At 68.5% G+C, this 48,197-nt stretch carries 44 protein-coding genes; 12 read left to right on the forward strand and 32 right to left on the reverse strand.

The genetic code is table 11. The features are described from left to right. On the forward strand, nucleotides 1-782 hold a 782-nt coding region (locus tag ACTHNC_RS02970; protein ID WP_440293108.1), incomplete at its 5' end, for an ISAs1 family transposase. Nucleotides 783-813: 31 nt separating this feature from the next. On the opposite strand, the gene ACTHNC_RS02975 is transcribed toward ACTHNC_RS02970, so the two are convergent. The 4 genes from ACTHNC_RS02975 to ACTHNC_RS02990 form a co-directional block, all read right to left on the reverse strand. Next, entirely contained in the window at nucleotides 814-1,203 is a 390-nt protein-coding gene (locus ACTHNC_RS02975; protein WP_440293109.1) for a Fur family transcriptional regulator, read from the reverse strand. Then, a complete protein-coding gene (locus ACTHNC_RS02980; RefSeq protein ID WP_440293110.1) occupies nucleotides 1,200-2,108 on the reverse strand; it encodes a metal ABC transporter permease in 909 nt (302 codons plus the stop codon). Before ACTHNC_RS02980 ends, ACTHNC_RS02975 begins: the two co-directional genes overlap by 4 nt. Beyond that, a complete protein-coding gene (locus ACTHNC_RS02985; RefSeq protein WP_440293111.1) occupies nucleotides 2,105-2,989 on the reverse strand; it encodes a metal ABC transporter ATP-binding protein in 885 nt (294 codons plus the stop codon). The genes ACTHNC_RS02980 and ACTHNC_RS02985 overlap by 4 nt, the downstream gene beginning before the upstream one ends. A gap of 86 nt (nucleotides 2,990-3,075) precedes the next feature. Further along, nucleotides 3,076-4,035, reverse strand: coding sequence for a metal ABC transporter solute-binding protein, Zn/Mn family (locus ACTHNC_RS02990; protein WP_440293112.1), 960 nt, complete (start codon nucleotides 4,033-4,035; stop codon nucleotides 3,076-3,078). Nucleotides 4,036-4,225: 190 nt separating this feature from the next. On the opposite strand from ACTHNC_RS02990, the gene ACTHNC_RS02995 reads away from it, so the two are divergent. Continuing rightward, entirely contained in the window at nucleotides 4,226-5,170 is a 945-nt protein-coding gene (locus ACTHNC_RS02995) for a 5'-3' exonuclease (protein WP_440293113.1), read from the forward strand. 103 nt (nucleotides 5,171-5,273) lie between these two features. On the opposite strand, the gene ACTHNC_RS03000 is transcribed toward ACTHNC_RS02995, so the two are convergent. The 4 genes from ACTHNC_RS03000 to ACTHNC_RS03015 are packed head-to-tail and all read right to left on the reverse strand — an operon-like array spanning nucleotide 5,274 to nucleotide 11,014. Beyond that, nucleotides 5,274-7,457, reverse strand: a complete 2,184-nt coding sequence (locus tag ACTHNC_RS03000; protein ID WP_440293114.1) for an ABC transporter ATP-binding protein — start codon at nucleotides 7,455-7,457, stop codon at nucleotides 5,274-5,276. A 28-nt stretch (nucleotides 7,458-7,485) separates the two neighbouring features. Continuing rightward, nucleotides 7,486-8,418, reverse strand: coding sequence for an ABC transporter permease (locus ACTHNC_RS03005; protein WP_440293115.1), 933 nt, complete (start codon nucleotides 8,416-8,418; stop codon nucleotides 7,486-7,488). Next, a complete protein-coding gene (locus tag ACTHNC_RS03010; RefSeq protein WP_440293116.1) occupies nucleotides 8,415-9,359 on the reverse strand; it encodes an ABC transporter permease in 945 nt (314 codons plus the stop codon). The genes ACTHNC_RS03005 and ACTHNC_RS03010 overlap by 4 nt, the downstream gene beginning before the upstream one ends. A 50-nt stretch (nucleotides 9,360-9,409) precedes the next feature. Beyond that, complete coding sequence (locus ACTHNC_RS03015; protein WP_440293117.1) at nucleotides 9,410-11,014, reverse strand: ABC transporter substrate-binding protein; 1,605 nt, start codon at nucleotides 11,012-11,014, stop codon at nucleotides 9,410-9,412. Between ACTHNC_RS03015 and ACTHNC_RS03020 the strand changes: the two genes are divergently transcribed. Next, nucleotides 11,001-11,633, forward strand: a complete 633-nt coding sequence (locus ACTHNC_RS03020; RefSeq protein WP_440293118.1) for a hypothetical protein — start codon at nucleotides 11,001-11,003, stop codon at nucleotides 11,631-11,633. The two genes, ACTHNC_RS03015 and ACTHNC_RS03020, sit on opposite strands and share 14 nt — an antisense overlap. A gap of 339 nt (nucleotides 11,634-11,972) precedes the next feature. On the opposite strand, the gene ACTHNC_RS03025 is transcribed toward ACTHNC_RS03020, so the two are convergent. The 4 genes from ACTHNC_RS03025 to ACTHNC_RS03040 form a co-directional block, all read right to left on the reverse strand. Further along, the gene (locus ACTHNC_RS03025; protein WP_440293119.1) at nucleotides 11,973-13,349 is read right to left on the reverse strand and encodes a dihydrolipoamide acetyltransferase family protein; all 1,377 of its coding nucleotides are present in this window, start codon (nucleotides 13,347-13,349) and stop codon (nucleotides 11,973-11,975) included. Between the two features lie 57 nt (nucleotides 13,350-13,406). Further along, nucleotides 13,407-14,366, reverse strand: a complete 960-nt coding sequence (locus ACTHNC_RS03030; protein ID WP_440293148.1) for an alpha-ketoacid dehydrogenase subunit beta — start codon at nucleotides 14,364-14,366, stop codon at nucleotides 13,407-13,409. Between the two features lie 77 nt (nucleotides 14,367-14,443). Next, the gene (gene pdhA, locus ACTHNC_RS03035; protein ID WP_440293120.1) at nucleotides 14,444-15,625 is read right to left on the reverse strand and encodes a pyruvate dehydrogenase (acetyl-transferring) E1 component subunit alpha; all 1,182 of its coding nucleotides are present in this window, start codon (nucleotides 15,623-15,625) and stop codon (nucleotides 14,444-14,446) included. A gap of 5 nt (nucleotides 15,626-15,630) precedes the next feature. Then, complete coding sequence (locus tag ACTHNC_RS03040; protein ID WP_440293121.1) at nucleotides 15,631-16,737, reverse strand: histidinol-phosphate transaminase; 1,107 nt, start codon at nucleotides 16,735-16,737, stop codon at nucleotides 15,631-15,633. An 82-nt stretch (nucleotides 16,738-16,819) separates the two neighbouring features. Between ACTHNC_RS03040 and ACTHNC_RS03045 the strand changes: the two genes are divergently transcribed. Further along, nucleotides 16,820-17,212 carry a phage holin family protein gene (locus tag ACTHNC_RS03045; RefSeq protein ID WP_440293122.1) on the forward strand — a complete coding sequence of 131 codons (393 nt, stop codon included), beginning with the start codon at nucleotides 16,820-16,822 and terminating at the stop codon, nucleotides 17,210-17,212. Between the two features lie 47 nt (nucleotides 17,213-17,259). Here the strand turns inward: ACTHNC_RS03045 and ACTHNC_RS03050 are convergent, their stop codons facing one another. Further along, nucleotides 17,260-18,732 carry a hypothetical protein gene (locus ACTHNC_RS03050; RefSeq protein WP_440293123.1) on the reverse strand — a complete coding sequence of 491 codons (1,473 nt, stop codon included), beginning with the start codon at nucleotides 18,730-18,732 and terminating at the stop codon, nucleotides 17,260-17,262. A gap of 5 nt (nucleotides 18,733-18,737) precedes the next feature. Next, nucleotides 18,738-19,064: a hypothetical protein gene (locus tag ACTHNC_RS03055; protein ID WP_440293124.1), complete on the reverse strand. Its 327-nt coding sequence runs from the start codon at nucleotides 19,062-19,064 to the stop codon at nucleotides 18,738-18,740. 114 nt (nucleotides 19,065-19,178) lie between these two features. Between ACTHNC_RS03055 and ACTHNC_RS03060 the strand changes: the two genes are divergently transcribed. Beyond that, nucleotides 19,179-19,730 (forward strand): low molecular weight protein-tyrosine-phosphatase, encoded by a 552-nt coding sequence (locus ACTHNC_RS03060; RefSeq protein ID WP_440293125.1) that lies wholly within the window; start codon nucleotides 19,179-19,181, stop codon nucleotides 19,728-19,730. A gap of 44 nt (nucleotides 19,731-19,774) precedes the next feature. Then, the gene (gene purB, locus ACTHNC_RS03065; protein ID WP_440293126.1) at nucleotides 19,775-21,160 is read left to right on the forward strand and encodes an adenylosuccinate lyase; all 1,386 of its coding nucleotides are present in this window, start codon (nucleotides 19,775-19,777) and stop codon (nucleotides 21,158-21,160) included. A gap of 6 nt (nucleotides 21,161-21,166) precedes the next feature. On the opposite strand, the gene ACTHNC_RS03070 is transcribed toward purB, so the two are convergent. The 5 genes from ACTHNC_RS03070 to ACTHNC_RS03090 form a co-directional block, all read right to left on the reverse strand. Next, a complete protein-coding gene (locus ACTHNC_RS03070; protein ID WP_440293127.1) occupies nucleotides 21,167-21,496 on the reverse strand; it encodes a hypothetical protein in 330 nt (109 codons plus the stop codon). After that, nucleotides 21,493-22,119 (reverse strand): HdeD family acid-resistance protein, encoded by a 627-nt coding sequence (locus tag ACTHNC_RS03075; RefSeq protein ID WP_440293128.1) that lies wholly within the window; start codon nucleotides 22,117-22,119, stop codon nucleotides 21,493-21,495. Before ACTHNC_RS03075 ends, ACTHNC_RS03070 begins: the two co-directional genes overlap by 4 nt. Before the next feature lie 109 nt (nucleotides 22,120-22,228). After that, on the reverse strand, nucleotides 22,229-23,017 hold the full coding sequence (locus tag ACTHNC_RS03080; RefSeq protein WP_440293129.1) for a putative protein N(5)-glutamine methyltransferase: 789 nt from the start codon (nucleotides 23,015-23,017) through the stop codon (nucleotides 22,229-22,231). A 46-nt stretch (nucleotides 23,018-23,063) separates the two neighbouring features. After that, the gene (locus tag ACTHNC_RS03085; RefSeq protein ID WP_440293149.1) at nucleotides 23,064-23,858 is read right to left on the reverse strand and encodes a helix-turn-helix transcriptional regulator; all 795 of its coding nucleotides are present in this window, start codon (nucleotides 23,856-23,858) and stop codon (nucleotides 23,064-23,066) included. A gap of 126 nt (nucleotides 23,859-23,984) precedes the next feature. Beyond that, entirely contained in the window at nucleotides 23,985-27,437 is a 3,453-nt protein-coding gene (locus ACTHNC_RS03090) for an RICIN domain-containing protein (RefSeq protein WP_440293130.1), read from the reverse strand. A gap of 243 nt (nucleotides 27,438-27,680) precedes the next feature. Here ACTHNC_RS03090 and ilvD point away from each other — a divergent pair, with 243 nt between their 5' ends. Then, nucleotides 27,681-29,579, forward strand: a complete 1,899-nt coding sequence (gene ilvD, locus ACTHNC_RS03095; RefSeq protein ID WP_440293131.1) for a dihydroxy-acid dehydratase — start codon at nucleotides 27,681-27,683, stop codon at nucleotides 29,577-29,579. A 43-nt stretch (nucleotides 29,580-29,622) separates the two neighbouring features. Then, nucleotides 29,623-30,840 carry an MFS transporter gene (locus ACTHNC_RS03100; protein WP_440293132.1) on the forward strand — a complete coding sequence of 406 codons (1,218 nt, stop codon included), beginning with the start codon at nucleotides 29,623-29,625 and terminating at the stop codon, nucleotides 30,838-30,840. 100 nt (nucleotides 30,841-30,940) lie between these two features. On the opposite strand, the gene ACTHNC_RS03105 is transcribed toward ACTHNC_RS03100, so the two are convergent. Further along, nucleotides 30,941-32,185 carry an alpha/beta fold hydrolase gene (locus tag ACTHNC_RS03105; RefSeq protein WP_440293133.1) on the reverse strand — a complete coding sequence of 415 codons (1,245 nt, stop codon included), beginning with the start codon at nucleotides 32,183-32,185 and terminating at the stop codon, nucleotides 30,941-30,943. A 65-nt stretch (nucleotides 32,186-32,250) separates the two neighbouring features. Further along, nucleotides 32,251-32,901 carry a GrpB family protein gene (locus ACTHNC_RS03110; protein ID WP_440293134.1) on the reverse strand — a complete coding sequence of 217 codons (651 nt, stop codon included), beginning with the start codon at nucleotides 32,899-32,901 and terminating at the stop codon, nucleotides 32,251-32,253. A gap of 135 nt (nucleotides 32,902-33,036) precedes the next feature. Between ACTHNC_RS03110 and ACTHNC_RS03115 the strand changes: the two genes are divergently transcribed. Further along, complete coding sequence (locus tag ACTHNC_RS03115; protein WP_440293135.1) at nucleotides 33,037-33,567, forward strand: hypothetical protein; 531 nt, start codon at nucleotides 33,037-33,039, stop codon at nucleotides 33,565-33,567. A 10-nt stretch (nucleotides 33,568-33,577) separates the two neighbouring features. Here ACTHNC_RS03115 and ACTHNC_RS03120 read toward each other — a convergent pair whose 3' ends face one another. From ACTHNC_RS03120 to ACTHNC_RS03140, 5 genes are all read right to left on the reverse strand, one after another. Then, a complete protein-coding gene (locus ACTHNC_RS03120) occupies nucleotides 33,578-34,354 on the reverse strand; it encodes a thioesterase family protein (RefSeq protein ID WP_440293136.1) in 777 nt (258 codons plus the stop codon). A gap of 23 nt (nucleotides 34,355-34,377) precedes the next feature. Continuing rightward, nucleotides 34,378-36,540, reverse strand: a complete 2,163-nt coding sequence (helR, locus tag ACTHNC_RS03125; protein ID WP_440293137.1) for an RNA polymerase recycling motor ATPase HelR — start codon at nucleotides 36,538-36,540, stop codon at nucleotides 34,378-34,380. Between the two features lie 150 nt (nucleotides 36,541-36,690). Next, nucleotides 36,691-36,975: a HepT-like ribonuclease domain-containing protein gene (locus ACTHNC_RS03130; RefSeq protein WP_440293138.1), complete on the reverse strand. Its 285-nt coding sequence runs from the start codon at nucleotides 36,973-36,975 to the stop codon at nucleotides 36,691-36,693. 122 nt (nucleotides 36,976-37,097) lie between these two features. After that, nucleotides 37,098-37,574: a helix-turn-helix domain-containing protein gene (locus tag ACTHNC_RS03135; protein ID WP_440293139.1), complete on the reverse strand. Its 477-nt coding sequence runs from the start codon at nucleotides 37,572-37,574 to the stop codon at nucleotides 37,098-37,100. A 24-nt stretch (nucleotides 37,575-37,598) separates the two neighbouring features. Beyond that, nucleotides 37,599-39,131 carry an MFS transporter gene (locus ACTHNC_RS03140; RefSeq protein WP_440293140.1) on the reverse strand — a complete coding sequence of 511 codons (1,533 nt, stop codon included), beginning with the start codon at nucleotides 39,129-39,131 and terminating at the stop codon, nucleotides 37,599-37,601. Nucleotides 39,132-39,155: 24 nt separating this feature from the next. Here ACTHNC_RS03140 and ACTHNC_RS03145 point away from each other — a divergent pair, with 24 nt between their 5' ends. Then, the gene (locus tag ACTHNC_RS03145; RefSeq protein WP_440293141.1) at nucleotides 39,156-39,626 is read left to right on the forward strand and encodes a MerR family transcriptional regulator; all 471 of its coding nucleotides are present in this window, start codon (nucleotides 39,156-39,158) and stop codon (nucleotides 39,624-39,626) included. Nucleotides 39,627-39,719: 93 nt separating this feature from the next. Here the strand turns inward: ACTHNC_RS03145 and ACTHNC_RS03150 are convergent, their stop codons facing one another. The 5 genes from ACTHNC_RS03150 to ACTHNC_RS03170 form a co-directional block, all read right to left on the reverse strand. Beyond that, entirely contained in the window at nucleotides 39,720-40,529 is an 810-nt protein-coding gene (locus ACTHNC_RS03150; RefSeq protein ID WP_440293142.1) for an alpha/beta fold hydrolase, read from the reverse strand. Nucleotides 40,530-40,582: 53 nt separating this feature from the next. Then, nucleotides 40,583-42,358: a glycoside hydrolase family 35 protein gene (locus ACTHNC_RS03155; protein ID WP_440293143.1), complete on the reverse strand. Its 1,776-nt coding sequence runs from the start codon at nucleotides 42,356-42,358 to the stop codon at nucleotides 40,583-40,585. Between the two features lie 100 nt (nucleotides 42,359-42,458). Next, nucleotides 42,459-43,808 (reverse strand): ABC transporter substrate-binding protein, encoded by a 1,350-nt coding sequence (locus ACTHNC_RS03160; RefSeq protein WP_440293144.1) that lies wholly within the window; start codon nucleotides 43,806-43,808, stop codon nucleotides 42,459-42,461. Nucleotides 43,809-43,864: 56 nt separating this feature from the next. After that, nucleotides 43,865-44,830, reverse strand: coding sequence for a carbohydrate ABC transporter permease (locus ACTHNC_RS03165; RefSeq protein WP_440293145.1), 966 nt, complete (start codon nucleotides 44,828-44,830; stop codon nucleotides 43,865-43,867). Next, a complete protein-coding gene (locus tag ACTHNC_RS03170) occupies nucleotides 44,827-45,774 on the reverse strand; it encodes a carbohydrate ABC transporter permease (protein WP_440293150.1) in 948 nt (315 codons plus the stop codon). Before ACTHNC_RS03170 ends, ACTHNC_RS03165 begins: the two co-directional genes overlap by 4 nt. A 150-nt stretch (nucleotides 45,775-45,924) precedes the next feature. Between ACTHNC_RS03170 and ACTHNC_RS03175 the strand changes: the two genes are divergently transcribed. Beyond that, nucleotides 45,925-46,962, forward strand: coding sequence for a LacI family DNA-binding transcriptional regulator (locus tag ACTHNC_RS03175; protein ID WP_440293146.1), 1,038 nt, complete (start codon nucleotides 45,925-45,927; stop codon nucleotides 46,960-46,962). Between the two features lie 16 nt (nucleotides 46,963-46,978). Here the strand turns inward: ACTHNC_RS03175 and ACTHNC_RS03180 are convergent, their stop codons facing one another. Next, nucleotides 46,979-47,437: an Lrp/AsnC family transcriptional regulator gene (locus tag ACTHNC_RS03180; RefSeq protein WP_440293151.1), complete on the reverse strand. Its 459-nt coding sequence runs from the start codon at nucleotides 47,435-47,437 to the stop codon at nucleotides 46,979-46,981. A 95-nt stretch (nucleotides 47,438-47,532) separates the two neighbouring features. Here ACTHNC_RS03180 and ACTHNC_RS03185 point away from each other — a divergent pair, with 95 nt between their 5' ends. Then, complete coding sequence (locus ACTHNC_RS03185) at nucleotides 47,533-48,174, forward strand: LysE family translocator (RefSeq protein ID WP_440293147.1); 642 nt, start codon at nucleotides 47,533-47,535, stop codon at nucleotides 48,172-48,174. The last annotated feature ends 23 nt before the right edge of the window (nucleotides 48,175-48,197 follow it).

Here is a 48,197-nt window from a genome sequence, read left to right on the forward strand (position 1 = left end):
GCGAAGCGATCGCGATCGACGGAAAAGACCTGCACGGGGCGAAGAACGGCAACGGGTCCCGGGTGTTCCTGATGGCCGCGATCACCCACGACACCGGGTGCGTGATCGGGCAGGAATCGATCGGTGAGAAAACCAACGAGATCCCGCACTTCGCTCCACTGCTGGACCAACTCGGCGACCTGACCGGAAGAGTGGTCACCGCCGACGCGCTGCACACCCAGCACGAGCACGCCCAGAGCCTGCACGAACGCGGCGCGCACTACGTGTTCACCGTCAAAGGCAACCAACCCGGCCTCCGCGACCGGATCGCAGCCCAGACCTGGTCATCTCGCCCCGTGCAGCACACCGTGACAGAGAAAGGTCACGGCCGTATCGCCACCTGGTCCATCACCTGCCAGGCCGCGCAAGACTGGATCGGATTCCCGCACGCCGCCCAGACCATTCGCCTCACCCGCGACCGCGTCGAGCTCCGCACCGGCGAGACCACCCGAGAAAGCGTCTACGCGATCACCTCCCTCACACCCCACCAGGCGTCACCGGCCCGCCTGGCCGCCCTCATCCGCGGACACTGGACCATCGAGAACCGACTGCACTGGATCCGCGACGTCACCTTCGACGAAGACCGATCACAGATCCGCACCGGCAACGCACCCCGCCTCATGGCCACGATCCGAAACCTCGCGATCAGCATCCACCGCCTCACCGGCGCCACCAACATCGCCGCCGCCACCCGAGCCGCCATGCGCAACCCAGAAACCACACGACACCTCACCGGACTTTAGGAAAGCCCTGCAAATCGCGGGCGGGCACGGCTCAGGATGCCCGCGAGCACGTCGCGCACAGGCCGAAGACGTCGACGATGTGACGGGCATCCGTGAAGCCGTGGTCCGAGGCGACGCGTTGCGCCCACTGCTCGACGTCGTCTGCGGCGATCTCGACGGTGAGCCCGCAGCGCCGGCAGATCAGGTGGTGGTGGTGCCCGCTCGTCGTGCACGCACGGTAGAGCGCCTCGCCGTCCGGGGACTGTAGCGAATCCGCGTCGCCCTCCGTCGCGAGATCCGCCAGCGCACGGTACACGGTCGCCAAGCCGATCGACGAACCGTGGTCGCGCAGCTCGTTGTGCAAGCTCTGCGCGCTCACGAAGCCCTCGTTGGTGGCCAGCGCCTCACGCACCGCCTCGCGCTGCCAGGTATTTCGCTTCATGACCCAACCTCCAGAACGGGCGCGCGCACTGGCATCCGCTTGCCGCTCACGCCCCTACGCTTGCGGCGCCACGCGATCACGCGGCACACCAGGTAGATGAGGAACGAGATCGTCGTGACGTAGGGGCTGATCGGCACGGATCCGCCGAGCGCGAGCATGATGCCGCCGACCATCGACACGACGCCGAACACCACGCTGAGGAGAGGCACGACCAACGGCGAGGACGACACCTTGAGCGCGGCAGCTGCGGGGGTGACCAGGATCGACAGCACCAGCAACGCCCCGACGATCTGCACAGAGACCGCGACGGCGAGACCGAGCAGCAGCATGAAGACGATCGAGAGCGTGCGGGTCGGAACGCCGCGGGCGGCGGCCACGTCGGCATCCAGGCTGGCGAACGTCAGCGGACGCCACACCACCAGGAGCCCGGCGAGCACGACGACCGAGATCACCAGCAGCGCGCCGATCTGCGGGTTGTCGATGGCGACGATCTGCCCGGTGAGCAGGCCGAACTTGTTGGCGGAGCGTCCCGGGTAGAGGGCGAGGCACAGGATGCCCAAGCCCAGGCCGAAAGGCATCAACACGGCCGTGATGGAGTTGCGTTCGCGCGCCCGGGAGCCGAGCAGCCCGATCAGCAGGGCGGCGATCAGCGATCCGACGAGGGATCCCTGCACCACCCCGACCCCGAGCAGCAGCCCGGCGGATGCCCCGGCGAACGACAGCTCGCTGATGCCGTGCACCGCGAACGCCATATCGCGCGACATGACGAAGACGCCGATCAGTCCGCCGACGAGGCCCAGCATGGCCCCGGCCAGGATCGAGTTGTGCAGCAGCACCACGAGCTGCCCGTAGTCGGTGAAGTTGAAGATCTGACTCCACCAGCCGGTGGCGTCCGCGTGGATCATCGCCCCACCTCCTCGAAGACGTCGTGCTCGTCGTGATGCGGATCGTGGTGCTCGTCGTGATGGGCGTGAGATCCGTCGGGGTGCGCGCCGGGAGCATCCGAGGTCCCGACCACGACGATGCGGCCACGAGTACGGATGACGTCGACCGGCGAGTCGTACAGCTCGCTCAGCACCTCGCTGCGCAGCACCTGATCCGGCGTTCCGATGCGGAACTTGCCGCCGGCGAGATACAGCACGCGGTCGACGAGGTCGAGCACCGGGTTCACGTCGTGCGTGACGAAGAGCACACCGAGCTGGCGCTCCCGCCTGTGCCGGTCGATCAACTCGCTCACCGCGCGCTGATGCGCGATGTCGAGCGAGAGCAGGGGCTCGTCGCAGAGGAGCATCCGCGGATCGCCGGCAAGCGCCTGACCCACGCGCAACCTCTGCTGCTCACCACCGGAGAGCGTCGCGATCGGCACCTTCGCGTATGCGGCCGCGCCGACGGCATCCAGCAGCCCATCGATGCGCTCGCGGCGCCGCTTCGAGGGCCACGGAACGCCCAACCGGTGGCCGTCGACACCGAGACCGACGAGGTCTCGGGCGCGCAACGGAGTGCCCTCGTCGGCCATGCGCTGCTGCGGGATGTAGCCGATACGCCGGTTGCCACGTGTGACGGGCTCGCCGAGGAACTCGATCGATCCGGACACCAGCCTCTGCTGCCCGAGGATGACCTTGAGCAGGCTGGTCTTGCCCGATCCGTTCGCGCCGAGCACGGCGATGAACTCGCCGGCGTGCACGTCGAGGTCGAGCCCGGACCACAGCGTGCGCTCGCCGAATCCGAGCGTCGCGTCGCGCAGGCTGAGTACTGTCCGCGCGCTGGAGCTTGGAGCGGAGGCCATTTCTGGCCTCCGCCGCGACGCCAGCGCCGACCGCCGTCTCGGCGGTCGGTTGCCGAAACGGGTGGCGCCCCACTCGTGCGAAGCGCTCACGATGCCGCCTTTCCGAGTGCGGCGCCTATCGCATCGAGGTTGGCGTGCATCCAGGTGAGGTAGGTCTTTCCGGCCGGCAGCGTCTCGGCGACGGGCACGACCGGGATGTCGTTAGCCTTCGCCGCGTCGACCACCTTCTGGGTCTGCACTCCTGACGTCTGGTCGTTGTAGGCGAGGAGCGCGACGGAGCGCGAGGAGAAGAGGTCGAGGGTCTGCTGCAGAACGGATGCTGCGACATCCGTGTCGTTCTCGATCGCCTCGCTGAACTTCTCCGGCGTCTTGTTCACGAGCCCGATCGCGTTCAGCATGTACAGGGGCACCGGCTCCGTGATGGCGACACCCTTCCCCGCGTACTGCCGCTTCAACTGGGCCTCCGTGTCTTGCAGAGCGGAGACGGACGCCTCGAACCTCTTCGCGTTCGCCTCGAACGTCGACCGGTCGGCGGGGCGCGCCTTCGCGTAGGCGGTGGCGAGGTGCTGGGCGACCTTGTCGACGGTGCGGAAGTCGTACCAGAGGTGCTCGTTGAACTCGCCGTCGGACGGATGCTGGTCGTAGCCGGAGACGTCCGCCGCGTTCAGCACGACCGGCTTCGTCCGCAGCGCGGAGAGCATCTCGTCGACGAAGTCGTCGTAGCCCCCGCCGTTCACGACCACGATCTCGGCCTTCGACAGCGCGAGCTGATTCTGGCCGCTGGCCTGGTACTCGTGCGGGTCCTTGTCGGGGTCGTCGATGATCGACGTCACGTCGACCTTGTCGCCACCGACCTGCTTCGCCACGTCACCCCACACATCTGTGGAGGCGACGACGTCGATGCGACCGGAGGCGGAACTCGACGCGGGGTCGCCGGATGCCGCTGGCGAGCATCCGGTCAAGGTACCAGTCGTCAGCGCGGCGACGGCAAATGCCGCCACTGCGAGGGTGGTGGTTCGGGCGGAGATGAAGGCGGGGCGCTTCATGAAGGTGGGATACCTGTCTAAGTCGCTGTTCTTGTGAAGGTGCGAGCGGATGCCCACGCCGAGCGGCCGATGTCGCGACTGTCGTCCACCGCTTATTGATAATGATACTCAAAAGCAGCAAGACCCGCACGCGATGGATGAGGATCCGCACGGGCCCTGCGCGACGGCGGGTGGTGACAGGATCGACACCATGACCGGCCGCCTCATGCTGCTCGACACCGCCTCGCTGTACTTCCGTGCGTTCTACGGAGTGCCGGAGAGCGTGAAGTCGCCCGAGGGGATGCCGGTCAACGGCATCCGGGGACTGCTCGACATCATCGCCAAGCTCGTCACCGACTTCGAGCCGACCGCCCTCGTGGCCTGCTGGGACGACGACTGGCGCCCGCGCTGGCGCGTCGACCTCATCCCGTCGTACAAGGCGCACCGCGTCGCCCAGCTCGTGCCCGGCGGCGTCGACGTGGAGGACACCCCGGCAGGACTCGTACCGCAGGTGCCGGTCATCCGCGAGCTGCTCGGCGAACTGGGCATCGCCGTGGTCGGCGCTGAGCAGGCCGAGGCCGACGACGTGATCGGATGCCTGGCCCGCCGCGCGCAGCAACCCGTCGACGTCGTCACGGGCGACCGCGACCTGTTCCAGCTGGTGGACGATGCGAACGACGTGCGCATCATCTACACGGCCCGCGGCATGAGCAAGCTCGAGCTGGTGACGGATGCCGTCGTCGAGGCGAAGTACGGCATCTCGCCACAGCAGTACGCGGCGTTCGCGGCCATGCGCGGCGACCCATCGGACGGGCTGCCCGGCGTCGCAGGAATCGGCGAGAAGTCCGCGGCAGGGCTGCTGCGCGAGTTCGGCGACCTCGACGGCATCCTCGCGGCCGCCAACGACCCGGCGACTCCGCTAGGCGCCGGTGTGCGGGCCAAGCTGACGGCATCCACGGAATACCTCGAGCGGGCCGTCCCCGCCATCGCGGTGGGCGAGCGGGTGGAGCTGCCCGAGGTGGACGGCACCTTACGGGCTCTGGATGCCGGGCAGCTGGCATCCGTGCACGCCACGGGCGAGCGCTACGGCCTGGGCGGCGCGCTCGACCGTGCGCTGAAGGCACTGGACGCCGCGGCCGAGGCCAGCGGGCGCTAGCCGCGAGACGTGGTCCTCGTCGCGAGACTAGCTGAACAGGATGAGACCGGGCGCAGTGCGCCTAGTACGAGAGCAAACAGCCAGTCTCACTGAACGAGCCCGTTCACGCCCCGGACGCGCCGCCCGCCCTCGCCGAGCCCGTCGTGCGCACCTCGCCGATCACGGACGCGGGCATGGCGGCCGCCGTGCCGGGCAACAGCGGGAAGTGGCACGCCACCATGTGCGGCACGGCACCCGGCGCCGGAGTCGGCTCCTGAGAGCTGCCGCCGCCAACGCGCAGCAACGGTTCCACCTGCGCGCAGATCTCCTGCGCCATCGGGCAACGGGTGCGGAACCGGCATCCACTCGGCGGGTCGATGGCCGACGGGATCTCGCCGCGCACACCGAGCTCCGCCTTCGCCTTCTCGACGACGGGGTCGGCGATCGGGATGGTGTCGATGAGGCCGCGTGTGTAGTGGTGCTGCGGCGAGGCGTACACCTCGGCGGCCGGGCCGATCTCGACCAGCTTGCCGAGGTACATCACGGCGATGACGTCGGAGAGATAGCGCACGACGGAGAGGTCGTGGCTGATGAAGAGGTACGTGAGGCTGCGTTCGACCTGCAGCTCCTTCATGAGGTTCAGCACCTGCGCCTGGATCGACACATCGAGTGCCGACACCGGCTCGTCGGCGACGATCAGCCCCGGCTCCAGTGCGAGAGCCCGTGCGAGTCCGATGCGTTGGCGCTGGCCGCCGGAGAACTCGTGCGGGTAGCGCTCGCCGGCGCGGGCAGGCAGACCGACGTCGGCGAGCAGCTCGTCCACGCGGCGATCGCGGTCACGCGCCGTGCCGACGTGCTGGATCTCCAGCGGCTCGCGCAGGATCGAGCGCACGCGCATCCGCGGATCCAGAGACGCGTACGAGTCCTGGAACATGAACTGCACGTTGCGCCGCGCCTCCTGCCGGTCGCGACCACGCTGCCGGTCGAGACGACGACCCCGGAACAGGATCTCGCCGCTCGACGGCGTCTCCAGCCCGACGACGAGGCGACCGAGCGTCGTCTTGCCGCAGCCCGACTCGCCGACCAGCCCGACGGTGTGTCCGCGGGGGATGACGAAGCTCACGTCCGCGACGGCGCTGACCGCGCCCACCTTCCTGCGCAGCACGGCGCCGGCGGTGACCGGAAAATCCTTCACCAGACCCTTCACCTGGAGCAGCGGAACGCCGTCTTCCGGGATGAACCGGGTCGGCGCGACCCAGGTGCGGGCATCCGTGTCCGCAGGCTGCACCGCCGCCGCGTGCCTGGCCATGAGTTCGTCGGGAGAGGGGAGCGGCTCGGTGCGCGGCACGAAGCACGCGTACTGCTGGATGCCGTCGTCATGCTTGATGCGGTCGAAGCGCGGCACCTCGGTGCGACACTGGTCGACGGCGAAGCGGCAGCGCGGCGCGAACCGGCACGCGGGCGGCGGGTCGACGAGGTCGGGCGGAAGCCCCGGGATCGAGTAGAGGCGGGCATCCGCCCCGGCGGCGCGCTCGGGCAACGACTCGAACAACGCCTCGGTGTAGCGGTGCCGCGGTTCGCGGAACAGTGCGCGCGTCCCAGCGGCCTCCGCCACCTTGCCCGCGTACATCACGACGACGCGGTCGGCGCGGCCGGCGATCACGCCGAGGTCGTGCGTGACCAGGATGACCGCCATGCCGAAGTCCCGCCGCAGCCCGTCGATCAGCTCCAGGATCTGCTTCTGCACCGTGACGTCGAGCGCCGTCGTGGGCTCGTCGGCGATCAGCAGCTTCGGCCTGCAGATCAGCGCCATCGCGATCATCACGCGCTGCCGCTGCCCGCCGGAGAGCTGGTGCGGATAGCTCTTCATGCGCCGTTCCGGGTTCGGGATGCCCACCATGCGCAGCATCTCCAGCACCGGTTCGCGCGACTCGGCCCGCGACATCCCGCGGTGCAGCAGCAGCGGCTCGGCCACCTGGTCGCCCACCGTCTGTACGGGGTTGAGGCTGGTCATCGGGTCCTGGAAGATCATGCCGATGTCGCCGCCGCGGATCTCGCGCATCGTGGACTCCGGCGCCTTGACGAGGTCGAGCCCGTCGAACAGGATGCTCCCGCCCACGATGTGCCCGCCAGGCGGCAGCAGCCGCTCGATCGACATCGCCGTCATGGTCTTGCCGCATCCGGACTCGCCGACGAGACCGACGGTCTGCCCGGCGTTGACACTGAACGTGACGTCGTCGAGCGCGTGCACGACGGACTTGCTGAGCCGGATGTCCGTGCTCAGCCCGGTGATCTCCAGCAGCGCCATCGCCGCCCTCCCGTCTGTAATGCGCGTCTCAGCGCCGCTGCAGCCGCACCTCGACCGAGTCCCGCAACCCGTCGCCGACGAGGTTCACGGCGACGACCACGAGGATGATCGCGATGCCGGGCGGGTAGATCAGCCACCAGTAGTTCAGGAAGACGAACTGCGTGCCCTTGCTGAGCATCCCGCCCCAGTCGGTCGCCGGCGGCGAGATGCCGAGCCCGAGGAACCCGAGGTACGCGACGAGCAGGATGGCGTCGGCCACCTGGAATGTCGCGTTGACGATGACCGTGCCGATCACGTTCGGCATGATGTGCCTGGTCACCGATCGCCAGCTCGAGCCGCCCATCACGCGCACCGCCTGCACGTACTCGCGCACCCTCAGGGTCAGCGACTCGCCGCGCACGAGTCGCGCGGGAACCAGCCAGGCCGTGAGCCCGATCACCACGATCATCACCGGCAGAGACGGCGTCACGATGGTGACCAGGAACAGCAGCAGGAACAGGATCGGGATCGCCAGGATGGCGTCGACGATGCGCATCATCACGGCATCCACGACCCCGCCGAAGAAGCCGGCGATCGCGCCCCAGATCGTGCCGACGACGGTGGCGACGGCCGCAGCGGCGAAGCCGACGATCAGCGACACCTGGCCGCCGACCATCAGCCGTCCGAGCACGTCGTACCCTGAGCTGTCCGTGCCGAGCGGATGCCCCGGCCCCGGCGGCAGGTTCGCGTTCAGCAGGTGCACGGTCACCTGGTCCGTCGGGTAGACGAGCGGCCCGACGAAGCAGAACAGCACGGCGACCGCCACGACGACGATCCCGGCGACGGCCAGGCGGTTCTGCACGAACACCTCGAGGCCGAGGCGGAACATGCTCTTCGGCTTGGTCGAGGTGATCGCGCCGAGCGTCGGCTCCGCGGGAGGCGTAGGGCCGACGTCGGTCTCCAAAGCGAGCGGTCGGGTCATAGTTTCACTCTTGGGTCAACGGCAAGCAGCAGCAGGTCGGCGATGAGATTGCCGATCACCGTCGCGAAGGCTGTGACGATGACGACACCGAGCTCCACCGGGTAGTCGGACTGCTGCGCGGCGTTCCAGAACAGCAGCCCCATGCCGGGAAAGTTGAAGATGGACTCCGTGATCAGCGCACCGGCGAACAGCGCGGGCAGCGACAGCCCGAGCAGCGTGATGATCGGGATGAGCGCGTTTCGCAGCACGTGACCCCACAGCACCCTGGTGCCGGATGCCCCCTTCGCACGCGCGGTGCGCACATAGTCCTGGTTGATGTTGTCGAGCACGGATGACCGCATGTAGCGGGAGAACCCGGCGATCCCCAGCAGCGCGAGCGTGACGATCGGCAGCACCATCGCTCCGAACTGCTGGAAGATCGGCACGACGCCGTCCGACTGCGGCGCCTCGGGCGGAAACCACCCGAGCGTCGACGAGAACACCTCGATCATGATCAGCCCGAGGAAGAACGTCGGGGCCGCGTAGAACACGAACGACGCACCGGTGAGCACGTAGTCGAGGAATCTGTTGCGCCGGACCGCCTGGTAGATGCCGATCGGCACGGCGACGAGCACCGTGAGCGCCAGGGCGAACGCGGCGAGGATGATCGTCTTCGGCAAGCGCTCCGCGAGGAGCGACCCCACCGACTGGTTGAGCTTGTACGAGAAGCCGAAGTCGCCGGTCAGCCATCCGCCGAGCGTCGTGAAGTACTGCACGACGAGTGGCTGGTCGAGGCCGTTCTGCTTGTTGAACAGCGCGATCTGCGCGGAGGTCGCGCGCGGGCCCAGGATCGCGCGCGCGGCCCCGCCGGGCAGGGAGTGCAACAGGATGAACACGATGACGGTCACCACGAAGACAACGAGCACGGCCTGAGCGAGACGCCGGAGGGTGTATCCGATCATGATGGTTCACCCGCGTCCCACTAGGCCGTCCCCCTCCTTCGTGATGCTGATCAGTAGTGCCACGTCTCCGGCTTGATCGCGCCGTATGGGTTGTTCTGGTAGCCCTTCAGCCCGCCGGCCACCTCGGCGAGCGAGTAGGTGTAGTTGGGCTGGTAGATGACCGGAACGTTCTTCGCCATGAAGTCCTCGTAGGCGTGCATCACGGAGTCGCCGCTCTGCACGTTCGTGGCCTCGATCAGCTTGTCGAGCGTGGTGTTGGAGTAGCTGCCCGAATTCGACCCGGCGCCGGTAGCGAAAAGCAGTTCGCCGGTCGGGTAGTAGTCGGGCGCGTACACCCAGCCCCCGCCCCAGTTGCCCATGTCCCAGGTGCAGGTCGGTCCGGAGCACGGCACCGCGGTGGCGGTCACCGAGTTGAACGGTTCGGACTTGATGTTCAGCGTGATGCCGACCTGGGCGGCGTTCGACTTCAGCGACGCCATGGCCGTGTCGATCGTCGCCTGCCCGCTCGCATACGGCAGATCGAAGGTGAGCGCCTGACCTGCCGTGATGCCCGCGCCGCAGTCACCCTGTGCGGTGCCCGGCTTCACGCACGTGGTCTTGCCGTTCTTCACGACGTTCCAGCCGTTGTCGGTGAGGTACTTCTTCGCGTTCGCGATGCTGAACGGATACGGGTTCGACTTCTCCGTGGAGGAGACCAGCGAGCTCGACGGGAACAACGGCACCGGACCGTAGGTCGGAAGCCCGTAGCCCTTCGCCGCCGACTTGAGGATGCCCTGCTGGTCGACCAGAGACTGCATCGCCTGACGGAAGTAGAGCTGCTTGAAGATCGGCCCCACGGTCGGGTTGTTGTAGTTGATCGGGAAGTAGTTGAACCCGTACAGGAACCACGGCTCGAGGTTGTAGTTCTTGCTCAGCGGGTTCGGTCCGCCCACGTCAGGTGCACTGCTGGCCGGCTTGACCTGGCTGATGTCCTGCGTCGGGATGTAACCGACATCGAGGGTGCTTCCGGAGCGCAGCACGTTGAACTCGGCCGAGTCCGTCGTGAACGGGACCATCTTGAACTGCTTCACCTGCGCCTTGACCGGACCCGAGTACTTCGGGTTCGGCACGAACGTGACGTGACCGTCCGAGTTGAAGCTGGAGAGCTTCCACGGGCCGTCGACGACGGACCAGACCGGACTGGTCGCGTAACCCGGCAGATCCTTGCTCTGCGCCGTCAGGTAGGCGAACACGGCTGCGCATCCGCTCTCATTGGTCGAGCAGTCGCCCTTCGCTGTCGCGCTGGTCATGTCCCACGCCTCGGACATCGGCGTGATCTGGCTGAGCTGGTTCATCAGGAACCACTGCTGGCTGTACGCCTTGTCGGTCGTGAGCACGACGGTGGAGCTGTCCGGTGTGGTCGCCGACACGATGTTGTCGGGGAACTGTCCTGGGTTGTAGCCGGCGTAATTGGTCTTCTCCGCCTTGGCCATGTTGATCCAGAACATCACGTCCTGTGCCGTCACGCTCTCGCCGTTGGACCACTTGTACGGGTTCAGCTTGATCGTGATCGTCTTGCCACCGTTGCTGTAGACCGGCTTCTTGGCCAGACTCAACGAGTAGTCGACGCCGGTCTTGCCGTTGTCTCCGTACCAGTACAGAGTGCGGTACATCATCAGTTGCATCTCGGAGTTGGTCACCGAGAAGTCCGAGATCGGTGAGAACGGCCAGATCCAGTTCGGAACGGTCGCTGGCGGCAGCGCCCACGAGATCGTGTCAGACGATTTGCCCGGTGCGTTCCCGCTCGCCGACTTCGGCGAAGACGATCCCGACGAGCATCCGACAAGGATCATGGAGACGGCCGACATCAGAACTCCTGCGAACAGAAGTCGGCGCCGCGCGCCCGATTGTCGAAGATTCATTGCTATGGCCTCCCGCCAATGCGTGCGCGATCCGCGTCTTTGCTCTTGTTCGCGCAACTTCTCTTCTCAGAGTGCGAACGTGAGCGTGGGAATCGGCTGGAAGGCAGATTTCATTTCAGGGCATGTCTCTGCACGCATACTCAGGCGCCGGGAACCGGCATTCCCGCGCTCGAGGGTCGCGGATTTCGCGTTGCGCGGCCGCCGACGGACGAGTGGTCAGCTGGCGCGCTCGGACAGCGCAGAATGGTGTATTCGAATGGGCGTCGACGCACATTCTGCTCGGATGACGTCACGTGCGGCTCTCGAGCGCTTCGCCGAGCCTCCACGCCACGGGTGCACCCTGAATCGCGCCGAGGATGACGTGGACGAGTGACGGCGAGCCTCGGGCTTCGGCATGATGGCAAGTTCTCTCCGCAACCCTCGTTCTGGAGACCACGGCATATCCCGCGCTGCCTTTGCCGGTTCAGGCTGCCTCGTGCACGACTCAGCTTCGTTTCGACTGCAGAAGTGGCGCTGAGCCTGGCCCGGAAGAGCCACTTCTGCAGTTGAAACCAATGCGGGTCCACGCCGCTGCCAAGACACAGTCTGCGACCTCGCGAACTACGCGACGGCCGACGGATGGGTCTTCGCGTACTTCACCTTGGCGAGCTTCATTGGCATAGTGCAACCTAAGTGGCTGGTCAAGGTCGGTCGGCCAGGTAGGTCAAGTTCGTCAATCGAGCAGCAGCGCCGGCTCCTCGATGATCGCGGCGACGTCCGCAAGGAAGCGACTGGCGACGTCCCCGTCGACGACCCGGTGGTCGAAGGATGCCCCGAGCGTGGTGACGAAGCGCGGGCGCACCTCGCCGTCGACCACCCACGGCTTCTGCTTGATCGTGCCGAGCGCGACGATCGCCACCTCGCCGGGGTTGAGGATGGGTGTTCCGGTGTCCATGCCGAACACGCCGATATTGGTGACGGTGATGGTGCCGCCGGCCATCTCGGCCGGCTGGGTCTTGCCGTCGCGGGCCGTGATCGTGAGCTGCTCGAGGGCCCCGGCCAGCTCGAGCAGGCTCATCGACTGCACCTCTTTCACGTTCGGCACGATGAGGCCACGCGGGGTTGCTGCGGCGACTCCGAGGTTCACGAAGTGGTGCACGATGATCTCCTCATCGGTCCACGTCGAGTTCACCGTCGGGTTGCGGCGCACGGCCCAGATGATCGCCTTCGCCATGATCAGGAGCGGCGACACCTTCACCCCGGCGAAGTCCGGCGACTTCTTGAGCCGCTGCACGAACTCCATCGTGCGCGTGGCATCCACGTCGACGAACAGGCTCACGTGCGGCGCGGTGAACGCGCTGGCGACCATGGCGCCCGCGATCGCCTTGCGCACGCCCTTCACGGGGATGCGGTCCTCGCGGGCATCCGGCCACTCCGGCGTCTGGATGTTGCGGAACACGCTCGCCTGACTGGCCTGCCTGATCACGTCGTCGCGGGTGATCTCGCCGGCGATTCCGGTGCCGGCGACCTGAGCGAGGTCGACGCCGAGGTCTTTGGCGAGCTTGCGGATCGGCGGCTTCGCGACGACCGGAACGGCGCGGGCTGCCGGCACGAGGTCTGCCGCCGTGGGAACGTGGCGCCCCTCCTGCGCCTGGCCGCGGTTCTGGCTGCGCCGCCTGCTCGCTCCATGGCCGGCCGACCCGTACCCGACGAGCACCGCGCCCGGCTTGGGCTCGTCGCCCTCGCGCTCGATGAGGGCCGCCGCGTCTGCGCGGGCCGCTTCCGGGGCGGCATCCTGCTCGAGCTCGCTCTCATCCACCTCGATCACGTTGTCGAGCCCGTCCGCACCCGACGCGGTTCCACCGGATGCGCCGGCACCGACCACGATGATCGGCGCACCCACCTCGACCGTCTCGCCCTCGTTCACGAGCAGCCGGTCGACGACGCCCTCGAACGGCGACGGAAGCTCGACGAGCGACTTCGCGGTCTCGATCTCGCACAACACGTCGTTGAGGTGCACGGCATCGCCAGGACCGACCTTCCACGACACGATCTCGGCCTCGGTCAGGCCCTCGCCGACGTCCGGCAGCAGGAACTCGGACTCACTCATGGCTCTCCTTGGGCGGTTGTTTCGAGGCTGAAGGTCTCGGTCGTGAGCGGATGCTCGTCAATACGCGAGCGCGCGATCGACGGCCTCGAGCACGCGGTCGGCGTCGGGCAGGTAGGAGTCTTCGAGCTTGGCGGGCGGGAACGGGGTGTCGAATCCGGAGACGCGCAGCACAGGAGACTCCAGCGAGTAGAACGCCTTCTCGGCCACGGTCGCCGCGATCTCGCTGCCGAGGCTCGCGAAACCCGGCGCCTCCTGCGCGACGACGAGACGGCCGGTCTTGCGCACGGAGCCGAGCAGCGGGCCGAAGTCGATCGGGGAGAGCGAGCGCAGGTCGACGACCTCGACGCTCGTTCCCTCGTCCGCCGCGATCTCGGCCGCGCGCAGCAGCACGCTGACCATCGCTCCGTGGCCGACGAGCGTGACATCCGTTCCGGTGCGCACCACGCGGCTGGCGTGCAGCGGAACGGCGCTTGCCGAGAAGTCCACCTCGCCCTTCGGCCAGTACCGGCTCTTGGGCTCGAGGAAGATCACCGGGTCGTCGGAGCGGCAGGCCTCCTGGATCATCCAGTAGGCGTCGTTCGGTGTCGAGGGGCTCACAACGCGCAACCCGGGAGTGTGGGCGAAGTAGGCCTCCGGGCTCTCCTGGTGGTGCTCGACCGCGCCGATGTGCCCGCCGTAGGGGATGCGGATCACCACGGGCATCCGGAGCGCGCCCTCGTGCCGCGCGGTGAGCTTGGCCAGCTGGGTGGTGATCTGGTCGAAGGCGGGGAAGACGAAGCCGTCGAACTGGATCTCGCACACCGGACGGTAGCCGCGCATCGCCAGGCCGATGGCGGTGCCGACGATGCCGGACTCGGCGAGCGGCGTGTCGATCACGCGCTGCGGCCCGAACTCGGCCTGCAGGCCCTCGGTGATGCGGAACACGCCGCCGAGCGGCCCGATGTCCTCGCCCATGAGCATGACCTTCGGGTCATCGGCGAGCGCCTGACGAAGTCCGGCGTTGAGCGCCTTCGCCATGGGGAGGCTCTCCACGCCCGTGCGGAAGGAGTCGTGAGCGGATGCCTGCTGCACGGCATCCGCGGTCGTCACGTCGCTCACGCGGTCACCCCCTGCTCCTGGCTCTGCTCCGGCACCGCGAAGGACTTCTCGTACCGCTCGAGCCAGGCCTGCTGTTCGACAACGCCGGCGTGCGGTTCGGAGTACACGTGCTCGAACGCGACCTCCGCCGCCGGAGCCGTGAGCTCCAGGGTGCGGCGGCGCACGTCGGCCGCGTAGTCGGCGGCCTCCTCGTCGATGCTGTCGAACCACTCCTCGCCGACCCCCCGTCCGACGAGGAACGCGCGCAGCCGCACGATCGGGTCGCGGCCGCGCCAGTGCTCGTCCTCGTCGGAGGAGCGGTACCTGGTCGGGTCGTCGCTGGTGGTGTGAGCGCCCATGCGATAGGTCACGGCCTCGATCAGGCTCGGCCCGTGACCGCCACGCGCCTCGTCGAGCTGCTTGGCGCTCACGATGTAACTGGCCAGCACATCGTTGCCGTCGACCTGCACGCCCGGGATGCCGAAGCCGCTGGAGCGCAGATAGAGGGGAGTGCGGGACTGCGTCTTCACCGGCACCGAGATGGCCCACTGGTTGTTCTGCAGGAAGAAGACCTGCGGCGTCTGGAAGCTCGCGGCGAAGACGAACGACTCGCTGACGTCGCCCTCCGAGCTGGCGCCGTCTCCGAAGTAGACGAGCACGGCCTGGTCGGAATCCCTGTCGCCCGTGCCGGAGGCACCGTCGAACTTCACGCCCATCGCAAAACCGGTGGCGTGCAGCACCTGGGTGCCGAGAACGAGCGTGTAGATGCGCACGTTGCCGTTCTTGGGATCCGTGGGATCCCACCCGCTGTTCGTGACGCCCCGCATGACCCGGATGATGTCGAGCGGATCGACGCCGCGGATGGTGGCGACCACGTGCTCGCGGTACGACGGGAAGATGGTGTCCTGCGGTTGCGCCGCGTGCGCGGACCCGACCTGTGCGGCCTCCTGTCCGCTGCTCGGCGGCCACAGCGCGAGCTGGCCCTGCCGCTGCAGGTTGGTCGCTTCGGTGTCGAACCGCCGCACCACGACCATGTCGCGGTAGAAGCGGCGGAAGTCGTCGTCGGTGAGCCGGTCGAGGTAGGGCAGGAACTCGGTCGCGGCATCCGTCGGCTCGAAGCGGCCGTCTTCGGTCAGTACCTGCACCGTCGCCGCGGAGAGCCCGGTCGACGACGCGAATCGGTCGTTCGTGGCAGACATCCTCACTAACCTAACTGTTCGGTTGGAGGGCTCTTCCGTAGGTGTTCGACAAGCTCTTCCGTGATCTTTAGCACGCGGTCGACAGATTCCTCTTCACCGACGCCGACGCGGATGCCGTCGGGCACGAACCCGCGCACGGCCAGGCCGGCGTCGAAGAACCGGTCGATGCAGAGTGCGGTGTGCTCGCCGGTCGGAAGCCAGACGAAGTTGCCCTGCGCCTCCGGAACGTCCCACCCCTGGTCGATGAGCGCATCGCGCAGCCTGCCGCGGCGCTCGGCGATGACGGCGACGCGCTGGAGCAGCTCGTCCTCGCGCTCGAGCGACGCGAGCGCTGCCGCCTGGGCCGTGTCGGTGACGCTCATCGGGATAGCCGTGGAGCGCGCCGCGTTCAGCAGCCGCTCCGGCCCGACCGCGTAGCCGATGCGCAGCCCGGCCAGGCCGTACGCCTTGGAGAACGTGCGTAGCACGACGAGATTCGGGTAACGGCCGACGAGCGTTCGCCCGTCGACGTGGCTCGGGTCGGTGATGAACTCCACATACGCCTCGTCGAGCAGCACGAGCCGGTCGGTGGGGACGGCCGCCATGAACCGCTCGAACTCGTCGGCCGTGACGATCGGACCGGTCGGGTTGTTCGGGGTGCACACGATGATGACGCGGGTGCTGTCTGTGATGGCGGCGATCATGCCGTCCAGGTCGTGGCGGGCGTCCGGAAGCAAGGGGACCGTGACACTGGATGCCCCCGACACGGTCACGAGACCCGGGTACGCCTCGAACGACCTCCACGCGTACAGCACCTCGTCGCCCGGACCGGCAGCGGCGTTGATGAACTGCGAGATCAGTGCCACGGATCCGGCACCGAGGTGCACCTCGGCCGTTCCGACGCCGAACCGTTCGGCCAGCCGGTCGCGCAGTGCGAGCGCCGCGCCGTCCGGGTAGCGATTCAGGGTGCTCGCCGCGGCGACGGCATCCAGCACACCAGGGAGCGGGTGGAACGGGTTCTCGTTGCTGGAGAGCTTGAATCCGTCGGCGGGAGGGACTCGACCCTGCGCGTAGGCGGCGAGGCTGGCGATCTCGGGGCGCAACAGCACCCGCTCGACGTTCTGGGCATCCACAGGGCCAACTTACCGTCGGCATCTGCGCGCGGGATGGGCGAGGAGGCTACCGCCGGCCCGCACGACCTGGAACACTGTGCGGATGAGGTTTCTGCTGAAACTGATCATCAACGCATTCGCGCTCTGGGTGACCACCCTGATCGTGAGCGGCGTGACGGTGAAGTCCTACGACCCGATCGGCGGGAACTTTCCGCTCATCCTGACCTATCTGCTGATCGCGCTGATCTTCGGAATCGTGAACGGCATCGTGGGAACGGTCATCCGCATCGTGGCGTTCCCGCTCTACGTGCTCACGCTCGGTCTCATCTCGCTGATCGTGAACGGCCTACTGCTGCTCATCGTCTCCTGGATCAGCGATGCGATGGGCTTCGGTCTGCACGTCGACGGGTTCTGGGACGGCGTGTGGGCCGCGTTGATCCTCGCGATCATCAGCTGGCTGCTGGGACTCATCTTCCGTCCGGTGATGCGGCGGTGATCGGGCGGACGATGCGCCGATTGAGCCGGTCGAAACCCGCGGTCTGCTCACCACGCATCGCCACCCCCTCCACCGCCCGCCGGCGCGCGGGCGGTCACGCGGTCGCCACGGAAGAGTTCGGCCTGACCTGAGCCGCCCGTCGGAAGCGTCGACAGCGCTGCGGCCAGCCTGGGGTCCTGAGCGGCATCCATCTTCTGCGCGGTGACCGCGTACTCGCTCATCAGGTGCGCGTCGATCGGCGAGGAACCGGCCGGCACCTCTCCGCTGTACGTCTGACGCGTGACCACGATGCGATCGCCTCCACCGCGATCGCCGGCCAGCGGGATGCCGCCGAGCGCCGGCACCAGGTCGTCGGTGTGCTCGACGGCGACGTCGACCGTGGACGACGCGACGTCGACGCCCGCCGTGGGCGAACCGAACGTCACGAGCGCGGGGATGTCGTAGTCGCCCGAGGTCGCGATCGAGGTGGCCACGATGCCGCCCTGCGAGTATCCGACCGGGATGACGGTGTCGCCCGGCCGGACACCCGCCTCCCGCATCGCCTGCTCCGTCGCCCGCAGCGATGCGGGATCGAGTCCCGCCACACCACCGAGGTCGCTCGTGATGTCGAACGGCTCGCGGCCGGCGACGGGGCTGGTGTCCACGGTGCCGCCTACGTAGACGACGTAGGCCGGCTTTCCGTCGCCTCCTGAGTAGCGCTCGACGCGCACCTGCGACGAGTCGGAGCGCGAGGGCGGGATGCGCGAGGCGAGGTCGGCGAACCCGCTGGGCGGAGCGACGGGCCCCGACGAGGTGCGCTGCACCGTCACGGGCGCCTCCTTGAACGCGCCGACCACGCGTCCGGCCCCGACGACAAAGGAAGTGCCTCCGCGCAGTCCGAAGGCGCGAGTGCCGCGATCGTCGGCCAGCGCGGCGAACGGGAGCGGCGCACCCGCGGCGCTGAGCATCCCGTCGTCGGCCGCGGAGACCGCGAACCGGATCGCGGAGACGACCCGCGGATCGCGGAGCAGACTCGCCTTCGATCCGACGGCATGGCCGAGATTCTTCAGGAACGATTGCGGCGAGCCCGCGACGATGCTGCCGATGTTGAAGGCGGCTCCGAGTGTGACGAGCAGCTGCGGCAGTGCGAGCATGCCGGCGAGCGCGGCCAGCGGTGCCAGTCGGCCGAACGCCCAGCCGACGACGGTGCTGAGGTCGGCGATGCGGGCATCCGCATTACGGTCGGCGTCGTCGTACTGGTCGGCGGCCTCGAGCAGCGCACGGGCGAGCCGTTTCGAGTTCGACGCCGCGGAACGGATGTCGGTGGCGGCCACGTGCGTGAGTCGAGCGGCATCCTGCACCGCGATCGACACCAGGGTGGTTCCCGGCGGGAGTCCGGCGCCGAGCGCCAACGCGGGGCGCAGCTCGTGCGCCAGTTCGTCGAGGGTGACGCTCAGTGAGCCGAGGACCGCGTGCGCGGCGAGCAGGGCATCCGAGACGACCTCGGTGCTGCCGCCGGAGATGGTGATGTCGTCGGACATGCGACTCATCCCGCGCTTTCGCTGCGCGCGGCATCCACGCTCGCGGCACGCGGGCCCAGTTGGTCGACAGGGATGACCGCCAGCTCCCGTGCCGCGTGATCGAGCGCAGCGATCGCGTCGCCGATCGAACCGGTCAGTTCGTCGATGCCGGTCTGGAATCGGCGTTGCGCGGCCGATCGCCAGTGCAGGGCACCGGCATCCGGAATCTGCGCGGCGAGCGCGACCAGCTCGGAGCGCACGTAGTCGACGGCCGCCTGCGCGGCTCGCAGTGCCGGCTCGTCCAGACGATCACCTCCTCGAACGAGAAACGATGATGACCAGCCTGGAGCCATCGGGTCGGGCAGCGAGCGCCGACGGCGCCGAATGGGGAGGGAGCCACTCAGCGTCCATCTGGGGAGGGGAGGACGCCGGGCCCGACGCATCCGGCGGTACAGCAGAATGGATGCATGACCTCGGATGCGACCCGGTTCCGCATCTGCTTCGTGTGCAGCGGCAACATCTGCCGATCGCCGATGGCCGAGGTCGTGCTGCGGCAGCTGGCCGCCGACGCCGGGCTCGCCGATCGCCTGGCGATCTCGTCGGCCGGAACGGGCGACTGGCACGTAGGGGAGCAGGCGGATCCACGCGCGGTCGAAGCGCTCACCACGCACGGCTACAACGGCTCGACGCACCGCGCGAGGCAGTTCGATCCCGCATGGTTCGCCGATCTCGACCTCGTCGTCGCGCTCGACCGGAGCCACGAACGCATCCTCAAGGCGTGGGCGGGCGATGACGTCGACCGCAGCAAGGTGCAGCTTCTGCGCAGCTTCGAGACGCCGCGATCCGATTCACTGGATGTGCCCGATCCCTATTATTCCGACCACAGGCTCTTCGCGGCGGTGCTCGGCATGATCGAGCGAGCCGACCGGGCGCTGCTGGCCCAACTGGCGCCCGCACTGACGACTGAGCCGAGAGTGAAGCGAGCTCGCTCGCTTCACCGAGACGATGGAGTCAGTTGAGCGCGCAGCGCGAACACTGCGCCGTCACAACAACAAGGAACGTCATGACCTCGCTTCCCCCTCAGCCGCTCAGCCCGCTCGACGGCCGGTACCGTGCCGCCGTCTCCGAGCTCGGAGACTTCCTCTCCGAGGCCGGCCTGAACCGCGCCCGCGTGCAGGTGGAGGTGGAGTGGCTGCTGTACCTCACCTCGCATCGGATGTTCGGGAGTCAGCCGCTGACGGATGCACAGGCATCCGCTCTGCGCGCCCTCGTCGCCGACTTCGGGCAGGACGAGATCGACCGGCTGGCCACGCTGGAGGCCACCACCCGGCACGACGTGAAGGCGGTCGAGTACCTCGTGCGGGAGAAGCTGCACGAGCTCGGCCTCGACTCGATCGCCGAGCTGACCCACTTCGCGTGCACGAGCGAGGACATCAACAACCTGTCCTACGCGCTGACCGTCTCGGAGGCCGTGCGTGAGGTGTGGCTGCCGATGCTGCGCACCGTGATCGACGCGCTGCGCTCCCGTGCCGTGGAGCTGCGGGATGCCTCGATGCTCGCGCACACGCACGGCCAGCCGGCCACGCCCACCACGATGGGCAAGGAGTTCGCGGTGTTCGTGTACCGGCTCGAGCGCGTCGCGGCGCAGGTGGAGGCGAGCGAGTACCTGGGCAAGTTCAGCGGCGCGACCGGCACGTTCTCCGCGCATCTGGCCGCGGATCCGGATGCCGACTGGCCCACGATCTCGAGGGAGTTCGTGCAGTCGCTCGGCCTCACCTGGAACCCGCTCACCACCCAGATCGAGTCGCACGACTGGCAGGCGGAGCTGTACGGCCGCGTGGCACACGCGAACCGGGTGCTGCACAACCTGGCGACGGATGTCTGGACCTACATCTCGCTCGGCTACTTCCGGCAGATCCCGCAGGCCGGCGCCACTGGGTCGTCCACCATGCCGCACAAGATCAACCCGATCAGGTTCGAGAACGCGGAGGCGAACCTGGAGCTCTCCAGCGCTCTGCTGGACTCACTGGCATCCACGCTCGTCACGAGCCGCCTGCAGCGCGACCTCACCGACTCGACCACGCAGCGCAACATCGGCGTCGCGCTCGGCCACTCGCTGCTCGCGCTCGACAACATCGAGCGCGGACTGCGCGAGATCGCGATCGACGAGGATGCCCTCGCCCGCGACCTCGACGGGAACTGGGAGGTGCTCGGCGAGGCGATCCAGACGGTCATCCGTGCCGAGGTCACCGCAGGACGCTCGTCGATCAGTGATCCTTACGCGCTGCTGAAGGAGCTGACGCGCGGCAAGCGCGTTGATCGCGAGGGGTTGGCGGAGTTCATCCGCACGCTCGACATCGGCGAGGATGCCAAGGCCCGCCTGCTCGCGCTCACACCCGGTTCTTACGCGGGACTGGCCTCGCAGCTGGTCGAGTACGTGGAGCGGTAGCGTCCGTCAGTCGTGCGGGTTGCGCGGACCGGTGTCGGGACCGTCGGGCCCGGCATCCGTTCCGGGGAGCTCCGGATGCTCGCCGTTCTGCTCGGCGAGGTCGCGGCGCTCCTCTTCGTCCGGCTTGAACCCGAGCGCGAACATCGCCAGCACGACGAGCGTCGCGATGAAGGCGACGCCGAAGAAGATCAGCGCGAGGATCGGCTCGCGGGTGGACATCAGCACGATGAGGCCCGCGAACAGCGCCAACACCACGGCGATGCCGAGGAACTCCGCGGGCTTCATGCGGTCGCGCAGGCTCGGCCTGCGGTCCTCTGGGGTGTTGTCGTGCGTCACGCGTGTCTCTCCGAAGCGTTCTGGTCGGTGTCGCCCGCACCGGTGTTCTGGCTGGCGAGCTGCTCGTCGTGCGTCTGCGCGAGCCCGAACTTGATCGTGAACGCGCCGATGCCCACGTACACGCCGACGATCACCGCGTAGGCGCCGAAGAGTCCGACGGCGAGCAGGGAGTCCGGCGGGATGACGAGGAAGACCACGGCGAGGATGACCGTGAGGCCGCCGATGACCATCCAGTCGCGCGACGCGTCGAACCGGCGCCTTGCGCGCCATCCGCAATAGAACTCCGCGAAGCCGGTCAGCAGCGCCCACACGCTCACGCCGTACAGCAGCGCGCCGAGGCCCGCACCGTTCAGCACGAGGGCAGCGATGCCGACCACGACCCCGAGGGCGCCCTGGGCGACGAAGAGCCACTTGGTGAGGGCATCCTTCAGCAGCAGGCCGCCGATGCCGACCACGACGCCCTCGACCAGCGCGTAGCTGCCGAAGACGAGCAGGCCGACGCGCGCCGAGTGCTCGGGGTCGAACGTGATGAATCCGCCGGCGACGAGCGCGACGACGGCGCGCACGAGCGCCACGACCCAGTAACGATCCGGGCTGACGCGCGAGGACGCGGCTGTGCTCACGTGACTTCTTTCGTGCGGATGGGCGGTGCGAACGCATCTTGACAGGCGGTGTCGATTCTACCCGCCGTAGAGCGCAGGCAAGCTGGGAGCGCGGGCGGTCCGATGCCGGCTAGCGGTGTCGCCCGACGGCGACCGTGCCATCCACGTCGTCATCGCGCACGATCGCGGTGGAGAAGCCCGCCGCCTCGAGGATGCCCGCCGTCGCGGATGCCTGCCTCCTGCTGGTCTCGATCAGCACGTATCCGCAGGTCGAGAGCCACTCGAGAGCGCCGGCGGCGACTCGTCGGTGGAGTGCGAGTCCGTCCCCACCGCCGTCGAGCGCAGCGAGCGCCTCGTGTTCGCGCGCTTCCGGCGGCATCAGGCGGATCTCATCCGTGGGCACGTAGGGTGCGTTCGCCACGATGACGTCGACGCGGCCGCGCAGGGAGTCGGGCAGCGGCTCGTAGAGGTCGCCGGTGTAGATGTGGTCTGTGCCCAGAGTGCGTCGTGCGCATTCCGTAGCCGCCTCGTCGATGTCGGCGGCGTACACGGCGGCATCCGTTCGAGCAGCGAGGATGGCCGCGCCGATGGCGCCGGCGCCGCAGCAGAGGTCGAGCACGACGGGCGCGCGGGGTGCGACTCGCAGCGCCTCCCGCACGAGCAGTGTGGTGCGCTGCCGCGGAACGAACACGCCCGGCGCGACGCTGACGCGGAGCCCGCAGAACTCGGCCCAGCCGAGGATGTACTCCAGCGGTTCGCCCGCCACGCGGCGCGCGATGAAGTCCTCGAGCTGAGTTGAATCGGACGCCTCGTCGAGGATGAGCCGCGCCTCGTCCTCCGCGAAGACGCAGCCCGCTGCGCGCAGGCGGGCGACGACGGCGTCGAAGCCGGGGGGTGTGCGGTCGGAGTCGGCGGGCATGGGGCGAGCGTACGGGCTCATGCTCGGTCGTGCGTTCCGTGGTCGCTCAGCCCTGCGGGGCAGGCGTGTACACGACCACGTGCAGGTCGGGATGGTCGGACGGCACGAACTGGTGGTGCTCGAGCGTGATGAGGCCGGCGGTCGGATGCCTGAAGACCCGCTCGCGCGACGCGAATCCCTCGATGTCGTGCGCCGCCCATGCCGAGCGGAACTCCGGGCTCGCCTCCTCGAGACGCGAGACGAGGTCGAGGTAGGCCGGATCGCCGAGGCGAGGACCGGCATCCGCTCGGAATTCGGCGACGAAGCGCCGGCTCGTGACGTCCCAGTCCGGAAGCAGCTCGCGCACGAAGGGGTCGGTGAAGACCAGCCAGAGCAGGTTGCGGTCCTCGGCGCGGGCGGTCGCGACACCGGGGTAGAGCTCGGCGTACGCTGCGTTCCAGCCGGCGATGCGCCAGTCCGCCGTGACCGTGTAGGCGGGGGAGTCGGCGAGCGCATCCATGAAGCGCTGCAGGGCAGGCGGTGCGGTCGCGACGGGTGGCCGTCCGGTTGTGGTGGCAGCCGAATACCCGGCGAGGGACAACAGGTACGCGTGCTCGGTGACGGTGAGGCGCAGGGTGCGGGCGAGGGCATCCAGAACCTGACGGGAGGGATGGATGTCACGCCCCTGCTCGAGCCACGTGTACCAGGTGACGCTCACTCCGCTGAGGTATGAGACCTCCTCGCGGCGGAGGCCTGTGGTGCGGGCGCGTCCGACCGGCGGAAGGCCGGCGTCCGTTCGCGAGAGGTTCTCGCGGCGGGCGCGAAGGAACGCGCCGAGTTCGGCCCTGCCCTTCTCCGCGATTCCCACGGGTCCACACTAGTGCTCGCACTACTAGCACCGAGTAGCGGGTCCGGTGATGGTGTCCAACACCGGATAGCGGGTCCAGTGATGGAGTGGCCGCCGTACGTCACCGGACCCGCTACTCGCTCACTTCTTCACGAACGTCACCGTGTAGGTCTGCGTCGTGCCGTCCACCGCGACGACCTTCACGGTCGCGATCGGATGCCGATCCGTCGCCTGGTCGACGGACACGCTTGCATTCGAGTCCGTCGGCACCGCGACGACGGTCGTCGCCGTGCCGTGCGGCGCAACGACGGTGTACGAGGTCGTCGCCGGATCGAATCCACTCATCGAGGTGTTGGCCACTCGGAGTGCTGCCAGCGTATCGACGGCGGATGGCGCCGGTGCCGCCGCGTTGATCGCGACCTCGGAGATCTTCGTGTAGTAGTTCAGCGAGAGCTCGAGTCGCAGCGCCGTCGTGGTCACGGCCGTGAAGGACACCGGGGTGGTCGCGTCGTTCACGAATCCCGTGACGCCGGTCGCCGTGGTGTCGACCCAGTCGCCTGCGGCGTTCCGGTACTGCACCGTGATCGCCAGTGGCGCGCGCTCGGTCGGCGTGACATCCACCGACCCGACGACGTGCTCGGCGCCGAGCGTGTACGTCAGCGTGTCGGAGCTCATTCCCCCGTTCTTCCAGTCTGACCAGTAGTTCGACGTGCTCACCGTGCCGTCGCAGCTGCGCGACGCGGCATACGACCCCTCGGTGTAACCGGCGGCAACGGTAACCGGGGTGTTCGGCCCGCACAGGTCCGTTGTACCGCCGGAGCCGACCACGATCACATTCAGTGTCGCAGGTAGGTCGACTGCGCCCTGCTCATTCGACGGCACCGTGCCGCTGACCGTGACAACGCCAGGGGACGCGAAGGATGCGTCGCTGAGCGAGCTCCAGTTCCAGGTGGCGGTCGCGGGGAACGTCTGGTCGACGACGTCGCCGATCCTCGCCTGCACCGTGCTCGGCGCAGCGGACTCGACGGATGCCAGAGACGCGCCGGCAGAAACCGTCGCCGAGACCGGGTCGGTCATCACGTACGCCCCGGCGACCACGACGAGCTTCGCCGTGAAGGAGTTGCCGAAGACATCCGTTCCGGTGCCCTTCACGGTGGTGGAACCGGGCTTGCTCCATGCCGCCTGCGGAACGTTCTGCCACGTCACGGCTACGGCCGTCCCCTTGCCCCATGAATAGGTCGGTGTTGCCGTCGCCGGCAGCACCGGCGCCGTTCCGACCGGGGTGGCGACGCTCTGCTGCACGGCCCCGGTCGGAACGACCGAGCGCAGCGACCACGCCTGGTTGGAGCCGCCGTTCGAGCCGTACACACCAACGGGCGACCCGCTCGCTGTCGCCTGGCCGCCGACGTCGAGGGCCGAAGACACCGCCTTGTTGACCAGCGAGTACGTTGCTCCGTCCGTGGTCTGCAGCACCCAGAGTGCGTTCGGGTCGGCCTCGGCGTCGGTCAGAGTCAGGTCGCTGATCGCCGTGCCCGCGCTCGTCGCGGTGAGAACGCCTCCGCTCGGCGTGGTCAGCACGTATTGCTTGGTGGCGTGCTGCTTCGAGTCCTGTACGCGGTGGAACGTCCACTTCTGTGTGGTAGCGGTGCCGGTCGTGGTGGCCGGCGTCGTGATCGTCGTCGCTGAGCCGGAGCCGGATGCCGAGGCATCCGTCAGCGCGAGACCGGACTGCACGCCAGCCAGCTGATACGTGCCACCGTCGCGCACGTCCGGGACAGCACCCGAGACGCCATCGACGACCAGGGTCGTGACGGATCTGGCGGGCACCGTGACGGTGACCGACTTCGACGTGCGGTCGACGGCGACCGGAGCCTGCTTGACGACTCCCGTCGCCTCGATCTGGGCGACGGTGCCGTCGGATGAGGCATCCGGAGCGGTGCTCTGGTACGCGGTCACGGTGGCACCGTTCGCGATCGAGCCGAACTTGGAGAGGTCGATGGTGACCGTCTGTGCGCTCGAGCCCGAGTTCGAATGCACGATCGTCGCAGACCTGCCGTTCTTGGCGATCGCCGCGGTCGACGAGCCGTCGTTGGTCGGGATCAGCCGGTCGCCCGGGTGGATGAAGTTCGTGTAGTTGCGCAGCACGTTGAACTTGGAGTTCAGCTTGATGCCGCAGGCGGGCACACCGGCCGTCGAGCCGCCGTTCGCCGCAACCCGGCGCGCGGAGAGGAAGGCCACCGGATCGCCCTTCGGCGCGGATGACGCGCTCGCGAGCGGGGCGTTCGTCTTCGTGTCGTAGTACCGGCAGTCGAAGTCGACGTAGGCCTCTCCCCAGTTCGACTTCTCGTTGACCTGCATGTTGTAGTAGTCCTCGACCGGCTGCCACAGCACCCACGACACCGGACGCAGACCGTTGAGGTCGCCGTTCATCTGGCTCGCGAATCCGAGCGCGTTCGTCATCGACGACGGGACGAATCCGCTGGAGTCCCAGCTGCCCTCTACCTCGCTCATCCAGAGCTTCTTGTCGGCGCTGGTGGCGCGATCGCGCACCTGGAGCCGTGCGGAGGTGCCGTAAGCGTGCGTGTTGAGCTGGCTCACGGCATCCTTCGCTGCCGTCGGGTAGGAATCCCAGTCGGTGACGAAGAGCGACGTGTTCGTCTCATCCATCGCCGCGATCTTCGTGTCCGACCCGGCAGCCTGCAGCGCGTTCTGCAGCGATGCGATCACGGCCGGCTGCTGGTCGGCCCCGACGTGCATGCCCTCCTGCGCGCCCGGCTTGGGGGTGCCGTTCACGAGCGTGGTGCCCCAGTAGTTCGTGTTCGGCTCGTTGAACGGATCGAGGGTCTGGAAACGGATGCCGTATTCCTTCTCAAGGTGCTCGGTCACCGTCGTGAGGTACTGCGTGTACTTGTCCACGGCGTCGGTGCTCAGCTGCTGTGCGCTGGAGTTGAAGCCGCCCGAGACGTAGCCCGACTCGGTCATGAACCAGGGCGCCGAGTTGGCGAACGCCTCGAGCCCGGTCACGTCTTTGTCGTTCGCGAGCTTCGAGAGCCACCAGCGCTGCGTCGGGTCCTGACTCCAGTCGTAGTACGAGCTGTCGCCGGCGTTGAAGTCGGAGAGGATGGTCGACTTGTTCGCCAGCGTCGTGGTCGCCCCGCCGTAGAGACCGCTGGTCCCCGTCGTGTCGGCCTTCCAGTAGCCGTCGACCGCGCCGCCCTGGCGCATGTAGTCCGGCACATCGCTCGCGTTGCCGGCGCCGATGTTGTAGCGGGCTACGGTGAGGTCGAGCCCGTCCTTGCCGAAGAGCAGGTCGTAGAGCTGGTTCTTCAGCGCGTCGGGGTAGCCGCCGGTCGCGTTCGCGAACCATGCGAGGGATGTGCCCCAGCCCTGGAACGGCTGCGACGCATCCCACGGATTCGGCGTGATCGTCGTCGCGGAGCCGGACGCGTCGGTCGTCGCCGCCTGCGCGCTCGTGGCGGGCGTCAGCCCGCCCACGGCGAGCACTGCGCCGACCGCACCGGCCAGCAGGCCCGCGAGCATGGAGCGACGACGACGCGGATGCCCGGCGACGCGCCCTCGTACGTTGGAGTTCATCTTCGACCTTCCCGAAATCGCGGCGGTGCGATCCCGTTGGTCGATCCTTCGAGGAGCAGCGCCGGCCCGAACGCCCCCTGTCGACGTGAACATGTTTACGTAAACATCAAGGCAAGCACGATCGTAGGGGTGCAGGCCGAAGCGTGTCAATCGATGGAGCGAAGCGCTGCAGACATCTGGTACTCGGACTACTAGCATCCAGGGCGTCTTCCGCTCGCAATGCGGGCACCGCAGCATGTCACCATGCCCGCACTACGCTCTCGCACCGTCACCCATGGCCGCAATATGGCCGGAGCCCGCGCGCTGCTGCGCGCCGCCGGCGTCAAGGGAAGCGACTTCGGCAAGCCGATCGTCGCCGTCGCCAACAGCTTCACCGAGTTCGTGCCTGGGCACACGCACCTGCAGCCGGTCGGTCGCATCGTCTCCGACGCGATCACCGCGGCGGGCGGCATCCCGCGCGAGTTCAACACCATCGCGGTCGACGACGGCATCGCCATGGGGCACGGCGGAATGCTCTACTCGCTGCCGTCGCGCGACCTCATCGCGGACTCGGTCGAGTACATGGTCAACGCGCACTGCGCCGACGCACTGGTCTGCATCTCGAACTGCGACAAGATCACCCCGGGTATGCTCCTGGCCGCGCTGCGGCTGAACATCCCGACGGTGTTCGTCTCCGGCGGTCCGATGGAGTCCGGTCGAGCGGTGCTCGCGAACGGCACCGTGCGCACGCTGGACCTCATCGACGCGATGTCGGAATCCGCGAACGAGAACGTGTCGGATGCCGACCTGCAGCGCATCGAGGAGGCCGCGTGCCCCACGTGCGGCTCGTGCTCCGGCATGTTCACCGCGAACTCGATGAACTGCCTCACGGAGGCGATCGGGCTTTCGCTGCCCGGCAACGGGTCAACGCTCGCCACGCACACTGCACGCCGCGACCTGTACGAGCGTGCCGGCGCCCTCACCGTCGAGATCGCGAAGCGCTGGTACGACGATGACGACGCATCCGTGCTGCCGCGCAGCATCGCCACGCCCGCGGCGTTCGGCAACGCCATGGCGCTGGACATCGCGATGGGCGGCTCGACGAACACGATCCTGCACCTGCTTGCTGCCGCGCACGAGGCCGGTGTCGACTTCGGGCTGAACGAGATCGATGCTCTCTCCCGCCGGGTGCCGTGCCTGGCGAAGGTGGCGCCGAACGTCGCGGCCACGCGTACGTACTACATGGAGGACGTGCACCGCGCGGGCGGCATCCCCGCGATCCTCGGCGAGCTGCGACGCGGCGGACTGCTCGACGAGAGTGTGCACTCGGTGCACTCGAACTCGCTCGGCGAGTGGCTGGACGAGTGGGATGTCCGCAGCGGCAAGGCATCGGACGCCGCGTTCGAGCTGTGGCACGCCGCGCCCGGTGGCGTGCGGTCGTCGTCGGCGTTCTCGCAGTCCGAGCGCTGGGAGGAGCTCGACACGGATGCCGCGGGCGGCTGCATCCGCGACATGGAGCACGCGTACACCGCCGACGGTGGCCTGGCGGTGCTGCGCGGCAACCTGGCCGAGAACGGTGCCGTCGTCAAGACCGCCGGTGTCGACGCATCCATCCACACGTTCGCCGGGACCGCGGTCGTCTTCGACTCGCAGGAGGCGGCGTGCGAGGGCATCCTCGGCAAGAGGGTGAAGGAGGGCGACGTCGTCGTCATCCGCTACGAAGGGCCGCGCGGCGGGCCCGGCATGCAGGAGATGCTCTACCCGACCTCGTTCCTCAAGGGACGCGGACTCGGCAAGGCGTGCGCGCTCATCACGGACGGCCGCTTCTCGGGCGGCACGTCGGGCCTGTCGATCGGGCACGTCTCGCCCGAAGCGGCGGCAGGGGGCACGATCGCACTCGTCGAGGACGGCGACCGCATCGTGATCGACATCCCGAGCAGGGCGATCACGCTCGACGTGCCCGAGACGGTTCTGGATGACCGCCGTCGCGCCATCGAAGACGCAGGTGGTTACCGTCCGGTCGGCCGCGAACGGGTGGTGTCGCCCGCGCTGCGTGCCTATGCGCTGATGGCCACCTCTGCCGACACGGGCGCGGTGCGCGACGTGGATGCCGTAGAGGCTGCGGTCGCCGCAACGCGGACGCCCGCGCCGGTAGGGGTGTAGTCAGCCCTACCCTCGTAGGGGTCCCCCATCGAAACGAGGTGTCGTGTCTGATTCCCCAGCCGAGCTGCGCGTGGCGCGCGGCGGCATGCTGCTGATCGGACTGCTGCTGATCGCGGCCAACCTGCGCGCGGCGATCACGTCGGTGGGGCCGGTGCTGGGCGACATCCGCAGCGATCTCGGGATCGGCGCTGTCACGGCATCCGTGCTCATCTCGATCCCGCTGGTCGCGTTCGGCGTGTTCTCGCCGGTCGCGCCCGTGCTTGCCGCCAAGTTCGGCATCGAGCGCACACTCGGCGGCGCGCTCATCGTGCTCGCGGTGGGCATCGTCGCCCGGTCCTGGCCCGGCCTCGTCACGCTCTGGGCCGGCACCGTGCTGCTCGGCCTCGCGATCGCCGTGCTCAACGTGCTGCTTCCGGCGCTCGTCAAGCGCGACTACCCGAACCGGGTCGGCTCGGTCACCGGGACGTACTCCGCCGTGCAGTCCGGCATCGCGGCCATCGCGGCCGGAGTCGCGGTCCCGATCGCGGATGTCGCACCGCACGGCTGGCGTCTCTCGCTGGGCATCTGGGCGGGGCTGGCGCTCATCGCGTTCGCCGTGTTCCTTCCGCAGTTGCGGAACGGGCCGGAGCGGATGCGTGTGCCGTCGGAGGCGGCTCCCGCCCGTCCAGTCGCGCGCTCGTACCGCTCGCCGTGGGGTGCCGCACTCGCCTGGCAGGTGACGCTGTTCATGGGTCTGCAGTCGACCATCTACTACACGGTGGTCACGTGGTGGCCGTCGGTGGAGCAGGCATCCGGAGTCTCCGCCGCCGTCGCAGGGTGGCATCAGTTCGCGTACCAGATGTTCGGGCTGCTCGGCACGGTGCTGTGCGCCGCGACCATCAACCGCATGCGCGACCAGCGCACGATCGCGGTGGGGGTGAGCGTGCTGATGTTCGTGGGCATCCTCGGACAGCTGACCGCGCCGGCGCTCGGCCTGCTCTGGATCGCGCTCGTCGGACTCGGCTCCGGCGGATCCATCGTGCTCGCCCTCGCCCTGCTCGGCCTGCGCACGCACCACCACGGCCAGTCCGCCGCGCTCTCGGGCATGGCCCAGTCGATCGGCTATCTGCTCGCCGCGACCGGACCGATCGTGATCAGCGTCCTGCACGACGCCAGTGGCGCGTGGGCCGTGCCGCTCATCGTGATGCTCGGCGTCATCGTCGTGCAGGTCGTGTTCGGCGTGCTCGGATCGCGCAACCGGCTGCTGCCGTTGCGTGCGTGAGCGATAGCCCCTGCCGTTGACGTTCCGCTGCCCCGAATTGCGGGTGTGCCGCGGAATACCCGCAATTCGCGTCCGGCGAAGCGGCCGGCGCAACGGGTGCTCAGCGCACGCGGCGGTCGTGCGCAAGCTCGATGAGACGGCCAAGCACGTCGCCCGCGCGCAGGCCGTTGTGTTCGAACTCGCTCGTCACCCACGGCCGCACGCGCGGCAGTAGTGCGGCGGTCTCGAGCGAGAACTCCAGCGGCACGTAGACGTCGTTCACGTATACGGCGGCGGCGCCGCGCACACCGGATGCCTGCAACGCGTCCGCGTCGTAGAGTCGCGGCCACTCGACGTCCGCGATCCGTAGGGCCGTCTCCCGCCACGGCGCCAGCTCGGGCACGGTGTCGAGCCATTCCCGTCGCACGTGCTCCCCGGTGAGAAGCGTCGGGTCGACCGCGAAGTCGTCCGGCTCGACGCGCTCCGCGGACCAGCGGGTGGGCTGCCCGTCCGCGTAGCTGGACTCGTGGATGACGTAGTACAGCGGGTTGCGCGCGCTGAACGGGAGCGCCGACGCGAGGTCGTGGCGGAACGCGTTGGTGCCCGCGTCCTGCTGCAGCAGCGACCACAGCGTCTGCCATCCGTCGTTCGTTCCCAGCAGCATCCCGAGCGAGCGTAGCCGCGACACCGAGACGACCTCACCGCTGGGAAGTTCGATGCGACCGTCGGCGGCGAGGTCGGTGAGGCGGCGCATCCGGTCACGATGCTCCGGAAAGCGGCGGTAGTAGGCCAGCGACGCGGCACGCATCTTGTCGTAGGTGAGCGAGTAGACGTCATCCGGATGCCTGCCGACGGCGGTCAGGCCGCCGGTGAAGTACACGGTGTCGAGGGATGCCGCGTGCGTGGAGAGGTACGCCACGGTCGTGAACCCGCCGAACGACTGTCCGAGCACGTTCCACTGCGACGCGCCGAGGTGCTCGCGCATCGCCTCGCAGTCGCGCACGATCGAGTCGGCGCGCAGGTGCGTGAGGTGTTCGGCGAGCGCATCGGCACCGCGGGCGAGGTCAGCGTCGCCGATCGGCGTGGAGCGTCCGGTGCCTCGCTGGTCGAGCATGACGAGGCGGTAGTGCTGCAGCGCCGCATCGAGCCACGACGGCGCACTCGGCGCGTGAAACGGCACCGGCGCCTCGTGGCCGGGACCGCCCTGAAGATAGACCAGGTACGGCAGCCGCTCGCCGCCCTCTCGCGCGACGACGGATGCCGTCACCTCGATGGTGCGAGCATCCGCCGCGTCGTCCCACACGAGCGGGACCGAGATGGTGTGCTCGTCGACGGTGAGGTCCTGCATGCGTCTCGTCGTGACCATGCTGCGAGTCTATGGTCGCGTCGACCGGCGCTTCCCGACGTCGAGGTCCCGCCGTCAGCAGCGGACTACACGGTGAAACCAGCGGCCGGCCAGGACGGATGCTCGTGCGGCGGCACGCTGAAGATGCGCGAGTAGATGTCGTCGATGACGGCATTCTTGTCGAGGTTGTACGAGTCCGGGTCATCGACCGTCTCGACAGCGAGTCGTCGCTTCGCGGCGGCGTAGAGGTCGCGGTCGTCGGGATGCGAGCGCAACCAGTCGCGGAACAAGAGGTGCCGGAGCGGCTCGGGAGTTCCGGCCTGGAACACGTGCACGTTGACGCCGCCGCCGGTGCGCACGAGCATCCGATGTCCGTTCCACCACGGCTCGCGCAGCACATGGCGGTAGCCGGCGGCGTTCAGCGCGGGAACGTAGGCGGCCTCGTTGGACGAGTCGGGAACCTGCACATCGATATCGATGATCGGCTTGGCCGGCAGCTCGGGCACCGACGTCGATCCGACGTGCTCGATACGCACGATGAGGTCGCCGAGCGCGTCCGCGATCTTCGTCCGCTCACGCTCATACTCCGCCGGCCAGGCGGGGTCGGGCTCGACGATGACGATCGGGTCGAAGGCGGCGGGCGGACCGTCGACCCAGCGGATGTCCTGCTGGTCCTCGTCTCCGAGCTGCCGGCGGACGAGCTCCTCCGGGTACTTCTCCTCGTGCTGCGTGCGCACTCCGACCTCCTGTTTCCGTGTCCGCTCCGAACGAACAAAGTCCACCAGGCTACGACTCCGCGAGTGCCGGCTGCAAGCATCCGTCGACGTCGACGTCGACGCCCGCGGCCCGGACGCCGCTGCGAGGATGTCACGGTGACGTACGACGCGACGGAGACCACAACGGACTACTCCGCGGTGCGAGTGAGGATGCACGCGAACGCCCGGTTCGAGGCGTTCGTCGCCGCGTTCGAGCAGGCCGTGCCCGAGTTGTCGCAGGCGGATGCCCTCGCACGGCTCGCCGAGGACGGGGACTGGTCCGCATTCACCCGCGGCCTGCTGTGGGAGGCACCGAGCGGGTTCGTGCGCGTCTGGTCGTGGTCGCCGTCTGACCTGATGCGCCATGCCGGCAACGCCACGCCGAGCGCGGTCTGGCTGATCGTGAACCACGCGATCGGGGCACGCCTCTTCCGCCACGACCCGGCCGCCATGCTGTACTCGCCGCTTCGCCTCGAGGCTCACGCCGCGCCGGATGCCGGCACCATCCTGAGCTTCGACGTTCCGAGTGCACGACTGCGCGGGTTCGGCATCAACAAGGTCACGCAGGCCGGCGCCGAACTCGACCGAGCGCTCGGCGACCTGCTCGAGGACCTCGGGCTCCCGCGGCCGGCCGCGTTGCGTCGCTGAGGCCGCTGCGTCAGCGACGCGGACGCACGGTGAGGCCCTGTGCGCACGTGCCGATGACGCGGCTCTCGTCGTGCAGCACGGTCTGCGTGACGCCCAGGCCGCTCACTCCGTACGCGACGGTGGTGTCGAACCCGAGCCACTCGCCCTGCGGCTCCGCGAACAGGTGCGCGGTCAGGTCGATGTTGGGGAACAGCACATCCTGCGGCGCGAACCGCGGCGTGATGCCGTTGGCGATGTCGAGGATGCTCAGCAGCCGTCCCGTCGCACTCACCGGCTCTCCCTCGAGCAGCGGCACACGCGGGCGCAGCCACACCTGCGCGCGGCCCTGCTCCAGGCGCTTGCCGTGCACGTCGACGGTGCGCACGAACTCGCCGGGCCAGGCGTCGAACCCGCGCCAGTCCTCGAGCTCCTCGCGAGAAGGCATCGACGGGAACGCGTTCCCGGCAAGCGCCTCCGTGTCGTGCCTGGCCATCATCCACGCGCGCAGGATGACGGATGCCCGCCCGCCGTGGCTCATCGTCGCCTCGACGAGCTCGACGGTGCGGCCGGGTCGCAGCATCCGTGTCTCGATCTCCACCACGTCGATCGGCATCGTGCCGAGGATGTCGAACGACAGCCGGCCGAGCTGCAGCCCGTCGGCGAGACGCCCGGCGAACGCGCGCTCGACGACGTGCGTGAGCAGGCCGAGCGCCGGGGCGATGTGCTGCTCCATCGGATCCCACGCTCCGCCCACCGCCTCCGTTGCACGGAAACGGGAGTCGTCGAGGCGTTCGAAGTAAGCGGTCACCTAAGGGATCGTAACGAGGCGGCTCACCATTTCCCGCCGGGAGTGGTCAGGATCACCAGCTGCTGCGTCGCCCTCGTCATCGCGACATAACGGTCGACCGCGCCCTCGATGCCGTCGCCGAAGCGGTCGGGTTCGACCAGCACCACGAGGTCGAACTCGAGGCCCTTCACGTGCTCCGGGCTGAGCGAGCGGACCCGCGCGCTGCCCTCGAACGAGGCGTCGCCGATCACGCACGCCACGCCCTCCGCGTGCTCGGCCGCCCAGGTGTCGACGACGCCGCGCAGCTGGGACGCGGATGCCCGCACCACCGGACGCCCGCCGTGACGGATCGAGACCGGCACGTTCGCATCCGGGATCGCGGCGCGGATTACCGGCTCGGCGGCATCCATCACCTCCTGCGGCGTGCGGTAGTTGATGCTCAGCGACGCCTGTACCGCCTCGCCCAGCCCGACGCGCGCCAACCGCTGGTGCCACGACTCGGTGAAGCCGTGCCGCGCCTGCGCCCGGTCGCCCACGATCGTGAGGCTGCGCGACGGGCAGCGCTGCAGCAGCATGCGCCACTCGGCGTCGGTGAGCTCTTGCGCCTCGTCGACGATCACGTGCGCGAACGGGCCGGCGAGTGCGTCCGGATCCGCTGCCGGCAGCGCCGCCTCATCGACCAATGCGTTCTGGAGGTCCTGTCCGCGCAGCATGGTCATGACGAGCATCTCGGAGTCGTCCGAGGCGATCAGGTCTTCCGTGATGCGCTCACGCTGCTCCCGCTCCGCAGCGAGCGCGGCCCCGCGTTCGCGGGCGCGGCGGGTGGCATCCGGGTCACCGATGCGCAGCCGGGCGGCGTCGAGCAGCGGGAGGTCGGGGACGGTCCAGGCGCGGGCATCCGCGCGCTCCAGCATCCTCACCTCGGCGTCGTCGAGCCAGGGAGCGCACAGCCGCAGGTACGCGGGCACCGACCACAGGTCGCCGACCACGCCGGCCGGGTCGAGCAGCGGCCACGCCTTCGCGAACGCCCCGGACAGGGCGTCATCGCCGGCCAGATAGCGGCGCAGCTGGTGCGGAGGCACCTCGTCGTCGTCGAGCTGGTCGACCAGGATCTCGAGCAGGGCATCCCACACCTGCTGTCTTGCTTCGTTGTGCGGCTCGCTGGGCTCAGCGGAGTCGAACGCCTCGGCCCACTCGGCCGCACCCAGCTCCGTGTCGCCCCACGGCGTCTCGACCACGAGGTCGGCGGTCGGCGGCTGCTCGTAGTACTTCACGGCAGCCTCGACGGCGTCGACGAGCCGAGCGGATGCCTTCAGCCGCGCCACCCGGCGGTCGCGTTCATCCGACGCGAAACCGCCCTCTGGCACGAGGTCGCGCAGCGTGCAGATGCGCACGCTGTCCTCGCCCAGGCTGGGTAGAACGTTGTCCACGTATTCGAGGTATGCCTGGTGCGGGCCGACGAACAGCACGCCTCCGCCCGCGCCGCCGATGCGCGGCTCGGAGTACAACAGGTAGGCGGCACGGTGCAGCGCGACGACGGTCTTGCCGGTTCCCGGGCCGCCGTCGACCACCAACGGGCCGTGGGAGTCGGCCCGGATGATGGCATCCTGATCCGATTGGATGGTGCTCAGCACGTCGCGCATGCGCGGCGAACGGGTGCCGTCGAGGCTCGCGATGAATGCGGACTGGTCGTCGAGCGCGGCCTTGTGTTCCAGTCCTTCGGCCGTGAACACCTCGTCCCAGTAGTCGGTGATGCGGCCCTTGCTCCATCGGTAGCGTCGACGGCTCGCGAGGCCCATCGGGTTCGCGTGCGTGGCGGCGAAGAACGGCTCGGATGCCGGTGCCCGCCAGTCCACCAGCAGCCGGCGTCCGTCGTCGTCGGTGAGACCGAGCCGCCCGATGTAGATCGGCTCGCCGCCGTCGGTGGCCACCATGCGGCCGAGGCAGAGGTCGAGTCCGAAGCGACGCAGCAGCCGCAATCGGGACGCCAGGCGGCGGATCTCCAGGTCGCGGTCCATCGCCTGCTGGCCGACGCCGCCGGGCTCCCGCCGAGCGGTGACGAGCCGGGCCTGGAGGTCGGCGAGCTGGCGGTCGAGTGTTCGCCGCAGGGCAGCGAAGTGCTCCTCGTCGGCGCCGATCAGCGCCTGGTCCGCTTTCGCCGCGAGTCGACCGGGGAGCGCGAACGCGCTCGCGTGTGTCGTGGTCATCCGTAGCCCCATCATTCTCGCGCTGGATTCCCGGCGCGACCAGCGATTCTGCCAGGGCAGATGGCCCTTGCGGCAAGCCCCTGCCCGTGCGGGATAATGGAAATGCAGGCGTTGCACGCACAGTTCGGGCCGCGATTCGACCGGAGGAGGCTAGTCCGTTCGATCGCTCACGGCCTGCTTAAGCAGGTCGACGATCGGACCAAGCCGCTCCGTCACGACATCCCACAAGATGTCATCGTTCATCTCGAGGTAGCCCCCGTGAGCAGCGATGTTCCTGACGCGCGCCAGGCCCGCGAGCTGTGCCTCGTCGATCAGCGCCGTGAGGTCGGAGAACTTCGGTACCTCGGTCAGCGACTTCAACCGGATCACGGCCATGCATGCCGCGTCGTGCGATGGTGATCCCTCGATGAAGTCGGCTCTGTCGCTCCGCCGCACGCGTGTGATCCTGGCCGTGATCCCCGACAGTTCCTCGAGCAGGTTCCGTGCGTCACGCTCACCGGCACTCCCCGCACTGTCGCGGCCGTCATTCGAGGTTCCGGCACCGCTGCTTGCTCGGTTCACAGGGGAACGGCCTCGCCAAGCGCAGCCCGGCCGATTGAGGACTTTCGTGCGGCCGACTCGACGAACATGTCCACCGGAAACCCGGTCACCCGTTCGATCTGCTCAGGAGCAGCGTATGCACGGAGCGTGTCCGCATCATCTGCCAGTTCGACGAGCAGGTCGATATCGCTGTCGAACCCATCGACCCCACGTGCGATCGAACCGAACACGCGAACTTTCGACAGCCCATACCTGTCCGCGATGGCTTGCACTTCGTCCCGGTGCACGCGCAACGCGGAACTCGGCCGGTAGTCCGCCGCCCTGAGGATGCGCTCCAGCAACTCTTCAGACGGGGCGCGCCGGCCCGCCTCGATCGCCGCAAGGTTGGGCTGACGGATGCCCGCACGGTCGGCGACAGCCCTTTGTGTGAGGCCCGCTGCTCGCCGCGCTTCTCGGACGAGCGAAGCTGCCGACGCCGGGTCGAATCGAGGCATGCCGCGATTATATCGCGATGGATATCACCTGTCGCCCTTGGCCGTCTGGTGTTCGAACTCGGCCGCGGCCAGCCGCGCCGTCGCCTGCGCCCAGCGGCCGGTGCTCAACACGGCGAGAACGGCGAGTGTGATGCCGAGGGATGCGAGCATCCACCAGACGCCGCGAGCCGCATCGGTGAACGCTGCGGCTTCCGCGCCGGTGTGATGGATTCCCGTGCTCAGGATGCCCAGGCTCGGTCCGACCACGACGCCCGCGATCGCGACGCCCAGAGCGGTGCCCGCCTGCCGGCCCGCCGACGCGAGAGAGGCGGCGAGACCCGCCATGGATCGCGGCATTCCCGACACCGCCGTGTTGCTGATCGGCGGGTTGGCGAAGCCGAGGAACACGCCGACGAGGAGGAAGGCGGCCAGCAGTGCGGGCATCCACGTCGTCGGAGTGGCCCAGAGCAGCGCGATGCCCGCCACGGCGAGCGCGAGACCCGCGATCAGGAGCGGATGCCGCGGGCCGCGCGCGCCGACCATGCGACCGGAGATCGGCGACAGCGCGAGCACGAGCACGCCGATCGGCAGCAGGCAGAGCCCCGCCGACCAGGCGGGAAGGCCGCGGACCGTCTGCAGGTAGAGCGTGATGACGAACAGGAACGCCTGGAAGCCGCACAGGGCCAGGATCGCCATGACGAGCGCCGAGACGAACGGCACGCTGCGGAAGAGCCTCGGCTCCAGCAGCGGATCCCGCACGCGGCGTTCGACGAAGACGAGGGCGATGGCGCTCGTGACCGAGGCGGCGGCCGCAGCCAGGATCGCCGGGGACGTCCAGCCCAGCGATCCGCCCTCGATGACGGCGAACACCGCGCCGCCGAGCAGGACGGCAACCAGCAGCTGTCCGGCGGGGTCGAAGCGGCGGGCGCGAGCGGCGCGGGACTCGGGCACGAACACGGTGACGAGTACGACGGCGAGCGCGACGATCGGCAGGTTCACCATGAAGACGCCGCGCCAGCCGGCCGCGTCGACGAGGACTCCGCCCAACACCGGGCCGAGGGCGAGCGCCACGCCGCTCATCGAGCCGAACACACCGATCGCCCTGCCGCGCTCCCGCTGGTCGGTGAACGTGTTCGCGACGATCGCCAACGCCACCGGGTTGAGCATCGTACCCCCGACGGCCTGACCCGCGCGGGCCGCGACGAGGCATCCGATCGTGGGGGCGAGCCCGCACGCGAGGGAGCCGAGGCCGAAGATCACGAGGCCGATGACGAACATCCTTCGACGTCCGAACCGGTCGGCGAGCGAGCCGGAAAGCACCAGGAAGACGGCGAGCACGAGGGCGTAGGCGTCGACGGTCCACTGCAGGCCAGTCGCCGTGGCGTGCAGCTCGCGACGGATGTCCGGCAGTGCCACGTTCACGATGGAGAGGTCCATCACGACGACGATCATGCTCACGCAGCAGATCGCGCGGATCAGCACGCGTCTGCCGCGGCTCGGCTCGGTGGCCGGCCGCGCGGCGCGCACCATGGGTGGGGTCGGAGTGCCGGATGATGGAATCGGGCTGGGGGCTCGCATGGTCTCGAACGTAGGATTTAGAGCGTGCTCGAAGTCAAGACGGCGCCAACGCCGACGCATCCCGCCCATCCATCGGAGGCAGACTATGAGGTGCCGGAGGGCGGCGTGACCATCGCCGAGACGGCCCGCCGCACCGGCGTGAGCGCCCACACGCTGCGCTACTACGAGCGCGCCGGCCTCGTCGTCTCGCCCGTCGACCGCACGAGCGGGGGCCGTCGTCGATACCGCCACCTCGATCTGAAGTGGATCGTGATCTGCACCAAGCTGCGCGCCACCGGGATGCCGATCAAGGGCATCCGCAGGTACGCGGAGCTGGTGGCAGCAGGGCCGGGCAACGAGCAGGAACGCCTCGAACTGCTCGAGGCGCACCGCGCGAGCGTGCTGGAGAAGCTCGCCGAGGTGCAGGAGAACCTGCAGACCATCGACCACAAGATCGCGGTCTATCGCGGGAGCCTGGCCGCCGGCGAAGCCGATCGGCTCTGGGCGCCCCGTTAGGGGCCCGACTTTCTGCGTTCAGGTCGCGAAATCTGCCGTTATCCGGGCGTCATAACGGCAGATTTCGCGACGTGAAGCGGGTGCCGAGGCGACCTACGAGGTCAGGAAGTCCACGACCAGCGGGGTCACCGACTCCGCCTGATCGCGCAGCACGGTGTGCGAACCGCCCCTCACGATGAGCAGGCGAGCGTGCGGGATGCTGCTGGCGAGCATCCGGGTGTGCCCGCGACGGATGACGTCGTGCTGACCGGCGAGCACCAGAGTCGGCGCCGAGATGCGGCGCAGGTCGCGCATCCCGATGCCGGGCGAGTCGAGCATGAGACGCAGCAGCTCGAGCTTGCGCCTGCGCGCGGGGCCGGGGGTGAGGATCGCGGCGAGGTGGAGCATCCGCAGTCCCCATCGCACCCCGAAGCGCAGGCCGCTGACGCCGAGGTTGCCGGAGGCGAGCACGAGGGAGCGCACGAGTTGCGGATGCCTGACCGCCAGCAGAATCGCCACGTTCGCGCCGTCGGAGAAGCCGAGCACGTCGAACCGCTCCGGTGCGGCATCCGTTCCGGCGCCGAGCGCGCGGATCACTCGTGCCGCGTCGTCGGCCATGCGTGAGAGCGTGAGCGGGCCGGTGCCCCGTGCCGACCGCCCCTGACCGCGGCAATCCATCGCCACGACACGGCGGTGCTCCGCAAGGAGGGGCACGTTGCGGTCGAAGAAGCGCAGGTTGCCGGAGTTGCCGTGGATGACCAGCAGCGGCGCCCCGGAGCCGCGCACCTCCACGTGGAGATCGCCGACCCGGTGCTGCCAGCTCGAGTGCTCGCCCGGCAGCGCGTCGGGGCGCGGCAGCACATCGGCGCCATTCCCCGGCGTCGGACCGCGTTGCAAACCGAGCACGATGACACGGTAAGTCACCTGCCTATGCGGCGTGCATGCATCCGCTCAGCGCCGGCCGCGGAACGCGGCGCCTACTCCTCGGTGTGGCCCAGCTGCGGCGACGGCACGAAACGGGCCGTGCGCGACGACATCGCGTCGAGCTCGAGTACGACCAGCTCGTTCTCCCCCGTGCGCGTAGCACCGGCCGGTACGTAGAGCGTCCGCTGGGGTCCGGCGCTCCAGTAGCGCCCGAGCGGAAACCCGTTCACCCACGCTGCACCCTTGCCCCAGCCACTCGTGTCGAGGAAGAGGTCGGCGGATGCCCCTAGCTCGAACACCGCGCGATGGAACCCGGGCAGCGACAGATCACTGTGGCCCGCCCCGCGGCTGACGATGCGCCCCGACGCAGCAGCACCAGCCGTGTGCGCGAGCGCATCCGCGTCCAGCTGCAGTGTCTCCCACCGGTCAAGCTGCACGCCGTCGACCATCGCCGGGCCGATGAGGCCCTTCCGCTCCCCGATGCGCGGACCATAGTCGACGCGTCCCTCGTCCTCCACGATGACGAGCAGCTCATGCCCGCCGGGCACGACCAGGGCTTGCTCGTGCCGCTCGCGCGCCAGCACTCCGACCCGCACGCCGTCCACAACGACGATCGCGCGGTCGCGCACCTCGCCGAAGGTGAGCACGGCGGGCGAATGGTTGGGCAACGCGGCCCGGTAGCCGACCAAGCCTCGGTACACGCCCAGGTCTTCCATGGTGGGCAGCGTCGAATGCGGCTCCCAGGAGCCGACGGATGCCGCGGCATCCAGAAGCCCGACGACAGGCTCGAGAGGCACCTCGACGCTGGGCGCCGGCGACCCCGCGACCTGCTCGAACTCCGGCACGGGCGCGTACTTCGCGATCACCTCGCGGAACGCCCAGAACTTCTCGGTCGGTTCTCCGGCCTCGTCGATCGGGGCGTCGTAGTCGTACGAGGTGGTGATCGGCTGGTACACGCCCTTGTCGTTCGCACCGTTCGTGAAGCCGAAATTGGTGCCGCCGTGCACCATGTAGATGTTCACCGAGGCGCCGGCGGCGAGCAGTGCGTCGAGCTCCGCTGCGGATGCCGCGGCCGAGGTCGTGTGGTGGTGCGCGCCCCAGTGATCGAACCAGCCGCACCAGAACTCGCCGCACATCAGCGGACCGGTCGGCTGCTCGCGCCGCAGGTGTGCGAGGCGATGGGCGGTGTGCGAGCCGAACGACGCCGTCTTGTGCAGCTCGGGCAGGCTGCCGTCCGCGATCATCGAACCGCTCGGCTGGTCGACCGTGATGAGCGGAACCGTGATCCCGGATGCCCGCGTCGCCCCGGTGAGCTCCCGCAGGTACTCCTTGTCCGAGCCGTACGCGCCGTACTCGTTCTCCACCTGCACGAGGATGACCGGACCGCCGTCATCCACCTGCAGCGGTGCGACGATGCCGAGCACGTGATTCAGGTAGCGCTTCGCGGGTTCGAGGAAGCGGGCATCCGTGCTGCGCATGCGCACATCGGGGTCGGCGAGCAGCCATCCGGGAAGGCCGCCGCCGTCCCACTCCGCGCAGATGTACGGGCCGGGGCGCACGATCGCGAACATGCCCTCCTCGGCGACGATCTCCAGGAATCGAGCGAGGTCGAGCGTCGGATCGTCGGTGACGTAGACGCCGGGCCGCGGCTCGTGCTCGTTCCACGGAACGTAGGTCTCGATGGTGTTGAGCCCCATGGCGCGGGCTAGACGGATGCGGTCGCGCCAGTGCGCGGGATGCACGCGGAAGTAGTGCAGCGCCCCCGAGATGACGCGGAACGGCGCTGAATCGAGCAGGAAGGCGTCGGATCCGATCTCGAAACGGCCCATGCGTGAGAACTCCAGGTGTGTGCGGGTGCGGCAGAGGAAACGGGCCGGCTCATGGTTCGAGCCGGCCCGTCATCGGGTGTGGGTTTCGAGCAGTAGCGAGCTAGCCGGCCTTGACCGTGAAGCCCTGCTGGTTGCCGTAGCTGATCAGCTGCTTCTGCCAGGCCTCGAGCCCGGAGTCGAGCGAGGTCGCGCTGCTGTACGACTGGCCCACCGTGTCGGCGAAGATGCTGTTCGCGTACACCTCGTACGGCAGGTACTGCCAGCCCGGCAGCACGTTCTTCGCACCGTCGACCAGCACCTTGTTGATCTTCTGGCCTGCGAAGTACGCGGGCGCCTGGTTCAGGAACGAGTCGGAGTTCTGGTCAGCGACCGTCGACGGGAATCCGCCGCCGCTCTTCACGAAGATGTCGACGCTCTGCTTGCTGTCGTTCAGCCACTTCAAGAACCCTGCGGCGAGCGCCTGGTTCTTGCTCTGCTTCATGACGACCTCGGAGCTTCCGCCGTTCTCCGCGTTCACGGCCTTGCCGTCGTAGGTCGGGATCGGCGCGACGGCCCACTGACCGGATGCCTGCGGCACCGACGACTCGAGCACACCGGGCATCCAGGCGCCGGTGATCAGCGTGGCGATATCGCCGTTGCCGAGGCCCTTGTACCAGTCATCCGTCCAGCCCGGCGTCTGGGAGAGGAGCTTGTTCTCGACGAGCTCGTTCCACACCGCGGTGAACTTCTTGGTGCCCGCATCCTGCAGGTTGATCGTCACCTTCGTGCCGTTGACCTGGAACGGATGCCCGCCGGCCTGCCAGATCATGCTGGTCGCGAACCCGGGGTCACCGCTGTCCGAGGTGATGTAGGCGTTCGGGTCGGCGGCGTGCAGCTTCTTGGCGGCATCCACGTACTCGGCCCACGTCGTCGGCACCGTGATGCCGTACTTATCGAAAACGGTCTTGTTGTAGAACATCGCCATCGGCCCGGAGTCCTGAGGCAGGCCGACGAGCTTGCCCTGCACGTTGACGTTGTTCCACGGACCGACCGAGAAGTCCTTCTTCAGCTTGTCGAAGCCGAACTGCGTGAGGTCGACGAGCGAGTCGCTGAGCGCGAACTGCGGCAGCGCGTAGTACTCGACCTGGGCGACGTCCGGTGCACCCTTGCCCGCCTTCACGGCGTTCTGCAGCTTCGTGTACTCCGTGGTGTTGGTGCCGGCGTTGACGAGCTTGACGTGCACCTTCGGGTACGCCTTCTCGAACGCGGCGACCTGTGCCTTGGCGGCCGGGGTCCACGTCCAGTACGTGATGGTTCCGCCCTGCTTGAGGGCCGCGGCCACGTCCGTCGAGCTGGCGCCTGACCCGTTGCCGGATGACGAGCATCCGACCAGGGCGGCAGCGACGACCGCACCGGCGGCCGCCACGGATGCGAGCCGGCGGAGCGCCGACGATCGCGTGCTGTGTTTCATTTCGTGCCTTTCACTTCATCGGGATGGGGAAGGGGGTTCGAGTAGAGGGGCGGCGCTCAGGACTTGACGCTTCCGGCGGCCAGCCCCGACTGCCAGTAGCGCTGCAGGAACAGGAAGGCCACGACGATCGGCACGATCGTGAGCAGGCTTCCGGTGATGACGAGGTTGAAGATCGGCTGCGCGCCAACACCTGTGGCCTGCGCGCTCCACTGGCTGAGGCCGACCGTGAGCGGATACCAGGTCGGATCGCTCAGCATGATCAGCGGCAGGAAGTAGTTGTTCCAGGTGGCGACGATCGCGAACAGCAGCACCGTGACGATGCCGGGCGCGAGCAGCTTCAGCGAGATGGTGAAGAACGTGCGCAGCTCGCTGGCGCCATCCATGCGCGCCGCCTCGAGCACCTCGGTGGGGACGGCGTCGATCGCGAACGTCCAGATCAGGTAAAGCCCGAACGGGCTGATCAGCGACGGCAGGATGATCGCCCACGGCGTGTTCGTCAGCCCGAGCTGGCTGAACAGCAGGAACGTCGGCACCGCCAGCGCGGTTCCCGGCACGGCGATCGCACCGAGCACGATCGCGAACACGGCGCGCCTGCCGCGGAAGGCGAACTTCGCGAGTCCGTATCCGGCCAGCGTCGCCAGCAGGGTCGCGCCGCCTGCTCCGACCACGACGTACAGCAGCGTGTTGCCGAACCAGTGCAGGAAGATGCCGTCCTTGTAGGTGAACGTCTCGACGATGTTCTGGAACAGGGCGAAGTGGTGGCCGAAGCCGAGCCCGAACGTGGTGAACAGGTCGCCCTGCGTCTTGGTGGCGTTGATGAGCAGCCACGCCAGCGGCACGAACGAGTAGACGACGAAGAGCGCCATCACGATCGTGAGCAGGATGTTGCGGCGCGGGCGTGCGGCCGGCCTGCGTCGACGCACCGCGGTGGCGGGTCGACGGATGCCGCCTGCCGGGCGAGTGCGGGCATCCTTCTGCCGGATGCCGGCATCCGTCGGCGTTGTCGTGGTCGCGCTGGTCATCGGTTCTCCGCTCTCGTTCCGCGCACCTGCACCACGTAGGCGATGACGGCGGTGATGAGCCCCATCACGATCGCGACGGCCGCCGAGTAGTTGAACTGCTGGCCGGCGAACGACAGGTTGTAGGCGTACATGTTCGGCGTGAAGTTGCTGCTGATCGCGTTCGGAGCGAGCGGTTGCAGCAAGTTGGGCTCGTTGAAGAGCTGGAAGCTTCCGATGATCGAGAAGATGACGGCGATCACGAGGGATCCGCGGATGGCCGGGAGCTTGATGTTGAACATCACTCGCCAGGCGCCTGCGCCGTCGAGTTCGGCAGCCTCGTACAGGTCGGGCGAGATGACCCGCAGCGCCGAGTAGAAGATGAGCATGTTGTAGCCCATGAACTCCCAGGTGACGATGTTGCCGATCGAGCCGAGGATCCATGACTTGGCCAGTGGCGCGAGGTGCCAGCCGAACGCGTCGTTCACGGCCGCCGTGAGGCCGAACTGGTCCCCGTAGATGAAGCCCCAGATGAGCGCGGCCACCACACCGGGCACGGCGTAGGGCAGGAAGATCGCGATGCGGAAGAACCCGGCACCGTGCAGCCGGGCGCTGTCGAGGGCGAGCGCCGCGATGAGCGAGAGCACGAGCATGATCGGCACCTGCACCACGAGGAACAGCAGCACGCGCAGGAACGCCTCCCAGAACTTCGCGTCCTGGAAGAGCGTGATGTAGTTGCCGAGGCCGACGAAGGCGGTGCCGCCGACGAGCTGAGTGCGGAAGACGCTCAAGGCGAGCGCGTAGACGATCGGCGCCACGATGAACAGCGCGAGGCCGATCATGAACGGCGTGATGAAGCCGACGCCGGCGAGCGAGACGCGACGCTGCAGCGTCGAGCGCTTGCGGCGGGCGGGCGAGCTGTCGCCGTTCCGGCGAGAGCCGGTCGCACCGGCGGACGATGTGGTGATGGACGACACGGATTCGGGTTCCTCAACGAACGATGTTCACGTAAACATGTTTACGCTAACATACACGGCGGTACGATTCTGTCGGTCGCACTCGCGGTCTCCGGCAGCCGCTGTCGAAGGGCGAGAGTGGCCGCGAGCGAAGGAGCGGGGATGACCGACACGGAGCAACGGGAGCGGCTTCGCCCGGCATCCATCGCCGATGTCGCCGCGAGGGCCGGCGTTTCCTCCCAGACGGTGAGCCGTGTCTCCAACGGCCTCGACACCGTCAAGGCCGAGACCCGGGATCGCGTGCTCGCCGCCATGGCCGAGCTCGACTACCGGCCCAACAGCGCGGCGCGCGCCCTGAAGAGCGGCCGGTTCCAGACCATCGGCGTGCTCATGTTCACGCTGCAGAACATCGGATCCATCCGCATCCTCGACGCGATCACCGCCGAGGCAGCGACCCACGGCTTCTCGATCGACCTCATCTCGATCGGCGACCCGTCGACCGGGGGCATCACGGATGCCCTCTCGCGGCTCGATCACGAAGCCGTCGACGGCATCATCGTCATCCTCGAGGCGCACGAGCTCAGCGAGCACTCGATCACGTTCCCCGACCGCATCCCGTCGGTTCTCGTGGACTCTCGCGAGTACGACGACCGGATCTCGGTGAACGCGGACCAGCGGCAGGGCGCACGACTCGCCGTCGAGCACCTGCTCGGGCTAGGGCATCCGACCGTCTGGCACGTGGCCGGCCCGACCGAGACGTCGAATGCCGCATCGGACCGCGCGAACAGCTGGCGGGAGACGCTCCGGTCGCACGGCATCGAGCCGCCAGAGCCTCTCGGCGGAAGCTGGCGAGCGGAGTCCGGCTACGAGGCGGGGCGCTCGATCGCCGCCCGAGAGGATGTCTCCGCCGTCTTCTGCGCGAACGACCAGCTCGCGCTCGGCGTGCTGCGCGCCCTGCACGAGGCGGGCCGCGACGTTCCCGGCGAGATCAGCGTGGCCGGGTTCGACGACAACCCCGAGTCGGCCGAGTACTGGCCGCCGCTGACCACGGTTCGCCAGAACTTCGCGGAGGTCGGGCAGCGCGCATTCGCTCTGCTCAACCAGGCGATCCAACGCGAGACGGTGGATCCGGGGCTTCGCCTGATCGACAACGAGCTCGTGGTGCGGGCGTCGACCGGGGCGTACGGGAACCCGGTCTGACACCCGCTCGTCGTGGCTACAGCTCGGTCGGATACGGCCGATCCACCACCAGGTTCTTCATGACGAGCGTGGACTGGAACCGCTGAACGCCGGGCAGGCGGGCGAGCTCGTTGTCCTGGAACTGCGCGTAGGTGTCGAGATCCGTCGTGCGCACCCGCAGGATGTAGTCCGGGTCGCCGAACAGGCGCTGCGCGAGCAGCACGTTCGGGATGTCCGCCACCGCCTTCTCGAAGGCCAGGAGCGTCTCGCGGTCCTCCTGCTTCATGGTGATGAAGACGAGGGCCTCGAAGTGCAGCCCGAGCGCGGCGGGATCCACGATCGCCCGGTATCCGACGATCGCGCCGGACGTCTCCAGATCGCGCACACGACGGTGGGTCGGAGAGAGCGTCAGGCCGACTCGGGAAGCGAGATCGGTGACGCTCAGCCGACCCTCGCTCTGCAGCTCGGCAAGGATCTTGCGGTCCAGCCTGTCGATCGTCACATTTCTTCCCGTCACCGCGCTACTGGAGTCAGAAGTGAGCAGCACCTTGCGGGCATTCTGGCATAAGTTCCTGCTCGAAAGGAGGCAGGATGAATCCCGCTGCAGTGCTCGGATTCGCCGGGGTCGCGCTCTCGCTGATCGTGGTGCCGGGCCCGGACTGGGCGTACGTGCTCGGCGTCGGAGCGCGTGAACGCGTCGTGTTCCCCGCCGTAGGTGGACTCGTCGTCGGATACGCGCTGCTGACTGGCATCGTCGCCGCAGGTATCGGACAGCTCGTCACCGCTCTGCACGGGTTCCTGATCGGCCTCACGTTCCTGGGCGCCGCGTACCTCCTCTATCTGGGCATCATGACGCTACGGCATCCGTCGGCCATCGACGTCTCGGATGCCACGAGCGACGGGTCGCGACACTGGCGTCTCGTGGGCAAAGGGATCGGCGTGAGTGCACTGAATCCCAAGGGGCTGCTCGTGTTCCTGGCGATCCTGCCGCAGTTCGCTCGCCCCGGCGGAGCGTGGCCGATGACGGCGCAGCTCGCGCTGCTCGGCGGCGTGTTCGTGGCGCTATGCTTCGGCTTCTACATGTCGTTGGGGTTCGGGGCCCGACGCTTCCGGATGGCTCGTCCGGTGGCGGCGCGCATCATCAGCCGCGTCTCCGGGATGGCCATGATCCTCGTCGGCCTCCTGCTCGTCGCAGAGCGAGTCGCCCAGCTGGCCGGGGCGAACCCGGTGTGAGGCGACGGCTTGGGGCAGAAGGG

The organism is Humibacter sp. (genome assembly GCF_051954055.1).
Taxonomy (GTDB): Bacteria; Actinomycetota; Actinomycetes; order Actinomycetales; family Microbacteriaceae; genus Humibacter.

Excerpts from the sequence above, each read along its gene's own strand:
- ACTHNC_RS03090 (WP_440293130.1), bottom strand. The coding sequence starts at position 27,437 with ATGAACTCCAACGTACGAGGGCGCGTCGCCGGGCATCCGCGTCGTCGT.
- ACTHNC_RS03000 (WP_440293114.1), bottom strand. The coding sequence starts at position 7,457 with ATGGCGCTGCTGGAGATCACCGGGCTGAGCACGGACATCCGGCTCAGC.
- ACTHNC_RS03160 (WP_440293144.1), bottom strand. The coding sequence starts at position 43,808 with ATGAAACACAGCACGCGATCGTCGGCGCTCCGCCGGCTCGCATCCGTG.
- ACTHNC_RS02980 (WP_440293110.1), bottom strand. The coding sequence starts at position 2,108 with ATGATCCACGCGGACGCCACCGGCTGGTGGAGTCAGATCTTCAACTTC.
- ilvD (WP_440293131.1), top strand. The coding sequence starts at position 27,681 with ATGCCCGCACTACGCTCTCGCACCGTCACCCATGGCCGCAATATGGCC.
- ACTHNC_RS03060 (WP_440293125.1), top strand. The coding sequence starts at position 19,179 with ATGACCTCGGATGCGACCCGGTTCCGCATCTGCTTCGTGTGCAGCGGC.
- ACTHNC_RS03155 (WP_440293143.1), bottom strand. The coding sequence starts at position 42,358 with ATGGGCCGTTTCGAGATCGGATCCGACGCCTTCCTGCTCGATTCAGCG.
- ACTHNC_RS03105 (WP_440293133.1), bottom strand. The coding sequence starts at position 32,185 with ATGGTCACGACGAGACGCATGCAGGACCTCACCGTCGACGAGCACACC.
- ACTHNC_RS02975 (WP_440293109.1), bottom strand. The coding sequence starts at position 1,203 with ATGAAGCGAAATACCTGGCAGCGCGAGGCGGTGCGTGAGGCGCTGGCC.
- ACTHNC_RS03010 (WP_440293116.1), bottom strand. The coding sequence starts at position 9,359 with ATGATCGGATACACCCTCCGGCGTCTCGCTCAGGCCGTGCTCGTTGTC.
- ACTHNC_RS03080 (WP_440293129.1), bottom strand. The coding sequence starts at position 23,017 with ATGCCCGCCGACTCCGACCGCACACCCCCCGGCTTCGACGCCGTCGTC.
- ACTHNC_RS03135 (WP_440293139.1), bottom strand. The coding sequence starts at position 37,574 with ATGCCTCGATTCGACCCGGCGTCGGCAGCTTCGCTCGTCCGAGAAGCG.
- ACTHNC_RS02985 (WP_440293111.1), bottom strand. The coding sequence starts at position 2,989 with ATGGCCTCCGCTCCAAGCTCCAGCGCGCGGACAGTACTCAGCCTGCGC.
- ACTHNC_RS02990 (WP_440293112.1), bottom strand. The coding sequence starts at position 4,035 with ATGAAGCGCCCCGCCTTCATCTCCGCCCGAACCACCACCCTCGCAGTG.
- ACTHNC_RS03165 (WP_440293145.1), bottom strand. The coding sequence starts at position 44,830 with ATGACCAGCGCGACCACGACAACGCCGACGGATGCCGGCATCCGGCAG.
- ACTHNC_RS03175 (WP_440293146.1), top strand. The coding sequence starts at position 45,925 with ATGACCGACACGGAGCAACGGGAGCGGCTTCGCCCGGCATCCATCGCC.
- ACTHNC_RS03185 (WP_440293147.1), top strand. The coding sequence starts at position 47,533 with ATGAATCCCGCTGCAGTGCTCGGATTCGCCGGGGTCGCGCTCTCGCTG.
- ACTHNC_RS03140 (WP_440293140.1), bottom strand. The coding sequence starts at position 39,131 with ATGCGAGCCCCCAGCCCGATTCCATCATCCGGCACTCCGACCCCACCC.
- purB (WP_440293126.1), top strand. The coding sequence starts at position 19,775 with ATGACCTCGCTTCCCCCTCAGCCGCTCAGCCCGCTCGACGGCCGGTAC.
- ACTHNC_RS03050 (WP_440293123.1), bottom strand. The coding sequence starts at position 18,732 with ATGTCCGACGACATCACCATCTCCGGCGGCAGCACCGAGGTCGTCTCG.
- ACTHNC_RS03030 (WP_440293148.1), bottom strand. The coding sequence starts at position 14,366 with ATGGCGAAGGCGCTCAACGCCGGACTTCGTCAGGCGCTCGCCGATGAC.
- ACTHNC_RS03015 (WP_440293117.1), bottom strand. The coding sequence starts at position 11,014 with ATGATGTACCGCACTCTGTACTGGTACGGAGACAACGGCAAGACCGGC.
- ACTHNC_RS03055 (WP_440293124.1), bottom strand. The coding sequence starts at position 19,064 with ATGGCTCCAGGCTGGTCATCATCGTTTCTCGTTCGAGGAGGTGATCGT.
- ACTHNC_RS02995 (WP_440293113.1), top strand. The coding sequence starts at position 4,226 with ATGACCGGCCGCCTCATGCTGCTCGACACCGCCTCGCTGTACTTCCGT.
- ACTHNC_RS03045 (WP_440293122.1), top strand. The coding sequence starts at position 16,820 with ATGAGGTTTCTGCTGAAACTGATCATCAACGCATTCGCGCTCTGGGTG.
- pdhA (WP_440293120.1), bottom strand. The coding sequence starts at position 15,625 with ATGTCTGCCACGAACGACCGATTCGCGTCGTCGACCGGGCTCTCCGCG.
- helR (WP_440293137.1), bottom strand. The coding sequence starts at position 36,540 with ATGACCACGACACACGCGAGCGCGTTCGCGCTCCCCGGTCGACTCGCG.
- ACTHNC_RS03025 (WP_440293119.1), bottom strand. The coding sequence starts at position 13,349 with ATGAGTGAGTCCGAGTTCCTGCTGCCGGACGTCGGCGAGGGCCTGACC.
- ACTHNC_RS03005 (WP_440293115.1), bottom strand. The coding sequence starts at position 8,418 with ATGACCCGACCGCTCGCTTTGGAGACCGACGTCGGCCCTACGCCTCCC.